This is a genomic window from Streptomyces sp. NPDC012637 (assembly GCF_042954805.1).
Lineage (GTDB): Bacteria > Actinomycetota > Actinomycetes > Streptomycetales > Streptomycetaceae > Streptomyces.
On record NZ_JBIBDS010000002.1, the window covers coordinates 502,070 to 558,041 of the forward strand.

The window sequence follows — 55,972 nt, forward strand, 5'->3', positions numbered from 1 at the left end:
CTCGGCCAGGTCGGACTCGAGCTTCTTGGCGCGGGCCTCCAGGTCGGAGTCGCGGCGGTTCTCGATCTGCTGGCGCTCGACGGAGACGTGCGCCTCCAGCGAGGGCAGGTCGCGCGTACGGCGCTCGTCGTCGACGTACGTGATCATGTACGCCGCGAAGTAGATGACCTTCTCCAGGTCCTTCGGGGCGAGGTCGAGCAGGTAGCCCAGACGCGACGGAACGCCCTTGAAGTACCAGATGTGCGTGACGGGGGCGGCCAGCTCGATGTGGCCCATCCGCTCACGGCGCACCTTGGCGCGGGTGACCTCGACGCCACACCGCTCACAGATGATGCCCTTGAAGCGGACGCGCTTGTACTTGCCGCAGTAGCACTCCCAGTCCCGGGTCGGACCGAAGATCTTCTCGCAGAAGAGTCCGTCCTTCTCGGGCTTCAGGGTGCGGTAGTTGATGGTCTCCGGCTTCTTGACCTCGCCGTGGCTCCACTGACGGATGTCGTCAGCGGTGGCCAGACCGATCCGGAGCTCGTCGAAGAAGTTGACGTCGAGCACTATGCGTCAATCCCTCTCAGGGTTGTAAGGCTGTGGGTCTGATACGGGGGTCCTGGGGCCGGGGGGGGGCTCATGCTGAGCCCCCCGCCGGACTCCCGTCAGACCTCTTCGACGCTGCTCGGCTCGCGCCGGGACAGGTCGATGCCGAGCTCCTCCGCAGCGCGGAAGACGTCCTCGTCGGTGTCGCGCATCTCGATGGACATGCCGTCCGAGGACAGCACCTCCACGTTGAGGCACAGGGACTGCATCTCCTTGATGAGCACCTTGAAGGACTCGGGGATGCCGGGCTCAGGGATGTTCTCGCCCTTGACGATGGCCTCGTAGACCTTCACGCGGCCGGTGACGTCGTCGGACTTGATCGTCAGCAGCTCCTGGAGGGCGTAGGCGGCGCCGTAAGCCTCGAGCGCCCACACCTCCATCTCACCGAAGCGCTGACCACCGAACTGGGCCTTACCACCCAGCGGCTGCTGGGTGATCATCGAGTACGGGCCGGTCGAGCGGGCGTGCAGCTTGTCGTCGACCAGGTGGTGGAGCTTGAGGATGTACATGTACCCGACCGAGATCGGGTCCGGGAACGGCTCGCCGGAGCGGCCGTCGAACAGGCGCGCCTTGCCGGACGGGAGCACCATGCGCTCGCCGTCGCGGTTCGGGATGGTGTGCTGGAGCAGACCCGCGAGCTCGTCCTCACGCGCACCGTCGAAGACCGGGGTGGCGACGTTGGTGCCGGGGGCGACCTGGTCGGCGCCGATGGCCTGGAGGCGCTGCGCCCACTCGTCGGCGAGGCCGGAGACGTCCCAGCCGCGGCTGGCGAGCCAGCCGAGGTGGATCTCCAGGACCTGTCCCGGGTTCATTCGGGACGGGACACCGAGCGGGTTGAGGATGATGTCGACCGGAGTTCCGTCCTCGAGGAACGGCATGTCCTCGATGGGCAGGATCTTGGAGATGACACCCTTGTTGCCGTGACGGCCGGCGAGCTTGTCACCGTCGGTGATCTTGCGCTTCTGGGCGACGTAGACGCGGACCAGCTGGTTCACGCCGGGGGGAAGCTCGTCGCCCTCCTCGCGGTCGAAGACGCGGACGCCGATGACCTTGCCGGTCTCGCCGTGCGGGACCTTCAGCGAGGTGTCACGGACCTCACGGGCCTTCTCACCGAAGATCGCGCGGAGCAGGCGCTCCTCCGGGGTCAGCTCGGTCTCACCCTTCGGGGTGACCTTGCCGACCAGGATGTCGCCGGCGACGACCTCGGCACCGATGCGGATGATGCCGCGCTCGTCGAGGTCGGCGAGGACCTCCTCGGAGACGTTCGGGATGTCCCGGGTGATCTCCTCGGGGCCGAGCTTGGTGTCACGGGCGTCGACCTCGTGCTCCTCGATGTGGATCGAGGAGAGGACGTCGTCCTGCACGAGGCGCTGCGACAGGATGATCGCGTCCTCGTAGTTGTGACCCTCCCACGGCATGAACGCGACGAGCAGGTTCTTGCCGAGGGCCATCTCGCCCTCTTCGGTGGCGGGACCGTCGGCCAGGACCTGGCCCTCGATCACGCGGTCGCCCTCGGAGACGACGACCTTCTGGTTGACCGAGGTGCCCTGGTTCGAGCGGGAGAACTTGGCCAGGCGGTACGTGATGTAGGTGCCGTCGTCGTTGGCCACGGTGATGTAGTCCGCGGACAGCTCCTGGATGACACCGTCCTTCTCGGCCTTGAGCACGTCGCCGGCGTCGGTGGCGCAGCGGTACTCCATGCCGGTGCCGACGAGCGGGGCCTCCGCCTTGATGAGCGGAACGGCCTGGCGCATCATGTTCGCGCCCATGAGGGCACGGTTGGCGTCGTCGTGCTCGAGGAAGGGGATCATGGCGGTCGCGACCGACACCATCTGGCGCGGCGAGACGTCCATGTAGTCGACCTCGGACGGCTCGACGTAGTCGACCTCGCCGCCACGCTTGCGGACCAGGACGCGGTTCTCCGTGAAGCGGAGGTTCTCGTCGAGGGTCGCGTTCGCCTGGGCGATGACGAAGCGGTCCTCCTCGTCGGCGGTGACGTAGTCGACCTCGTCGGTGACCTGGCCGTCGACGACCTTGCGGTACGGCGTCTCGATGAAGCCGAAGGGGTTGATCCGGCCGTACGAGGCGAGCGAACCGATCAGACCGATGTTCGGGCCTTCGGGGGTCTCGATCGGGCACATGCGTCCGTAGTGGGACGGGTGCACGTCTCGGACCTCGAAGCCGGCCCGCTCACGGGACAGACCGCCGGGACCCAGCGCCGAGAGACGACGCTTGTGCGTCAGACCCGACAGCGGGTTGTTCTGGTCCATGAACTGCGACAGCTGGCTGGTGCCGAAGAACTCCTTGATGGAGGCGACGACCGGCCGGATGTTGATCAGGGTCTGCGGCGTGATCGCCTCGACGTCCTGGGTGGTCATGCGCTCGCGCACGACGCGCTCCATACGGGCGAGACCCGTACGGACCTGGTTCTGGATGAGCTCGCCGACGTTGCGCAGACGACGGTTGCCGAAGTGGTCGATGTCGTCGGCCTCGATGACGACCTCGGTGCCGCTGGCGCCGACCGTCTCGGTCTCGCCGGCGTGCAGCTTCACCAGGTACTTGATCGTGGCGATGATGTCGTCGGTGGTGAGGACACCCGCGTCCAGCGGCTCGTCGGCCCCGAGCTTCTTGTTGACCTTGTAGCGGCCGACCTTCGCGAGGTCGTAGCGCTTCGGGTTGAAGTACAGGTTCTCGAGCAGCGTCTGGGCGGCCTCGCGCGTCGGCGGCTCGCCCGGACGGAGCTTGCGGTAGATGTCGAGCAGCGCGTCGTCCTGGCCCTGGGTGTGGTCCTTCTCCAGGGTGGCGCGCATGGACTCGTACTCGCCGAACTCCTGCAGGATCTGCTCGGTGGTCCAGCCGAGCGCCTTGAGGAGGACGGTCACGGACTGCTTGCGCTTGCGGTCGATGCGCACACCGACGAGGTCGCGCTTGTCGATCTCCATCTCCAGCCAGGCACCCCGGGACGGGATGATCTTGGCGGAGAAGATGTCCTTGTCGGACGTCTTGTCGATCGAGGAGTCGAAGTAGACACCGGGCGAACGGACGAGCTGCGACACGACGACACGCTCGGTGCCGTTGATGACGAAGGTGCCCTTGTTCGTCATGAGCGGGAAGTCGCCCATGAAGACCGTCTGGGACTTGATCTCGCCGGTCTCGTTGTTCGTGAACTCGGCGGTGACGAAGAGCGGGGCACCGTAGGTGAAGTCACGGTCCTTGCACTCGTCGATCGAGTTCTTCGGCGGCTCGAAGCGGTGGTCGCGGAAGGTCAGCGACATCGACCCGGAGAAGTCCTCGATCGGGGAGATCTCCTCGAAGATCTCCTCCAGACCGGACTTCGTGGGGACGTCCTGTCCCGACTCAAGGGCGGCCTCGACGCGAGCCTTCCACGCGGCGTTGCCGAGCAGCCAGTCGAAGCTCTCGGTCTGGAGCGCGAGGAGGTTCGGAACCTCGAGGGGCTCCTTGATCTTTGCAAAGGAGATGCGCAGCGGGGCGGTGCTGGCGCCGTTGTTCGTATTGGTCGAGGCGTTGCGCGAGGCGGCCAAGAGGGGGTCCTTCCGAGGGCTCGGACTCACTGCGCGCGTACCGGTCCCTTGCGGAGCCCCGTGGAAGACGATTCCCGATATGGCCGAAAGGCCAGGTCAGAGCGGGTCGACCAGCGAAGCGGATGCGAGGGTATGCCCCTAGTGACGGGCAGGGGACAGCTAACAGGCAGCGCAAAGGGTCAGTGTAGCCACTTGGCCCACTGATGTCCAGGGCGTGTTCTTCGCGACCCTCGTTGTTCTCAACTCCGCGGTACCTCGCGCCGTGCGGCGCACCTCGATACTGCCCGTTCGGTCGTCGATCCATGCCTCGGAATCGGATCGTTGTGACGACGCGTCCTGAGAATTGCGCGCTGCGTGCGGTTCGTCAAGGCCCCCGCCCCTGCGCGGCGCACGGCGAAGATCACCTTACTCCGCTTCCGGAGCCCCGTACGACGGCCGCCACGCCGTCTCCGGGAACGCCGAAAGGCGACCACCCAGATGGATGATCGCCTTTCACGCTGCGAGCGTTACACGCTCAACAGGAGAGTCGCTGACGCGACGAGGTGTTACTTGACCTCGACGGCGGCACCGGCGCCCTCGAGCGCCTCCTTGGCCTTGTCAGCGGCCTCCTTGTTGACCTTCTCGAGGACCGGCTTCGGGGTGCCGTCGACGAGGTCCTTGGCCTCCTTCAGACCCAGGGAGGTCAGCTCGCGCACGACCTTGATGACCTGGATCTTCTTGTCGCCGGCGCCGGTGAGGATGACGTCGAACTCGTCCTTCTCCTCGACGGCCTCGGCGCCACCACCGGCGACACCGCCGGCAACGACGACCGGCGCGGCAGCGGCGGCGGTGACGTCGAACTTGTCCTCGAAGGCCTTCACGAACTCGGAGAGCTCGATGAGGGTCATCTCCTCGAACTGGGCAAGCAGCTCGTCCTGGGTGAGCTTCGCCATGATGGGCGATCCTTCCACTTATTCGGCAGGTGCCGGATGTACTGGGTGAGGCGGGCGTACGTCGGCCCGCTGCGACCCGCGCCTAGTGGTGCGGGTCAGAAAGCGAGCCGAATTACTCGGCACCGCCCTGCTCGGCCTGCTTGGCGCGCAGCGCGTCCACGGTGCGGACGAGCTTCGACGGCAGCGCCTGGAAGAGCGAGGCAGCCTGGGACTGCTTGCCCTTGAAGGCACCGGCCAGCTTGCTGAGCAGAACCTCGCGGGACTCGAGGTCCGCAAGCTTCTTGATGTCGTCGGCGGAGAGAGCCTTACCGTCAAGGACACCGGCCTTGATGATGAGGTTCGGGTTCTCCTTGGCGAAGTCACGCAGAGCCTTCGCCGACTCCACCGGGTCACCGGTGATGAAGGCGGCACCCGTCGGACCAGCGAACTGGTCGTCGAGCGAGGTGATCCCAGCCTGGTTGGCCGCAATCTTGGTCAGCGTGTTCTTCACCACGGCGTACTGGGCGTTCTCACCGAGAGAACGGCGCAGCGTCTTGAGCTGCGCCACGGTGAGACCCCGGTACTCGGTCAGCACGACGGCGTTGGAGCTCTGGAACGCGTCCTTGAGCTCGGCCACCGATGCAGCCTTGTTGGGCGTCGGCATAGTGCGTCAGCCTCCTTCCGGGTGATGAGGACCGCTCAGAAGGGGCTGTACAAACGAAAACGCCCCGGGCGCAGGCGCACGGGGCTCTGTTCGACCGAACCAGACGAATCCGATCCGGGAACTCTCCAGTGTCACCTGCGCGGGTCGCTCGCATCTCTCAGCGAATCCTTCGGCCACCACGCCCATCAGGGCGCAGCGACGACCAGCGGTCTTTGGCTTCCTCGGAAGAGTACGTGACGGGGACGGCCGGGGGCAAATCAGCCCTGGGCGGCCCTGTCCGCGTCCTGGAGCATCTTGAACAGGTCGACGGTGTCCTCGGCCGGCGGCGCCTGGACGGTGGCCCTGGCCCCGTAGTCGGTGTAGTCCGCCCGCATGTGCACCGTGCCCTGGTCCATGGTCATGCCGACGTCCATACGGGCCGGGTAACCGTCCTCGGTGACCCAGACCTCGGTGTCGTACCCCTTGAGACCGGCCTTCTTCACGTTGGCCACGAGCTCGTCGTACTGCTCCTTGGAGAGGAGCTTCGAGGACTTGTTGGCCTTGAGCATCTGCTCGAAGGTGAGCGTGCCCTTGTAGTGCTCGGTCTCCATGCCGTTGACCTTCTCGGCACCGACGTGCTTCAGGTTCGGGGAGTCCAGGAGCAGCGCGAGCTGCTGGGCCGGGTCCTGGTTCATGTTCTCCAGGCCGCCGGTCATCTGCTTGCGCAGGCTCTTGTCGCCGGTGGCCTCCGCGGCGGCCTTCATGTCGATCTTCATCCAGCGCTTGCCGTCCATCTTGGCGGCGGCCTCGGCGCCCATGTCCATGTACATGACGTTGTCACGCATGACCATGCGGACCTGCTCGGGGGCCTCGGGGTTGCCCGCGCCCAGCATGGAGCCCTTCATGGTGATGTCCAGTGCCGCGGGGTCCCAGCCCTGGACGCCGGTCATCGTGACGGTGCCGGCCCCCGGGCCGGCGCCCTCCACGCTCATCGTCATGCTGACCTTGGCCGACTTGGCGGCCGACGTCTTCTCGAACGCGGCCGTGAGGGCCTTCGTCACGTCCTCCAGGCCCTGCGCGGCCGCCTTGGCGGGCGCCTCCGCCGCGCTCTTGGCGTCGCCGTCCTGACAGCCGGCCACACCCGTGACGACGGCCGTGGCCGTCAGTGCGACGCCTGCGCGCTTCCATGCGGACATGCTCATGAGTCCCCACCCCTCGTGGTCTTCGGTCGTTCTCGTCCCCGTTGCACCGTAACGCAGGGCGCCGACAGCCCCGTAACGAGAAATCGCCCCCCGGGCCTCCGTAGAGGCCCGGGGGGCGATTTCAGGACGCTGGAGCCCCGTCACAGGGCTCCTGAGCCGGTCAGGCTCAGACCGCGGCCGGGTCCTCCTCGACGAGGAGGTTGCGGGTGCGGTTCGGGTCGACCGGGATGCCGGGGCCCATCGTGGTGGTGATGGCGGCCTTCTTGATGTAGCGGCCCTTGGCGGCGGACGGCTTCAGACGGAGGATCTCCTCCAGGGCCGCGCCGTAGTTCTCCACCAGCTTGGCGTCGTCGAAGGACACCTTGCCGATGATGAAGTGCAGGTTCGAGTGCTTGTCGACGCGGAACTCGATCTTGCCGCCCTTGATGTCGTTGACAGCCTTGGCGACATCGGGGGTGACGGTGCCGGTCTTCGGGTTCGGCATGAGACCACGCGGGCCGAGGACGCGGCCGAGGCGGCCGACCTTGCCCATGAGGTCCGGGGTGGCGACGACGGCGTCGAACTCGTTCAGGCGGTTGCCCTTGGAGATCTCGTCGATGAGCTCGTCGGAACCGACGATGTCGGCGCCCGCGGCGATCGCGGCCTCGGCACGGTCACCGGTCGCGAAGACCAGGACCCGGGCGGTCTTACCGGTGCCGTGCGGAAGGTTCACGGTGCCACGGACCATCTGGTCGGCCTTGCGCGGGTCGACGCCCAGACGGAAGGCCACCTCGACGGTGCCGTCGAACTTGGTGGTGGAGGTCTCCTTGGCGAGACGGACGGCCTCGAGCGGGGCGTAGAGCTTCTCCCGGTCGATCTTGGCGTCCGCAGCGCGGAGGGACTTGCTGCGCTTCACTGCTGCTCCTGTTGGTTCAGGTATGGAGTCGTGGTGCGGGCCGGCGCTGGCCCTGCCACTGAAGGACTACGGGGCTGATCAGCCCTCGACCGTGATGCCCATGGAACGGGCGGTGCCGGCGATGATCTTCGCGGCGGCGTCCAGGTCGTTGGCGTTGAGGTCGGGCATCTTGGTGGTGGCGATCTCGCGGACCTGCGCCTCGGTGATCTTGGCGACCTTGGTCTTGTGCGGCTCGCCGGAGCCCTTCTCCACGCCCGCGGCCTTGAGGATCATCTTGGCGGCCGGCGGGGTCTTGGTGATGAAGGTGAAGGAACGGTCCTCGTAGACCGTGATCTCCACCGGGATCACCCAGCCACGCTGCGACTCGGTCGCGGCGTTGTAGGCCTTGCAGAACTCCATGATGTTGACGCCGTGCTGACCCAGCGCGGGGCCGACCGGCGGGGCCGGGTTGGCCGCACCGGCGTTGATCTGGAGCTTGATAAGCCCCGTGACCTTCTTCTTCTTGGGAGGCATAGCTCTCTCCGGGTCCTAGTGAGAGTTTTCAGCCGATCCATCCGGTCATCCGGATGGAGGCATACCGCACAACGATAACGGGTATAGCTGCGCGTCCAAAAACCGAGCAGGTCAGAGGGGCTGTAGCAGCCCCTCTGACCTGTCCGGAAACTTCGTGCGTCAGTTCTTCTGGATCTGGTCGAAGCTGAGCTCGACCGGGGTCTCGCGACCGAAGATCTCGACGAGGCCCTTGACCTTCTTCGAGTCGGCGTTGATCTCGTTGATCGTCGCCTGGAGGGTCGCGAAGGGGCCGTCGGTGACGGTGACCGAGTCGCCCACCTCGAAGTCCAGGACCTCGACGGTGACCTTGCGGGCCGGAGCCGGCTTGCCCTCGGCCTCGGCGGCCTCGCGGGCGGCCTTCTCCTCGGCCTCCGGGGCGAGCATCTTGACGATCTCGTCCAGGGTCAGCGGGTACGGGTCGTAGGCGTTGCCCACGAAGCCGGTGACGCCGGGCGTGTTGCGGACGACGCCCCAGGACTCGTTCGTCAGGTCCATGCGGACGAGCACGTAACCGGGCAGCTTGTTCTGCCGGACGTTCTTGCGCTCGCCGTTCTTGATCTGGACGATCTCTTCCTCGGGAACCTCGGCCTGGTAGATGAACTCCTCGACGTTCAGCGAGACGGCGCGCTGCTCGAGGTTGGCCTTCACGCGCTTCTCGTAGCCCGCGTAGGTGTGGATCACGTACCACTCGCCGGGGAGCGTGCGCAGCTCCTCGCGGAGCGCGGCGATGGGGTCGACCGGAGCGGCGGGCTCGGCCTCCTCGGCCTCTTCCTCGTCCGCGAGCCCGGCCTCGGCCGCCTCGTCGGACTCCTCCGACTCCTCGGCCTCCTCCTCGGCGGCCTCGACGTCGGCGACCTCGGTGCCGTCGTCCTCGGCGTCGGTCTCCTCGACCTCGCCGAATTCGGCGTCAGCAGCTTCGGCCTGCTCCTCGTCGGCCGCCTCGACGATGTCCAGCTCGTCCTCGACGGACTCGGACTCGAAGGCGTCGTTCAGGTTCGCGTCAGACACGGTGGCTGCTTCTTCCTGCGCTACAGATGGGGTGGAACAAAAAGTCAGCCGAAGACGTACTTGACTGCTTCCTGGAAGCCATAGTCAATCACGGTCACGAGACCGATCATGATGACAACGAAGACAATCACCACAGTGGTGTACGTCGTCAGCTGGCTGCGAGTCGGCCAGACGACCTTGCGGAGTTCCGCGATGACCTGGCGGTAGAAGAGCGCGAGGCGGCCCAGAGGGCCCTTCTTACCGCGCTTGCCGCCCTTCCGGGCCTTCTTCTTCGACTCGGGAGCTGCGTCCTCGGCGTCAGGCATGTCGATGGAGCCTACGGCATCCGTCACGATGTCTCACCTGATTCCGGGTCGTGGCCGTGCCGCGCCCGGAATGGAGCCGCACGGCGGTGCAAGGAGTACGTACATGCGCACACAACCTGGTGGTGTGTGTAGCAGGGCCGGAGGGACTTGAACCCCCAACCGCCGGTTTTGGAGACCGGTGCTCTACCAATTGAGCTACGACCCTTTGTGGCTTCCCCAACCTACCGCATCGTGAGATGTGGTCGGTGCGGGGCCAACGAGCAGTGAGTGTACGTGGTCTTGGGCCCCTACGTCGAACAGAAACGGCTCCGACCTGCCACAGGGGCCTCGGAAAGGGCCTCCGCGGGCCGTCCGCACCGGGTGTACGACCGGGAATGACCGGTCCTGTCCGCTCCGTGAAACCTGTGTGCCGGGCCCGGACGGGGTCTGGGACGATGGCCGCATGAGCGCTGCTACCCCTCCCACCGAGCGTCGGGTCTCCGCCCGGATCGGTGCGATCTCCGAGTCCGCCACCCTCGCCGTCGACGCCAAGGCCAAGGCCCTCAAGGCCGCCGGGCGACCGGTCATCGGTTTCGGCGCGGGTGAGCCCGACTTCCCGACGCCGGACTACATCGTCGAGGCGGCCGTCGAGGCCTGCAAGAACCCGAAGTACCACCGCTACACGCCGGCCGGCGGTCTGCCCGAGCTCAAGGCCGCGATCGCCGCGAAGACGCTGCGCGACTCCGGCTACGAGGTCGACGCCTCCCAGGTCCTGGTGACCAACGGCGGCAAGCAGGCCATCTACGAGGCGTTCGCCGCGATCCTCGACCCGGGCGACGAGGTCATCGTCCCGGCCCCGTACTGGACGACCTACCCCGAGTCGATCCGCCTCGCCGGCGGTGTCCCGGTGGAGGTCGTGGCCGACGAGACCACCGGCTACCGGGTGTCGGTGGAGCAGCTGGAGGCCGCGCGCACGGAGAGGACCAAGGTCGTCCTCTTCGTCTCGCCGTCGAACCCGACCGGCGCCGTCTACAGCGAGGCCGAGACCGAGGCGATCGGCCGCTGGGCCGTCGAGCACGGTCTGTGGGTCCTCACCGACGAGATCTACGAGCACCTGGTGTACGGCGGCGCCACCGCCGCCTCGCTGCCGGCGGTCCTGCCGGAGCTGCGCGACAAGTGCATCGTCGTGAACGGCGTCGCGAAGACGTACGCGATGACGGGCTGGCGCGTGGGCTGGATCATCGGCCCGAAGGACGTCGTGAAGGCCGCGACCAACCTGCAGTCGCACGCCACCTCCAACGTCTCCAACGTGGCGCAGGTCGCGGCGCTCGCCGCCGTCTCGGGCGACCTGGACGCGGTCGCGGAGATGGGCAGGGCCTTCGACCGCCGCCGCCAGACGATCGTGCGGATGCTCAACGAGATCGAGGGCGTGCTCTGCCCGACGCCGGAGGGCGCGTTCTACGTGTACCCGTCGGTGAAGGCGCTGCTGGGCAAGGAGATCCGCGGCAAGCGCCCGCAGAGCTCCGTCGAGCTGGCCGCGCTGATCCTGGACGAGGCCGAGGTCGCGGTCGTCCCGGGCGAGGCCTTCGGCACGCCGGGCTACCTGCGGCTGTCGTACGCGCTGGGCGACGAGGACCTGGTGGAGGGCGTGTCCCGGATCCAGAAGCTGCTCGCCGAGGCGCGCGACTGACGGGATCGACCGACCGCCTGGCAACCTTGCTCGGTGGGTGCGGGCCCCTGGTTCTCCGGAACCGGGGGCCCGTTCTCACGTTCTAGCAAGGTCCCGATCGGGGAAACGGACTGTATTCGTCCATTCGGGTAAGGCAGGATCGGCCAATGGAGCACCTTCTTCACCGCGACCTCAGTCTGCTGCCCAAGGCCCACCTGCACCTGCACTTCACGGGCTCGATGCGGCCCACGACCCTCCTCGAACTGGCCGACAAGTACGGGGTGCACCTCCCCGAGGCGCTGAGCAGCGGCACTCCGCCGAGGCTGCGGGCCACGGACGAGCGGGGCTGGTTCCGCTTCCAGCGGCTCTACGACATCGCCCGCTCCTGCCTGCGCGAGCCCGAGGACATCCGCCGCCTGGTGCGCGAGGCGGCCCAGGAGGACGTGGCGGACGGCTCCGGCTGGCTGGAGATCCAGGTCGACCCGACCTCGTACGCGCCGCTGCTCGGCGGGCTGATCCCGGCCATGGAGATCATCCTGGACGCGGTCGACACGGCCTCGCGCGAGACCGGGCTCGGGATGCGGGTGCTGGTCGCGGCGAACCGCATGAAGCACCCCCTGGAGGCGCGCACGCTCGCCCGCCTCGCGGTGCGGTACGCGGACCGGGGCGTGGTCGGCTTCGGCCTCTCCAACGACGAGCGGCGCGGCATGGCCCGCGACTTCGACCGGGCCTTCGCCATCGCCCGCGAGGGCGGCCTGCTCGCGGCGCCGCACGGCGGCGAGCTGACCGGCCCCTCGTCCGTGCGGGACTGCCTGGACGACCTGCGGGCGGCACGGGTCGGGCACGGCGTACGGGCGGCCGAGGACCCGCGGCTGCTGCGCAAGCTCGCGGAGCGCCAGGTCACCTGCGAGGTGTGCCCGTCGTCCAACGTGGCGCTCGGCGTGTACGAGAAGCCGGAGGACGTGCCGCTGCGCACCCTCTTCGACGCGGGCGTGCCGATGGCCCTGGGGGCGGACGACCCGCTGCTCTTCGGCTCGCGGCTGGCCGCCCAGTACGAGATCGCCCGCCGGCACCACGGCTTCACGGACGAGGAGCTGGCGGAGCTGGCCCGGCAGTCGGTGCGCGGCTCGGCGGCGCCGGAGGACATCAGGGAGAAGCTGCTGTCGGGGATCGACGACTGGCTGGCGGCGCCGGTCGGCTGACGCGCCGCCCGGGCCGCGCCGCCCGGGCCGCGTCGGCCGGGCCCGGCGTCAGCCGAGCCCGCGCACCAGGGTGCGGGCGATCGGGCGGGCGGAGGTGTCGAGGTCCTGCGGCGGCCGGGCGTCCGAGGTCATGTCGTACGCGAAGGCGCGCTGCGCGCAGGCCCCGAGGAGGAGCGCGGCCGCGGCCCGCGGGTCACGGCGCCGTCGTCGGCGGCGTCGATCCCGCCGCGCCGCTGTTCGGCGCGGAGGTGGTCGGCGAGGCCCTCGACGGGCTTGTGGGGGCCGGTGCCGGGGCGCGGGCCTCAGATCTCGACGCCGACGGTCACCGGCTCGTTGACGAGCGTGACCCCGAAGGCGTCCCGGACGCCCGCGACGACCTCGCGGGCGAGCGCGAGCAGGTCCTCGGTGGTGGCCTCGCCACGGTTGGTGAGGGCGAGGGTGTGCTTGGTGGAGATGCGGGCCGGCCCGGAGCCGTAGCCCTTGGTGAAGCCGGCCTTGTCGATCAGCCAGGCCGCGGAGGTCTTGGTCAGGCCCTCCCCCGCCGGGTAGGCGGGCGGCACGGCGTCGGCGCCGAGGCGCTCGGCCACGCGCGCGAGGAAGGCCTCGTGCTGCTCGGCGGTGAGGATCGGGTTGGTGAAGAAGGAGCCGGCCGACCACGTGTCGTGGTCCTCCGGGTCCAGGACCATGCCCTTGCCGGCGCGCAGCTTCAGGACCGTCTCCCGCGCCCGGTCCAGGGGCACCCGGTCGCCAGCCTCGACACCGAGGGCCCGGGCGGTCTCCGCGTACGCGATCGGCGCGGACAGGCCCTCGGCGTCCTCGAGCCCGAAGCGGACCCGGAGCACGACGTAGCGGTCGGGCTGGTCCTTGAAGACGCTGTGCCGGTACGAGAAGGCGCACTCGGCGTTCGTGAGCGTGACCGTCTCCTCGGCCCTGCGGTCGTACGCGACGACCTCCGTGACGGTGGCGGAGACGTCCTGCCCGTAGGCGCCCACGTTCTGGATCGGCGTGGCGCCCGCCGATCCGGGGATCCCGGCCAGGCACTCGATCCCGGCGAGCCCGGCCTCGACGGTCCGCGCGACGGCGTCGGTCCACACCTCGCCCGCGGCGAGCTCCAGGCGGGTCCCGTCGAGCGAGAAGCCGCGGGTGGCGATGTGCAGGGCGGTGCCGTCGAAGCCCTTGTCGCCGATGACCAGGTTGGAACCGCCGCCGATGACGAGCAGCGGAGTCCCGGAGGCGTCGGCCTCGCGGACCGCGGCGATCACCTCGTCGTCCGTGGTGGCCGTGACGAGCCGCGTGGCGGGCCCGCCGAGCCGGAAGGTGGTCAGGGGCGCGAGGGGGGCGTCGTGGAGAAGCTGCACGGGCACAAGGGTACGGGCCCCTCCCGTACGGAAGGGGCCCGCGTCGTTCGTGGGCTCAGGCGAGCTTGACCACAGCCCGGCTCATGCCGAGCACCTTCTGCCCGGCGCTGGTGGCCGTGAGGTCGACGCGCACCCGGCCGTCGTCCAGCTTCGCGGCGACCTTCGCCGAGACCTCGACCAGGGCGCCCTCGTCGTCGTTCGGCACGACGACCGGCTTGGTGAAGCGGACGCCGTACTCGACGACGGCGGCCGGGTCGCCGGCCCAGTCGGTGACGACGCGGACCGCCTCGGCCATGGTGAACATGCCGTGGGCGATGACGTCGGGCAGGCCGACCTCCCGGGCGAACTTCTCGTTCCAGTGGATCGGGTTGAAGTCACCCGAGGCACCGGCGTACCTCACGAGCGTGGCGCGGGTCACGGGGAAGGTCTGCGCGGGCAGTTCGGTGCCGACCTCGACCTCGTCGTAGGCGATCTTCGCGGTCACGGTCAGGCCTCCTCGGGGGCGCGGGCGACGAGCTTGGTCCAGGCGGTGACGACGTGCTCGCCGGTCTCGTCGTGGACCTCGCCGCGGATGTCCAGGATGTCGTTGCCCGCGAGGGACTTGATCGCCTCGATGGTGCTGGTCACCGAGAGCCGGTCACCGGCGCGCACCGGCCGGGTGTAGGCGAACTTCTGGTCGCCGTGCACGACGCGGCTGTAGTCGAGGCCCAGCTGCGGGTCCTCGATCACCTGGCCGGCGGCCTTGAAGGTGATCGCGAAGACGAAGGTCGGCGGGGCGACGACGTCGGGGTGACCGAGGGCCTTGGCGGCCTCCTGGTCGGTGTACGCGGGATTCGCGTCCCCGATCGCCTCGGCGAACTCGCGGATCTTCTCGCGGCCGACCTCGTACGGCGCGGTGGGCGGATAGGTCCGGCCCACGAAGGACTGGTCGAGCGCCATGGCCTCGATACCTCCTGCTGGTCCTGCTTGCTGGTCCTGCTGAGAATGGTGCGGGTAAACGACACGAGGCCGTCCCCGGCTGGGGACGGCCTCGTGTACGAGCCTGTTTAGCGCGTCTCGCGGTGCGCCGTGTGCGAGTTGCAGCGAGGGCAGTGCTTCTTCATCTCAAGACGGTCCGGGTTGTTACGCCGGTTCTTCTTGGTGATGTAGTTCCGCTCCTTGCACTCCACGCAGGCCAGCGTGATCTTCGGGCGGACGTCGGTGGCAGCCACGTGAGTGCTCCTTGACGGACGGATGGACGGATGAACGCATGAAAGAGTAGCCGATCGTAGGACCGACCCCACAATCGGCTACTGTGTGTAGCGGTGACCGGACTTGAACCGGTGACACAGCGATTATGAGCCGCTTGCTCTACCGACTGAGCTACACCGCTTTGATGATCCGGATCCCGCCCGAAGGCGGGTCCTTCTCACCAGAGCCCCAATACGGAATCGAACCGTAGACCTTCTCCTTACCATGGAGACGCTCTGCCGACTGAGCTATTGGGGCGAGCGAGGAAGACATTACACGGTCTCCGGCCCATCACCCAAATCCGTTTCCCGGGCCTCTTGCGCGGCAGCTTCCCGGCCGCCTCCTACGCCACTCGTGCAGTCATCAGTACGACTATTGCGCTCCTCCTCGAAGGCGGCCGGGGCCGCCCCTAGGCTCGGGCCCACGCTGCGTGATCTTGATCTTGGCGAGCCGCGACCGCGCGCCGTGAGCCGTGAGCCTGGAGCCCTGAGGAGCCCGATTGTCCGCCGACAGCAAGCAGCCCCAGCCGCCGCCCGACGACCGGGCCGCGGCCACCGCAGACGCCATGTCGCTGCTGCTCGCGAACGCGCGGCTCACCGACGGCCGCACCGTCGACGTGCGGCTCGGCGGCGGCCGGATCGAGGCCGTCGGCACGGCAGGCAGCCTCACCGCCGTCGGGGCCCGCGTCGACCTGGCCGGCTACCTGCTGCTGCCCGCGCCCGCCGAGCCCCACGCGCACATCGACACCGCGCTCACCGCCGACTCCCCCGGCCCCGTCTCGTACGCCCCCGAGGAGGTCCAGCGCCGGGCGACCGAGGCCGCCCTGCTCCAGCTCGGGCACGGCGCGACCGCGCTGCGCGCCCACGTCCGGATCGGGGACGTGCACGGCCTCGGCCCGCTCGAGGCCACGCTGCAGGCCCGGCGTTCGCTCCGCGGCCTGGCCGAGCTGACGACCGTGGCGACGCCCCGGCTGCTGACCGGGGCGGCGGGCGCCGACGGGCTCGCGATGCTGCGGGACGCGGTGAAGATGGGCGCCGGCGTGGTCGGCGGCTGCCCCGACCTCGACCCGGACCCCACCGGCTACGTGGAGGCGCTCCTCGAGGTCGCGGCCGAGCACGGCTGCCCGGTCGACCTGCACACCGACGGTGACGACCCGGCGCGCCTCGCCCGGCTCGCGGCGATGGCCGGCGGACTGCGGCCGGGGGTGACGATCGGCCCCTGCGCGGGGCTCGCACGCCTGCCCTCCGACCAGGCGCGCCGGGCGGCGGACCAGCTGGCGGCGGCCGGGGTGACCGTGGTCTGCCTGCCGCAGGGCGGCTGCGGCGCCACCGAGCTGCGCGGCGCGGCCCCGGTACGGCTGCTGCGCGCCGCCGGGGTGCGGGTCGCGGCGGGCGGCGGGGCGCTGCGCGACGTGTCCAACCCGGTGGGCCGCGGCGACCCGCTGGAAGCCGCCTACCTGACGGCCTCGCTTGGCGGGCTCCCCGCCCCGGAGGCGTACGGGGCGGTGAGCACGGACGCGCGGGCCGCCATGGGCCTTCCGGAGGTCCGGGTGGAGGCCGGCTTCCCGGCGGAGCTGCTCGCGGTGCGCGGCGAACGGCTCGCGGGCGTGCTGTCCCTCGCGTACAGCCGGATCGTGGTGCACCGGGGCCGGGTGGTGGCCCGGACGAGCGCGGTGCGGGAGTACTGCGACTCGGCCGCCGCCCTCGACCTGCCCCGGCAGGCGCGGCCCGAGCGGCCGGACCCGGGAGGCCCGGCGGGGCCGGGAGCCGTACGGTCGTGAGTATGCGCGTAGTCATCGCTGGTGGACACGGACAGATCGCCCTGCGACTCGAGCGGCTGCTGGCCGCGGGCGGACACGAACCGGTGGGCATCATCCGCCGCCCCGAACAGGAGGCGGACCTGCGGGCGGCCGGCGCGGAGGCGGTCGTCCTGGACCTGGAGTCGGCTTCGGTCGGCGAGGTCGCCGCGGTCCTGGAAGGCGCCGACGCGGCCGTCTTCGCGGCGGGCGCCGGCCCGGGCAGCGGCGCGGAACGCAAGGAGTCCGTGGACCGCGGCGCGGCCGTCCTGTTGGCCGACGCGGCGGAGCAGGCGGGCGTACGGCGCTTCCTGGTCGTCTCGTCCATGGGCGCGCAGTCGGGCCACGAGGGCGACGCCGTCTTCGACGCCTACCTGCGCGCCAAGGGCGCGGCGGACGACGACGTCCGCGCCCGCGAGGGCCTCGACTGGACGATCCTGCGCCCCGGCATGCTCACCGACGACGCCGGCACGGGACTGGTCCGCCTGGAGGCGTCCACGGGCCGCGGCCCGATCCCCCGCGACGACGTGGCGGCGGTCCTCGCCGAACTCCTCGACACGCCGGCCACGGCCGGCCTGACCCTGGAACTGATCATGGGCTCGACCCCGGTGGCGGTCGCGGTCCGCGACATCGCGGGCAACTGACCCGCCTCCTCCCCGTCCACACCCCGTCCACGGAAATGCAGAAGGTCCCCGGTGCGAACACCGGGGACCTTCTGCATCGCGTGGCGGCGCCAGGATTCGAACCTGGGTAGGCTAAGCCGACGGATTTACAGTCCGCTCCCATTGGCCACTCGGGCACACCGCCATGGGATCGCTGCCTCGGAGCCGCTTTTCGGCGGTGCTCCCTGGCAACGACGTAAACAATACCTGATCCCCAGGGGTGCTTCGCCACCGGATTGATCTCGGCTTCGCGGCCGTCCCGGTGGCTACGCTTTGTGCCGTACCCAACGCATCCGAGCAAGGAGCCTCACCTCATGGCCGACTCCAGTTTCGACATCGTCTCCAAGGTCGAGCGGCAGGAGGTCGACAACGCCCTCAACCAGGCCGCGAAGGAGATCACGCAGCGCTACGACTTCAAGGGCACCAACGCCTCGATCTCCTGGTCGGGCGAGAAGATCCTGATGCAGGCCAACGGCGAGGAGCGGGTCAAGGCGATCCTCGACATCTTCCAGTCCAAGCTGATCAAGCGGGGCATCTCGCTGAAGTCGCTGGACGTGGAGGGCGAGCCGCAGCTGTCCGGCAAGGAGTACAAGCTCTTCGCCTCCATCCAGGAGGGCATCTCCCAGGAGAACGCGAAGAAGGTCGCCAAGGTCATCCGCGACGAGGGCCCCAAGGGCGTCAAGGCGCAGGTGCAGGGCGACGAGCTGCGGGTCAGCTCGAAGAGCCGGGACGACCTGCAGGCCATCATCGCGCTGCTCAAGGGCAAGGACTTCGACTTCGCCCTGCAGTTCGTGAACTACCGGTAGGACTGCCGGCAGGGCCTCCGCAGGACCTCTGAAGGTCGTGTCCGAAAACCGCCAGCCCCGTTGCGGGCGGGGCTCGCACACTGGACGCATGACGACGAACAGCACTCTCTACGCCCACGTCGACGGCCCCCTCGGCACGATGCTCCTGGTGGGGCGGGTCGCCGACGGGGGTTCCCTCGTGCTGCGGTCGCTGTCGCTGGAGGGCCAGAAGGGCGGCGTCTGCGTCGAGGACAGCTGGACGTGTGCCCCGGCGGTGTTCGAGGAGGTCGCGGGGCAGCTCGACGCGTACTTCGCCGGGCGGCGCGAGGGCTTCGACATCCCGTACGAGGAGTCCGGGACCGACTTCCAGCGCGCCGTCTGGAAGGCCCTGGAGGAGATCCCGTACGGGACGACCGTCTCGTACGGGGACATCGCCCGCCGGGTCGGCTCGTCCGGTGCCGGGGTGCGGGCCGTGGGCACCGCGATCGGGCGGAATCCGCTGCTCGTGGTGCGGCCCTGCCACCGGGTGATCGGGGCCGACGGCAGCCTGCGCGGCTACGCGGCCGGGCTGGAGCGCAAGGAACGGCTGCTGCACCTGGAGAGCGGTGCCTGACGGGCTGTTCCCGCGCGAGCGGAGCGAACCGGCGCCGGGCGCGGTGCACGTGCCCGGCTGGCTGCCGTTCGCCCGGCAGCGGGAACTCGTCGCGGCCTGCCGGGAGTTCGGGCGGGGGCCGGTCTCGTACGAGCACACGGTCCTGCCCGGCGGCGGGGTGATGTCGGTGCGCTCGCTGTGCCTCGGACGGCGCTGGGTTCCGTACCGGTACCTCGGCCCCGAGGAGAACCTCCTCGAACTCCCGGACTGGCTCGTCGAGCTCGGGCGCGAGGCACTGGCGGACGCGTACGGCGCGCACGGTCCGTACGGCGGTTTCGCGCCGGACACCGCGCTCGTGAACTTCTACGCGGACGGCGCGAGGATGGGCATGCACCAGGACAGGGAGGAGCGGTCGCCCGCCCCTGTCGTGTCGTTGAGCCTGGGCGACACCTGCGTGTTCCGGCTCGGGAACACCGATGACCGCGGACGGCCCTGGACCGACGTCGAGTTGGCCTCCGGCGACCTGCTCGTCTTCGGCGGACCGTCCCGCCTCGCGTACCACGGCGTGCCCAAGGTGTACGCGGGCAGCGCCGAGCCGGCCCTGGGGCTCGCCGGACGGCTCAACATCACCCTGAGGGAGACCGGCCTGTAGGACGGGGCCGCGGCCTGTCCGGCCCTGATCCGGAAGAGAGGGCCTAGCGCTCGCGCGAGTGGCCGAAAAGGATCCGGTACCCGATCAGCAGGACCAGTGAGCCGCCGATCGCCGACAGCCAGGTCGCCCCGTCGTAGAAGTCCTGGGCGACGGGCCGGTCCAGGAAGCGGGCCGACAGCCAGCCGCCGAGGAACGCGCCGACGACGCCGATGACCGTCGTGCCGATCAGGCCGCCCGGGTCGCGGCCCGGCAGCAGGACCTTGGCGATGACTCCCGCGATCAGTCCGAGGACTATCCAGCTGATGATGCTCATGCCCAGGAGGACGCCCGGCGGTCCCGAGCGGTTGCCGGACCCCCTAGTGTGCGGAGCATGACACAGGAACTGCGCCGCACTCTCGGAGTGTTCGACGCCGTCGTGATCGGGCTCGGCTCGATGGTCGGCGCCGGGATCTTCGCGGCGCTCGGGCCCGCGGCACGCGCGGCCGGCCCCGGGCTGCTCCCGGCACTCGGCGTCGCCGCCGTCGTCGCCTACTGCAACGCGATGGCCTCGGCCCGGCTCGCCGCCCGCTACCCGGCCTCCGGCGGCACCTACGTGTACGGCCGCGAACGGCTCGGCGCGTTCTGGGGCTATCTCGCGGGCTGGGCCTTCATCGTCGGCAAGACCGCCTCGTGCGCGGCGATGGCGCTCACCGTCGGCGCGTACGTGTGGCCCGCGTATTCCCACGCGGTGGCCGTCGCCGCCGTCGTCGCCCTGACCGCCGTCAACTACAAGGGCGTGCAGAAGTCCGCGCTGCTCACCCGGGTGATCGTCGCGGTCGTGCTCGCCGTGCTCGCGGCGGTCGTCGTGGCCGCAGCCGGGGCCGGGGAGGCCGGGCGGCTCGCGCTCGACGGGGACGTCCCGGCGGGCGGCGTGCTCCAGGCCGCCGGGCTGCTGTTCTTCGCCTTCGCCGGGTACGCGCGGATCACGACGCTCGGCGAGGAGGTCCGCGACCCGGAGCGGACCATCCCGCGGGCCGTGCCGCTCGCCCTGGGCATCGCGCTCGCCGTCTACGCGGCCGTCGCCGTCACCGTGCTCGCCGTCCTCGGCCCGGAGGGCCTGGCCGCCTCGCCCGCCCCGCTCGCGGACGCGGCGCGGGCCGCCGGGGCGGACTGGCTGGTTCCGGTGGTCACCGTGGGCGCGGCGGTCGCCGCGCTGGGCTCGCTGCTCTCGCTGATCCTCGGCGTGTCACGGACGACCCTCGCCATGGCCAGGGACGGCCATCTGCCGGCCACCCTCGCCGCCGTCCACCCGCGCTTCCGGGTTCCGCACCACGCGGAGCTCGCGGTGGGCGCGGTGGTCGCCGTCGTGGCGGCCACGGCGGACCTGCGCGGCGCGATCGGCTTCTCGTCGTTCGCGGTGCTGGTCTACTACGGGATCGCCAACGCCTCCGCGTGGACCCTGGGGCGCCGGGAGCGGCCGCTGGCCGTGCTCGGCCTGGCCGGCTGCGCGGCGCTCGCGTTCTCGCTCCCGCCGGCCGCCGTCCTGGCGGGTCTCGGCGTGCTCGCGGTCGGGGTGGTGGCCCACGCGGTCAGCCGAGGACGCCCCGAGCCCCCTCGCTCCTGAGACCGTCCAGGGCGGATGCCGGGGGGCCGTGGCGAGGTTTCCGCACGGGCTCCGGCCCTCGCGCCGGCCTCCAACGGACCTGACGGCGCCCAGCCGCCCCCGGCCAGCCTCCTTGCGGCCCCTTGGGCGCCCCCTGGCGGCCCTGTCGGCTCCTAGCGGCCCTGGTAGCCGTACGCGCCGTACGCCTGATCGGTGGGGACGATCTCCTTGCCCAGCGGCAGCAGCGAGACCGGGATCAGCTTGAAGTTGGCGATGCCCAGCGGGATGCCGATGATCGTGATGCAGAGGGCGATGCCGGTGGTGATGTGGCCGAGCGCCAGCCACCAGCCGGCCAGGACCAGCCACAGCACGTTGCCGACGCAGGACGGGGCGCCGGCGTCCGGCCGGTCGACGACCGTGTGCCCGAAGGGCCACAGGGCGTAGACGCCGATGCGGAACGCGGCGAGTCCGAAGGGGATGCCGATGATCGTGATGCAGAGCAGGACGCCGGCCAGCAGGTAGCCGAGGAACATCCAGAATCCGCACAGGATCAGCCATATGACGTTCAGGATCGTCTTCACGGGCGGTGACCTGCCATCTGTTCGAGCCGGGCGATGCGCTCCGCCATCGGCGGGTGGGTGGAGAACATCTTGGACAGCCCCTGTCCCGGACGGAAGGGGTTCGCGATCATCATGTGGCTTGCGGTCTCGATCCTGGGCTCGGGCGGCAGCGGAAGCTGCTTGGTGCCCGCCTCCAGCTTGCGCAGGGCGCCGGCCAGGGCGAGCGGATCGCCGGTGAGCTGGGCGCCGGAGGCGTCCGCCTCGTACTCGCGGGAACGGGAGATGGCCAGCTGGATGACGGAGGCGGCGATCGGGCCCAGGATCATGATCAGCAGCATCCCGAGCAGTCCGGGCCCCTCGTCGTCGTCCGAGCGGCCGATCGGGATCAGCCAGGCGAAGTTCACCAGGAAAAGGATCACGGAGGCGAGGGCTCCGGCGACCGACGAGATCAGGATGTCGCGGTTGTAGACGTGGCTCAGCTCGTGGCCGATGACCCCGCGCAGCTCGCGCTCGTCGAGGATCGCGAGGATGCCCTCGGTGCAGCACACGGCCGCGTTGCGCGGGTTGCGGCCGGTCGCGAAGGCGTTGGGCGCCTGGGTGGGCGAGATGTAGAGCCTCGGCATGGGCTGGCGGGCCTGTGTGGAGAGCTCACGGACCATCCGGTAGAGCGCCGGGGCCTCGAACTCGCTCACCGGGCGGGCGCGCATGGCGCGCAGCGCGAGCTTGTCGCTGTTCCAGTACGCGTACGCGTTGGTGCCGAGCGCCACGACGAGCGCGACGATCAGGCCCGTACGCCCGAAGAAGCTGCCGATGACGATGATGAGGGCGGAGAGCCCTCCGAGGAGTACGGCGGTCCTCAGCCCGTTGTGCCGGCGGTGCACGGTACGCCCTCCAAGTGGTGCGGCAGGGGAACCCTTCTGTCCAGTGGACCCTCCCTTCCTGGTCAACGCCACGCGGGAGGTACGGGTTCCCCGGCCGCGCCGGGCCGCCCCGTACGCCGTACGGGTGAAGGAGCGGCCGGAGCCGGTGTGCCGGGGGCTCGGTGCGCCGGGACGGGCCTAACGGGGTGCCGGGACGGCGATCTTGTCCAGGCCGGCCTTCACGAGCGCGTCGGCGACCGGCTCGACCTCGCTGGTGCAGTGGGCGCAGCGGGAGGCGATGGCCGGGATCTCGGCGAAGCAGCGGGGGCAGTCGCGCTTCTCCGACTTCGGGTCCATCGCCTCCTCCTTGGCGAACCGCTCCTGGATCTTCGTCATGGGGACGACGATCATGAAGTAGAGGACGGCGGCGGTGATGACGAAGGCTATGGCGGCGGCGATCGCCAGGCCGTAGGGGAAGTCGGTCTTGCCGATGGTGAACTTCGCCTCGCTGAAGTCGCCGACCGAGCCGGTGGCCAGACCGATGAGCGGGGTGATGAACGCCTTGCTGAAGCCGGTCACGACGGCCGTGAACGCCGAGCCGACGGCCAGACCGATGGCCATCGAGACGACGTTGCCGCGAAGTATGAAGTCCTTGAAACCGTTCAGCACGGGGTCCTGCTCCTTGGAGGGTTCTGCTTGTGGGGGATCTTCTGGTGGGGTCAGAAGAGGCTGTTCGCCGCGAAGCGGAGGACGAACTGCGGGTAGCCCGACAGCACGACGCCCGCGACGGCGGTCAGCGCGACGGCCAGGGTGACCGGGGCGGGGGCCCGGTGCCGTACGGTCTCGCCTTCCGGCCCGCGGAACAGCAGCGCCGTCCACCGCAGGTAGTAGTAGAGGCCGATCACGACGTTGACGCCCATGATCACGGCGAGCCAGCCGAGGCCCGCGTCGACGGCCGCCGAGAAGACGGTCACCTTGGCGAAGAGGCCGATGATACCCGGGGGCAGTCCGGCCAGGTTCAGGAGGAAGAAGCCGAGCGTGAGGGCGGCGGCGGGGCTCGCCGCGTACAGGCCCCGGTAGTCCGCGATCCGGTTCTCCGGGTGCGTACGGGCGACGACGGCGACGACGGCGAAGGCGCCGAGGTTCACGACGGCGTACATGAGTGCGTACGCGACGGTCGCGCCGATCTGGTCGTCGCTGGAGTACGCGGCGGCGGCGATCGGCACCAGGAGGTAGCCGGCCTGGGCGACGGACGACCAGGCGAGCAGCCGTACCGCGCTCCACGCGCGCGTGGAGACCTGGCGCAGCGCGCCGACGTTGCCGACGGTCATGGTGAGCGCGGCGAGCACGGCGAGCGCCGGGCCCCACACGTCCGCGTACGACGGGAAGGCGACGACGGTCACCAGGATGAGGCCGGTGAAGCCGACGGCCTTGCCGACCACGGAGAGGTAGGCGGCGACGGGCAGCGGGGCGCCCACGTAGGTGTCGGGCACCCAGAAGTGGAAGGGCACCGCGGCCGTCTTGAAGGCGAAGCCGACCAGGGTGAGGACGACACCGGTCTGGGCGAGCGTCTGCAGCTGTCCGGGCACGTCGCCGAGGCGCTGGGCGACCTCGGTGAGGTGGAGGGTGCCGGTCGCCGCGTAGACGAAGCTGACGCCGAGCAGGGTCACGGCGGTGGCGGTGACGGAGGACAGGAAGAACTTGAGCGCGGACTCGCTGGACACCCGGTCGCCGCGGCGCAGGCCGACGAGCGCGAACGCGGGCAGCGAGGCCACTTCGAGGGCGACGACGAGGGTCGCCAGGTCGCGGGAGGCGGGCAGCAGCGCGGCGCCGGCCGCGGAGGACAGCAGCAGGAACCAGTACTCGCCGGCCGGGAGCCTGTCGCGGGTGTCGGCGATCGACAGCAGCGCGGTGACGAGCGCGCCGCCGAGCACCAGGAACTGGATGACCAGGGTGAAGTGGTCGGCGGTGTAGCTGCACGCCCGGAGCTGGGTGTCGGCGGTCAGGCAGAAGGTCGAGCGGTCGCCCGCGCGCAGCGGCGCGAGCAGGGCGAGCGCGGCGACGAGCCCGGCGACGGAGATCCAGCCGAGGAGCTGCTTGCGGGCCTCCGGGACGAACAGGTCGGCGACGAGGACGACGAGCGCGACCAGGGCCGTGAGGGTGGGCGGCGCGATCGCCAGCCAGTCGACGGACTGGACGAGGCTGGGCGCCGCGGCCGTGGCGGTCACTGGGCTCACTTGGTGCCTCCCGCGAGGAGCTGCTGGACGGCCGGGTCGGTGAGGCCGAGGAGGACCGCGGGCCACAGTCCGGCGAGGACGGTGAGGGCGACGAGCGGGGTCCAGGCGGCGAGCTCGTAGCCCTGGACGTCGGCGAGGACGGTCTCGCCGGCCGGGCGGGGGCCGCCCATGCAGACGCGCCGGACGACGACGAGGAGGTAGGCGGCGGTGAGGAGGGTGCCGAAGGCGCCGATCGCCATGAAGGTGAGGAAGGCGGGCCGGCTGAGGCCGTCGGCCGGGTCGAAGGCCCCGAACAGGGCGAGCATCTCGCCCCAGAACCCGGCGAGGCCGGGCAGGCCGAGCGAGGCGACGGCGGCGAAGGCGAGCAGGGCGCCGAGGCGCGGGGCGCGGCCGTAGAGGGCGGCGCCGGTGGCTCCGGCGAGGGTGTCGAGGTCGGCGGTGCCGTAGCGGTCCTTGAGGGCGCCGACCAGGAAGAAGAGGAGGCCGGTGATGAGGCCGTGGGCGATGTTGGCGAACAGGGCGCCGTTGACCCCGGTGGGCGTCATGGTGGCGATGCCGAGCAGCACGAAGCCCATGTGGCCGACGGAGGAGTAGGCGATCAGCCGCTTGAGGTCGCCCTTGTTGCCGGGCTTCGCGAGGGCGAGGCAGGCGAGGGAACCGTAGACGATGCCGGCGACGGCGAAGGCCGCGAGGTACGGGGCGAAGGTCCGCATGCCGTCGGGGGCGATCGGCAGCACGATGCGGACGAAGCCGTACGTGCCCATCTTCAGGAGCACGCCGGCGAGGAGCACGGAGCCGACGGTCGGGGCGGCGGTGTGGGCGTCCGGCAGCCAGCTGTGCAGCGGCCACATCGGGGTCTTCACGGCGAGCCCGAGCCCGATCGCCAGAACGGCGATGACCTGCACGGACATGGTCAGCCCGCGGCCGTTGTCAGCGGCGAGTGCCACCATGTCGAACGTGCCCGCCTTCACGCCGACGAGGAGCAGGCCGAGCAGCATGACGACGGAGCCGAGCAGCGTGTAGAGGATGAACTTCCAGGCGGCGGCCTGCCTGCCCTCGCCGCCCCAGCGGGCGATGAGGAAGTACATCGGGATGAGGACCATCTCGAAGGCCAGGAAGAAGAGGACGAGGTCGAGGACGGCGAAGGTCGCGAGGGTGCCGGACTCGAGGACGAGGAGCAGGGCGACGAACGCCTTGGGTGACGGGCCCGAAGGCATCTTGAAGTAGCTGTACAGCGCGCTGAGGAAGGTCAGCAGCGCGGTCAGGAGCAGGAGGGGGAGCGAGATGCCGTCGACACCGAGGTGGATCCGCACGTCCAGGGCGTGGATCCAGCTGATGTCCGTGGTCGCCTGCATCTTCGACGGCTGGTCGTGGTCGAAGCCGAGCGTGAGGACGATCGCGGCGAGCAGGATCACGCCGGTGACGGTCACGCCGTGGCGGAGCACGGCCTGGTCGGGCGACTTCCCCTTCAGCCCGGGCGGGGCCGGCAGGAGGGCGGCGGCGGCGCCGAGGAGCGGGCCGGCGACGATCGACGCGAGAAGGAACTGCATCACGGATTCGCTGATATCGATCACGGCTCACGCTCCGGCGGCGACGTTGGCGAGGACGACGGCGACGATCGCCAGGACGACGGAGCCGGCGAGCAGCGCGCTGAGGTAGGTCTGCACGTTGCCGGTCTGGGCGCGGCGGACGAGCCGGCCGAGGCCCTTGGCGCCCTCGCCCGCGCCGCGTACGTAGGTGTCGACGACCTCGCGGTCGAGGAAGCGGACCAGGGAGGCGGCGGCGAGCACGGGGCGGACGAAGGCGGCGTGGTAGACGGCGTCGAGGTGGAAGCCGTCGGCGGCGGGCCGGTGCAGCGGGCCGAGCAGGGCGCGGCCGGGGTCGGCCGGGTCGGTCGCCGGGTGCGGCAGGTCCAGGGCCTCGGCCTCGACCTGGCCGGCCTCGGCGTCGGGGTGGGCCACGGTGGGCGCCGCGACGGGCCCGGCGGCGGGGACGGGCGCGGCGCCGACGGGGGCGGCCGGGGGCGGTGCGGTGCGCGCGACGAGCGTGCGGCGCACGGCGTAGGTCACGGCGGCGCCCACGGCGGCGAGGCCGGTGCCGAAGACGGCGGTGGTGAGGGTCGGCGTCAGTGCGTTCCCGTCGAACCAGTCGTCGAGGTAGGCGGCCGTGAGGCCGAAACCGAGGGAGGGGATCGCGAGCACCCACAGGACGGTGGTCATGGCGATCGGCTGGCGGCCGTGGTCCGGGGCTTCGGCGCCGCGGCCGCGGAAGGCGAGCAGCCACAGCCGCATCGCGTACGCGGCGGTGAGCAGCGCGGTCAGGAGTCCGGCGACGAGGACGATCCAGCCGGCGCCGGCCGGGGCGACCGTGTGGTCGCCGGTGGCGGTGTGCTCGGCGGCGACGAGGACGGCCTCCTTGGAGAAGAAGCCGGCGAAGGGCGGGATCGCTGCCAGGGCGAGCAGGCCGACGGTCATCGTCCAGTAGGCGTCCGGGATGCGCTTGGTGAGTCCGCTCATGCGGGACATCGCCGTGAGCGAGTTGGTGCCGGCGGCGTGGATGACCGCGCCGGCGGCGAGGAAGAGCAGCGCCTTGAAGGCGCCGTGCGACAGGAGGTGGAAGACGGCGGCCCCGCGGTCGCCGACGGCGAGGGCGCCCGACATGTAGCCGAGCTGGCCGATCGTCGAGTAGGCGAGGACCCGCTTGATGTCGTCCTGCGCGAGCGCGGCGAGCGCCGAGCCGACCATGGTGACGGCGGCCATGACGGCGAGCACGGTCAGCGCGGCGGCGGAGGCGGCGAAGACGGGGAGGAGCCGGGCCACGAAGTAGATGCCGGCGGCGACCATGGTGGCCGCGTGGATCAGCGCGGAGACCGGGGTCGGGCCGGCCATGGCGTCGGGAAGCCAGGTGTGCAGCGGGAACTGCGCGGACTTGCCGGCCACGCCCGCGAGGAGCAGCAGCGCCACGAGGGTGGGGTGGTCGAGGCCGCCGGCGGCGACGGCGCCGAGCACGCCGGTGATCCGGAAGGTGCCCGCGTCGGCGGCCAGCGCGAAGAGGCCGATCAGGAAGGGCACGTCACCGAGCTTGGTGACGAGGAAGGCCTTGAGGGAGGCCGAGCGGGCCTCGGGCGTCTCCCAGTAGTGCCCGACGAGGAAGTACGAGCAGATGCCCATGATCTCCCAGCCGACCAGGAGGACCATCAGGTCGCCGGAGTAGACGACCAGCAGCATCGCGGCGGTGAAGAGGGAGACGAGCGCCGCGTACGAGGGGTAGCGCGGGTCGTGGCGCAGGTAGCCGGTCGAGTAGATCTGCACGCAGGTGGCGACGACGCCGACGAGGACGGCGACGACGGCGGCGAAGCCGTCGATGTGCAGGGCGAGGTCGATCGGGACCGAGCCGGTGGGGGTGAGCTGGGTGGCCGCGTCGATGGCCCTGTCCCCGCCCTGGCGGGCGGCGACGAGCACGGCGAGCACGGCCGCGGCGAGCGTCGGCAGCACGGCCAGCGGGCGGACGAAGCCGGGCGCGGTCCGGCCTAGGAGCAGACCGGCGGCGGAGCCGAGGAAGGGAAGGAGGGGGACGAGGACGGCGAGGGTCGTGGTGGTCACGCGGTGGCCTCGGCCTTCTCGTCGGCGGACGTCGTCTCGTCGGCGGAGGTCGCTTCCCTGGTGTCGCGGAGGCGGTCGACGTCCGAGGTGCCGCGGTTGCGGTAGACCATCAGGACGATCGCGAGACCGATGCCGATCTCCGCGGCGGCGATGGCGATGGTGAAGAGGGTCAGGGCCTCGCCCGCGTGCAGGGTGTCGCGGAGCCAGACGTCGAAGGCGACCAGGTTGAGGTTGACGGCGTTGAGCATGAGCTCGACGGACATCAGGACCAGGATCGCGTTGCGGCGGGCGAGGACTCCGTACAGGCCGACGGAGAAGAGCAGCGCGGCGAGGACGGCCGGGTAGGCGAGGTGCATCAGCCTTCCTCTCCGTTCTTCTTCCGGGACAGGACGATGGCGCCGACGAGGGCGGCGAGCAGCAGCACCGACAGCGCCTCGAAGGGCAGCACCCAGTGCCGGAAGAGGATCTCGCCGGACACCCGGGTGGAGCCCTGCGCGGGCCCGTCGAGGTCGATCCACGTCGTGCGGAACGCGTCCAGGACCACCCACACGAGGGCAGCGGCGGCGGCGAGCGCCACGGCGACGGCGACGGGCCGGTTGCCGGAGTCGGCGTCCGGGGAGCGGCCGATGGGGGCCTTGGTGAGCATGAGTCCGAACAGGAGGAGGACGACGACGGAGCCGACGTAGATCAGCACCTGCACCCAGGCGATGAACTCGGCGGTGAGGAGCAGGTACTCGACGGCGAGGCCGCCGAGCGCCACGACCAGCCACAGGGCGGCGTGGACGAGCTGCCGGGTGGTGACGGTGACGAGGGCCGCGCCGAGGGTGACGAGGCCGACGAGGAGGAAGGCGATCTCGACGCCGGTGGGCGAGAGGAAGCCGTGGCCGGTCTGCGCTGCCAGGATCACTGCGGGCCCTCCTGCTGGTCGGCCTGCTGCTGGGCCTGGGCTTCGGCGCCGGCCTCGGCCCGCTGCTGGGCCTGGGCCAGTGCTTCGGCCTCGGCGGCGGCCTGGGCCTTCTCCGCGGCCTTGCGCGCGGCGGCGATCTCCTTGGGCTCCTCCGCGCGCGGGTCGAGCGCGGGCGGCTCCGGCACCGTCCACATCCACTCGCGGAGCTTGTCGCGCTCGTGCGTCAGCTCGTGGATGTCGGTCTCCGCGTACTCGAACTCGGGCGACCAGAACAGCGCGTCGAACGGGCACACCTCGATGCAGATCCCGCAGTACATGCAGAGCGAGAAGTCGATGGCGAAGCGGTCGAGCACGTTGCGGCTGCGCTCGCGCCCGCCGGGCACGGCGGCCGGGACCGTCTCCTTGTGGGAGTCGATGTAGATGCACCAGTCGGGGCACTCACGGGCGCACAGCATGCACACCGTGCAGTTCTCCTCGAACAGCCCGATGACGCCTCGGGTGCGGGGCGGCAGCTCGGGCTGCGCGTCCGGGTACTGCGCGGTGACGGACTTGCGCGTCATCGTGCGCAGGGTGACGGCGAGCCCCTTGGCGAGGCCGGAGCCGGGGATGGGCATTACTGGATCGCCACCTTCACGATGCCGGTGAGCGCGATCTGCGCGAGGGCGAGCGGGACGAGCGCCGTCCAGGCCAGCTTCTGCAGCTGGTCCTCGCGCAGGCGGGGGTAGGACACCCGCAGCCAGATCACGACGAAGGCCAGGACGGCGGTCTTCAGCAGGGTCCAGACCCAGCCGAGGCCGTCGGCGCCGCCGGGGCCGTGCCAGCCGCCGAGGAAGAGGACGGTGGTGAGACCGCAGAGGACGACGATGCCGGCGTACTCGGCCAGCAGGAACAGCGCGAAGCGGAGGCCGGTGTACTCGGTGTACGCGCCGAAGATGATCTCCGAGTCGGCGACGGGCATGTCGAACGGCGGCCGCTGGAGCTCGGCGAGACCGGCCGTGAAGAAGACCAGCGCGCCGACGATCTGCCAGGGCACCCACCACCACTCGAAGGCGTTCAGGATGCCGGGGAGCGAGACGGTGCCGGCCGCCATCGCGACGGACGCGGCGGTGAGCAGCATCGGCAGCTCGTACGCGAGGAGCTGGGCGGCGGTGCGGAGCGCGCCGAGGAGGCTGAACTTGTTGGCGGACGCCCAGCCGGCCATCAGGCTGCCGAGCACGCCGACGCCCATCACCGCGAGCACGAAGAAGATGCCCGCGTCGACGACCCGCCCGACCGCTCCCTCGCTGGGTCCGATGGGGATGGCGACCAGGACGAGGAGGTACGGGAGGAGGGCGACGGCCGGCGCGAGCTGGAACACCCGCCGGTCGGCGTCCTTCGGGACGACGTCCTCCTTCTGCGCGAACTTCACCCCGTCCGCGACGAGCTGCGCCCACCCGTGGAAGCCACCGGCGTACATGGGGCCGAGCCGGCCCTGCATGTGGGCCATGACCTTGTGTTCGGTCTGCCCGACGACGAGCGGGAGCACGAGGAACACACCGAAGACGACGAGCAGCCGGAGGGCGACGTCGAGTACGTCGTTCACGCGGAATCGCCTCCGTCGGGGTCGGTGGTGGGTTCGGCTTGGGCGGGTGGCCGGGTGGGGGAGCCGGCTTCGCCCTCGGCGGGCGGAGCGTCGGGGGCTTCGGAAGCCGGGGCTTCGGCCGGGGCCGGGGGCTGGGGCTCGCCTTCGCCCCCGGCGGCCGGGGCCTTCGCCGGCGCCTGGGGCGCGGCTTCGCCTTCGGCGGGCGCGGCCGGGACGGCCGGGGCCCCAGAGGCGGTGCCCCCGGCCTCGGGCGCCGACGCCTGTGGCGCGGCTTCAGGCTCGGCGGCCGGCGCCTTCGCCGGGGCTTCGGGCTGGGCCGGGGCTTCGGGCTCGGCCGCGGCTTCAGGCTCGGCCGCGGCTTCAGGCTCGGCTGCGGCTTCAGGCTCGGCCGCGGCTTCAGGCTCGGCCGCGGCTTCAGGCTCGGCCGCGGCCTCGCCCCCGGCGGGTCGTTCCTCGTCGAAGGCCGGTCGGGCGTGGTGCCACGGGGCGTCCGAGCTGCGCGTGCGGGGCGGCGCGGGCCGCTCGGCCGGCGCTTCGGCGCCCGTCGCGCGCTGACTGGCGGAGCCGCCGCTCGCGGTCCGGCTGCGGCGCGGACCTGCCGGAGCGGACGCCTCCGGGGCCGGCGCGGCGCCGCCCTCGGCTGCGGCCTCGGCACGCTGGCTCGCCGAACCCGCGCTCGCCGTCCGGCTGCGGCGCGGCCCGGTCGGGGCAGAGGCTGCCGGGCCCGGCTGGGCGCCGCCGTCGGCGGGGGCCGCCGGGGGCTGCGCGGGCGCCGTGGCAGCGTCCGAAGACGTGGAAGGAACGGCGGGGGCCGCCGGGGGCTCGGTCGTGGCGGGTGCGGTGGTGTCCTGGGCCGCCTCCGTGCGCTGGCTCGCCGAGCCCGCGCTCGCGGTGCGGTGACGGCGGGGGCCGGCCGGGGCGGACGTCTCCGGGCTCGGCCCGGCGCCGCCCTCGACGGGCGCGGCGGCGGCCGGGGCCTCCGTAGGCCGGCCGGCCGGGCCGGCGCCTGCCGTGCGGGCGGGGCGGGCTGCGGCGGCGGGCCGGGTCGCCGAGCCTTCGGCCGCCGTGCGGGTGCGGCGCACCGGGCGGTCGCCGGCCGCGGCCGCGCCGCGGGCCGGGCGGGCCGGGGCGGGCGGGAGCTGGCCCTTGAGGGGGCCCCAGTCGTTGGGGTCCGGGACGCCCGGGGGAAGCATCTGGCGGCGCTTCGGGGCGTTGGGGTCGTGCGACTCGCCCGGCTCCTTGGCGCCGGGCCAGGCCTTGGCGACGCGTGCGGCGAGGACGAAGTCCTTGCGCAGCGGGTGGCCCTCGAAGTTCTCCGGGAGGAGGAGGTGGACCAGATGCGGGTGGTCCGTGAAGGTCACGCCGAACATCTCGTACGTCTCGCGCTCGTGCCATGCCGCTCCCGCGTACACCTCCACCGCGGAGGGGAGCGAGGGGGCGGAGCGGGGGACGGTCGTGCGGACGAGGAGGCGGCGGACGTTGCCCCGGTCCACCGACGCGACGTGCGCGGACACGCGGAAGCCGGTGCCCGGCTCGTCGACCGCGCTCAGCCAGTCGAAGTACGTCAGACCCAGCTTGTCCCGCGCGATCTCCAGGGCGGCGATCCACGACGCCGTCGGGACGTCGACCGTCAGCAGGTCGTACGCCCGCTCCGCGGTCGCCTCCTCGCCGAAGACCTCGGTCACGGAGTCGGGCAGGGCGTCGTACGCGTTCGTGTCGTACTCGTTCACCGGTCGTCGCCTCCCGCCGGCTTCGGGGGCCGCACCAGGCCGCTGGTGAGCTGGGCGACCGAGGGCGCGCCCGCGCCGTACCGCTCGCCCAGGCTCTCCTTCGCGATCTTCTCCTGGAGCTTGAGGATGCCCTGGAGCAGGGCTTCCGGGCGCGGCGGGCAGCCCGGCACGTAGACGTCGACCGGGATGATCTGGTCCACGCCCTTCGTCACCGAGTACGAGTCCCAGTAGGGACCGCCGCAGTTCGAGCAGGCGCCGAAGGAGATGACGTACTTCGGCTCGGGCATCTGCTCGTAGAGCCGCTTCACCGCCGGGGCCATCTTGTCCGTCACCGTGCCGGAGACGATCATGAGGTCGGCCTGGCGCGGGCCGGGCGCGAAGGGGATCACGCCGAGCCGGATGAAGTCGTGCCGGGCCATCGACGCGGCGATGAACTCGATCGCGCAGCAGGCGAGGCCGAAGTTGAAGACCCACAGGCTGTAGCGGCGGCCCCAGTTCAGGACCACCTTCATGGGCTCGGGTGCCAGCCGGGCCAGCGGGCCGAGCGTGGGGGCGGGCAGGGGTGTCACATCCATGCCAGGACGCCCTTCTTGTACGCGTAGAGCAGTCCCACGGCCAGGAAGCCGAGGAAGACGAACATCTCGACCAGCGTCGTCGCCCCGTATCCGGGCGCGGCGAAGACCGTCGCCCAGGGGAAGAGGAAGATCGAGTCGACGGCGAAGATCACGTAGAGGAAGGCGTACACGTAGTAGCGGACCTGCGTGTGCGCCCAGCCCTCTCCGACCGGGTCGACACCGCACTCGTACGTGAGGAGCTTCTCGGGCGTCGGGACCACGGGCCGCAGCAGCCGGCCGGCGCCGAAGGCGACGGCGACGAAGAGCACGCCGAGGACGGCGAGCAGTCCGACGACGGAATACGTCTCGAAGTAGTCCGCCGCGTACGTCTCGATGCGGCTCGCGTGATCAGCCACGTGATCAGTCACGTGACCGGCCGCGTGACCCGCCGCGACAACGGTCGGTTCGCGCACGTCCGCCCCTCGGTCTCGGTGTCTCATTCCTGTGTACGGACGCGAGTCTAGGCCCTGCTAAAGGCGGCGTAAGCAGTCGCGGGTGGGGTTATCCCCCCTCTGCTGCGGCCACCTCCCCCATGGCGTGTCGGGGCCCGCGACCGGCAGCCTTGATCCCATGAGCAGCCACACCGACACCCCGCCGCCGCCCGCACGCCTCGCCTACGGCCGGCACACCTGGAAGGAGGTCGCGCACCTCCTCGCCGATCTGCCGTGCGCGCTCGCCGGTTTCCTGTACGCGGTGGTGACGGTCGCCCTCGGGGTGGGCCTGGCGGTGACCGTCGTCGGTCTGCCGCTGCTCGCGCTCGGGCTGGCCGGGGCGCGCGGGATGGGCCGCTCGGAGCGGGCCAGGGCGCGCGCCCTGCTCGGGGTGCACGTGGACGCCCCGAGCCGGCTGCCGCACCAGGAGGGTTTCCTGCCCTGGCTGTGGGCGCAGCTGAAGGACCCGGTGGCGTGGCGCAGCCAGCTGTACGGGTTCGTCCGGCTGCCGTGGGGCGTGCTCACCTTCGCCGTCACGCTGGTGTCGCTGATCGTGCTGTGGCCGGTGCTGCCGTTCGTGGCGCGCGGTCTCGCCAACGTCGACCGGGCCATGGTGCGCGGGCTGCTCTCGCCCTCGGACGAGCTGGAGCGGCGGATCGCCGAGCTGGAGTCGGACCGCGGCGTCGTCGTGGACACCGCCGCCGCCGACCTGCGCCGCATCGAGCGCGACCTGCACGACGGTGCCCAGGCACGGCTCGTGGCCCTCGCCATGGGGCTCGGGCTCGCCAAGGAGAAGCTGCTCGACGACCCGGAGGCCGCGGCGGCGATGGTCGACGAGGCGCACGGCGAGGTGAAGCTGGCCCTCCAGGAGCTGCGCGACCTGGCACGCGGCATCCACCCTGCGGTCCTCACCGACCGTGGCCTCGACGCCGCCCTCTCGGCGGTCGCCGCGCGCTGCACGGTGCCGGTGAAGGTCTCCGTCGACCTGGCGGAGCGGCCTGCGGAGGCGATCGAGGGCATCGCCTACTTCACGGTCTCCGAGCTGCTGCAGAACGTCTCCAAGCACTCCGGAGGGCGGTCGGCCTCGGTGGAGGTGTGGCGGACGAAGGAGCGGCTGATGCTGCAGGTACGCGACGACGGGGTGGGCGGCGCCGACCCGGCCACCGGCAGCGGCCTCGCGGGCCTGGCGGAACGGCTCGGCGCCGTCGACGGCGTCCTCGCGGTCGACTCCCCCGCGGGCGGCCCGACGACCGTCACGGCCGAGCTGCCCTGGCGGGACCGCGACGGCGTCCGCGGCGGCGGACGGTAGGGAAAACCCCCGGCCGCAGACGCCGACCCGCCTCATGGTGCCGGGCCCTTCACTCCCGGGAGGGTGGGAAGCGGCTAACCGAACGACCACCCCGCGTGAGAAACGGATCTCCGATGGACTCCCACCGTCTGCCCGCCGGCCTCCGCGCGCCCTTCGAGGGACGCACCTGGCGCGAGCTGGGCTACGTCCTGACCGGCTTCCCGCTGAGCGTCGTCGCCTTCTGCCTCGCCGTCACCCTGGTCTCGGCCGGTGCCGGGCTGCTCGTGACGTTCCTCGGGATCCCGGTGCTCGCCGGGGCGCTCGCCGTGTGCCGTGGCTTCGGCGCGGTGGAGCGGGCTCGGGCGCGCGGGATGCTGGACCTGGACGTGCGGGCGCCGGAGCCGGCCCGGGGCCGTACGGGCGGGGCGCTGTCGTGGATGGGCGCGACGCTGAAGAGCGGGGTGTCCTGGCGGCACCTGCTGTACGCGCTGCTGCACTTCCCGTGGGCGGTGTTCTCCTTCTCCGTGGCGGTGGCGCTGTGGGCGTGGGGCTGGAGCCTGTTCACGTATCCGCTGTGGCAGTGGGTGTTCCCGATGTACGCGGGCCAGGACGGCCTCCAGGTGTACGGGGACGGGACGCACGGCATCTATCTGGACTCGCCCTTCGAGATCGCCGTGACCTGCGGCGTGGGTCTGCTCTTCGTGTTCGTGGGGCCGTGGGTGCTGCGCGGTCTGGTGGCGGTCGACCTGCTGATGGTGTCGGGGCTGCTCGGCCCGTCCCGGCTGGCGAGCCGGGTGACGGAGCTGGAGTCGGACCGGGGCGTGGTCGTGGACACGGCCGCCGCCGACCTGCGGCGCATCGAGCGCGACCTGCACGACGGTGCCCAGGCACGGCTCGTGGCCCTGGCGATGGACCTGGGCCTGGCGAAGGAGAAGCTGGCGCGGGATCCGCTGGCCGCGGCGGTGATGGTCGACGAGGCGCACGGCGAGGTGAAGCTGGCCCTCCAGGAGCTGCGCGACCTGGCGCGCGGCATCCACCCTGCGGTCCTCACCGACCGTGGCCTGGACGCCGCCCTGTCGGCGCTCGCCGCCCGCTGCACGGTGCCGGTGTCGGTGGACGTGGACCTGGCGGGCCGGCCGGCCGCGGCGATCGAGGGCATCGCCTACTTCACGGTCTCGGAACTGCTGCAGAACGTCTCGAAGCACTCCCGGGCCCGCCGGGCCTGGGTGGACGTGTGGCGGACGGACGGCCGGCTGATGCTGCAGGTACGCGACGACGGGGTGGGCGGCGCCGACCCGGCCGGCGGCAGCGGCCTCGCGGGCCTGGCGGAGCGGCTCGGCGCCGTCGACGGCGTCCTCGCGGTCGACTCCCCCGCGGGCGGCCCGACGACCGTCACCGCCGAGCTGCCCTGGCGGGCCTAGGAGACGCAGGGCCCGGTCCGGCGGGCCGGGGCCGGGCAAGGTCCCAAGCCCGGCCGCCCGTGGCCCGGTTGAACCTCCACTGCGCCCGCCGCGTCCCTTCTGCTGCGATGCTGGGGCACCCAGCCAGGTGGCAGAAAGGCAGAAGACGTGACGGACAGCGTACGCGTGGTCATCGCCGAGGATTCGGTGCTGCTGCGCGAGGGCCTGACCCGGCTCCTCACCGATCTGGGCCACGAGGTGGTCGCCAAGGTGGGTGACGGTGAGGCGCTGGTGAAGACGGTGGCCGATCTCGCGGGCGGGGGCGCCCTGCCGGACGTGGTCGTGGCCGACGTACGGATGCCCCCGACGCACACGGACGAAGGCGTGCGGGCGGCGGTGCGGCTGCGGAAGGAGCACCCGGGGATCGGGGTGCTCGTCCTGTCGCAGTACGTGGAGGAGCAGTACGCGACGGAGCTGCTCGCCGGGTCCAGCACGGGCGTCGGCTATCTCCTGAAGGACCGGGTGGCCGAGGTCCGCGAGTTCGTGGACGCGGTGGTGCGGGTGGCCAGGGGCGGTACGGCGCTCGACCCGGAGGTGGTGGCGCAGCTGCTCGGCCGGAGCCGGAAGCAGGACGTGCTTGCGGCGCTGACGCCGCGCGAGCGGGAGGTGCTGGGCCTGATGGCGGAAGGGCGTACGAATTCGGCCATCGCGAAGCAGCTGGTGGTGAGCGACGGCGCGGTGGAGAAGCACATCAGCAACATCTTCCTGAAGCTGGGGCTCTCGCCGAGTGACGGGGATCACCGTCGGGTACTCGCCGTACTGACCTATCTGAATTCGTAGTCGGCTGACACCCTGTCAGGTGGCGCGGAAGGTGCCGCCCGGACCTCCCGCCACCAGGAAAGATCAGCACGGCTTTAGCGCGGCACAGGAGCGACTCAATGCGACGAGTCGTTACTGAGGATGAGCACAACGTGACCTCCGGGTGGACCCGACAGTTCACGGAGCGCGACAATTGACCATATAAGGGCGCCAGTGGGCGTCTCGAAACGAGGTCCACGATGCGAGAAGTCCCGGGAAGGCCCACCCCTCGGACGTAGGGTGGGCCACGGGACGGCCGGGGTGCCGGCCGTCTCCCGAGCCTTCTCCGCGGGGACAGCCTCGACGGAGAGACCCTGCCGCGAGGGAGGTCCAGTTCAGTGACCAGCCAGGTCAGTAGCGAGGCCGGTGAGGCCCTGGTCGGGGAGCAGCGCAGCGCCCCGGCGACGGGCGACCACGGCTCAGCGAAGGAAGTCCGCCGGCTCGACCGGGTGATCATCCGCTTCGCGGGCGACTCCGGCGACGGCATGCAGCTCACCGGTGACCGGTTCACCTCGGAGACGGCGTCCTTCGGGAACGACCTCTCCACGCTGCCGAACTTCCCCGCCGAGATCCGGGCCCCCGCCGGCACGCTGCCGGGTGTGTCCTCGTTCCAGCTGCACTTCGCCGACCACGACATCCTGACCCCGGGCGACGCCCCGAACGTCCTGGTCGCGATGAACCCGGCCGCGCTCAAGGCCAACATCGGGGACGTGCCGCGCGGCGGCGAGATCATCGTCAACACCGACGAGTTCGCCAAGCGCGCCATGGCCAAGGTGGGCTACGAGACCTCCCCCCTGGAGGACGGCTCGCTGGCCGGCTACCGGGTCCACCCGGTGCCGCTGACCACGCTCACGGTCGAGGCCCTGAAGGACTTCGGCCTGTCCAGGAAGGAGGCCGAGCGGAGCAAGAACATGTTCGCGCTCGGACTGCTCTCCTGGATGTACCACCGGCCCACCGCGGGCACCGAGACCTTCCTGCGCCAGAAGTTCGCGAAGAAGCCCGAGATCGCCGAGGCGAACATCGTCGCCTTCCGGGCCGGCTGGAACTTCGGCGAGACCACCGAGGACTTCGCCGTCTCCTACGAGGTCGCCCCCGCGACCAAGGCCTTCCCCACCGGCACCTACCGCAACATCTCCGGGAACCTGGCCCTCTCGTACGGGCTGGTCGCCGCCTCCCGCCAGGCGGACCTGCCGCTCTACCTCGGCTCGTACCCGATCACGCCGGCCTCGGACATCCTGCACGAGCTGAGCAAGCACAAGAACTTCGGCGTGCGCACCTTCCAGGCCGAGGACGAGATCGCCGGCATCGGCGCCGCGCTCGGCGCGGCCTTCGGCGGCTCGCTCGCCGTGACCACGACCTCCGGCCCCGGCGTGGCGCTGAAGTCCGAGACGATCGGCCTGGCCGTCTCCCTGGAGCTGCCGCTGCTCATCGTCGACATCCAGCGCGGCGGCCCGTCCACCGGCCTGCCGACCAAGACGGAGCAGGCCGACCTGCTCCAGGCCATGTACGGGCGCAACGGCGAGGCCCCGGTGCCGGTCGTGGCCCCGAAGACGCCCGCCGACTGCTTCGACGCGGCGCTCGACGCGGCCCGGATCGCGCTCACCTACCGCACCCCGGTGCTGCTGCTGTCCGACGGCTACCTCGCCAACGGCTCCGAGCCCTGGCGCATCCCGGACGTCGACGAACTGCCCGACCTGACCACGACGTTCGCCACCGGCCCGAACCACACCCTGGCCGACGGCACCGAGGTCTTCTGGCCGTACAAGCGCGACCCGGAGACCCTGGCCCGCCCGTGGGCACTGCCCGGCACGCCCGGCCTCGAGCACCGCATCGGCGGCATCGAGAAGCAGGACGGCACCGGCAACATCTCGTACGACCCGGCCAACCACGACTTCATGGTCCGCACCCGGCAGGCCAAGATCGACGGCATCGAGGTGCCCGACATCGAGGTCGACGACCCGGACGGCGCGAAGACCCTTGTCCTCGGCTGGGGCTCCACCTACGGGCCGATCACCGCCGCCGTACGCCGGCTGCGGGTCGCCGGCCGCCCCGTCGCCCAGGCCCACCTGCGGCACCTCAACCCCTTCCCGAAGAACCTCGGCGAGGTCCTGAAGCGCTACGAGAAGGTGGTGGTACCCGAGATGAACCTGGGCCAGCTCGCCACCCTCGTCCGGGCGAAGTACCTGGTCGACGCCCGCAGCCACAACCAGGTCAACGGCATGCCGTTCAAGGCCGAGCAGCTCGCCGCGGCCCTCAAGGAGGTCATCGATGAGTGAGTCGCTGCTGCACCTGGTGCCCAAGGCCGAGGCCGCCCAGTCCATGAAGGACTTCAAGTCGGACCAGGAGGTCCGCTGGTGCCCCGGTTGCGGCGACTACGCCGTGCTCGCCGCCGTGCAGGGGTTCATGCCCGAACTCGGCCTGGCGAAGGAGAACATCGTCTTCGTCTCCGGCATCGGCTGCTCCTCCCGCTTCCCGTACTACATGAACACCTACGGGATGCACTCCATCCACGGCCGCGCCCCGGCCATCGCCACCGGCCTGGCGACCTCGCGCCGCGACCTGTCGGTGTGGGTGGTCACCGGTGACGGCGACGCGCTGTCCATCGGCGGCAACCACCTCATCCACGCGCTGCGCCGCAACGTCAACCTGAAGATCCTGCTCTTCAACAACCGGATCTACGGCCTGACCAAGGGCCAGTACAGCCCCACCTCGGAGCTCGGCAAGATCACCAAGTCGACCCCGATGGGCTCCCTCGACGCGCCCTTCAACCCGGTGTCCCTGGCACTGGGCGCCGAGGCGAGCTTCGTGGCCCGCACCGTGGACTCCGACCGCAAGCACCTCACCGAGGTGCTGCGCCAGGCCGCCGACCACAACGGCACCGCCCTGGTGGAGATCTACCAGAACTGCAACATCTTCAACGACGGCGCCTTCGAGGTCCTCAAGGACAAGGACCAGGCCAAGGAGGCGGTCATCCGCCTGGAGCACGGACAGCCGATCCGCTTCGGCGCCGAGCTCGACAAGGGCGTCGTCCGCGACCCGGCCACCGGCGACCTCCAGGTCGTCACGGTGACGCCGGAGAACGAGTCGCGCGTCCTCGTCCACGACGCCCACGCGTCCTCGCCGACGACCGCCTTCGCCCTCTCCCGCCTCGCCGACCCGGACACGCTGCACCAGACGCCCATCGGCGTCTTCCGGTCGGTGGAGCGCCCGGTGTACGACACGCTGATGGCGGACCAGCTGGAGCAGGCGGTGGAGCAGCAGGGCAAGGGCGACCTGTCGCAGCTGCTCACGGGCAGGGACACCTGGACGGTGGTGGGCTGACCGGCGGCCCGCACGGTCAGTCGCGCTTCGCTGCCTCGGCGAACGGGCCGAGGCAGCGCGGCGCGCCGGACCTGATCTGCCAGAGGGTCAGGCCTTCCAGCCGGGCGGCCGCGCTGTCGTTGGCCCTGGCGTTGTAGGACCTGGCCACGCCGCGGTACGTCGCGTCGTCCTTCATGAACGCGACCGACATCGCCGCGCTGGGGCGCTCCGTGTTCCTCTCGGCGGCGCTGCGCAGCGCCTGACCGATCCAGTTGAGGGCGTCGTACGCCTCCACCGCGAACCGGTCGATCGGGTCCGCGGCCGCGAGCCGCCAGCGCTTGCGGTACGCGGCCGCGAACTGCTTCGCGGACGGGACCGTGTCGGGATCGGTGAAGCCCGTCCCGAAGTACCAGCCCTCGGCGGCCGGACCCGCCACGGTGAGGAACTCCGGCCGGAGGGCGGCCTCGACGCTTCCGCGCGGGCCCCGGTATCCCTGCTGCCGGAGGGCCTTGGCGCACAGGGCGGCCCGGCGCGGCGACTTCCCCACGTACATGACGCCCGTCGGGGAGGTGGCGAGCGCGGCCCGGACCGCCGGGCCGAAGTCCTCGCTGTCCGCGGCGACCTGGTGCACGGTGACCGTGCCGTCGGCGGGCGGTGAGTTCTTCACGCTCCGGGCGGCGAGCCAGCTGTAGGTGCCGGCCGCCCGGTCCTCGATGACGGCGGTGCGGCCCAGTCCGTGCTCGGAGAGGTAGCGGCCGAACGGCACGATCATCACGTCGGGGACGGGCCGCAGTTCGAAGTACGTGCGCATCTCCGGCATCTGGCCCCGGATCACCCCGTCCGGCACCGCCGGTACCACGCTCAGCATCGGCACCTTCGGGTCGACGAGGACGTTCGCCGCGGCGACGGCCGTCTCCGTGGTCGCCGGCCCGAGGACGGCGACCAGCGACGGATCCTTGAGGAGGGCGCGGGCCCCGGCGGCCGCCCGCTCGGGCTTCCCTCCGTCGTCCGTCACCTTGAGGACCAGGTCGAAGGGCCGGTCGGCGCGGGCGTTGAAGGTCTCCGCGGCGAGACGCAGCCCGCGTTCCTGGGCGCGCCCGTCCGCCTTGCCGGGGCCACTGAGGTCGGTGAGCACACCGAGCGTGTACGCCGTCCTCGGCGCCCCCGTGGCGCCGCCGGTGCCGCCGCCCGTCCCGGTGGCCGGGTCGCGGCCGAGCAGCCAGGCGGTGACGCCGCCGGTGCCCGCGACGGCCCCGGCCGCGCCGAGGAGCAGGAAGCGGCGCCGCGAAGTCCCCTGCGGCTCCGGGGGGTTGAGTACGGTCGGATCGGCGACCGGCAGGTCCAGGACCCGCGACGAGCGCTGGGCGATCAGGGCGGGCAGGCCGGGCGGCAGCCAGTCGCCCGCCGGCGGGCGCTCGTACGGGCCGAGGGCGTCCCGCACCTCGGCGGCGCCGGGCCGGTCGGCGGCGTCCTTGGCGAGGCAGGCCTCGACCAGCGGCAGCAGTGGCTCGGGCAGGCCGTCGAGGTCGGGCTCCTCGTGAACCGTGCGGTAGACGACCGCGGCCACCCCACCCGTACCGAACGGCCGGCGGCCGGTCAGGGCGTACGCGAGGACGCAGCCGAGCGAGAAGACGTCGGCGGCCGGGCCGACCTCGGCGGCGCTGGCGACCCCGGCCTGTTCGGGGGCGAGGAAGCCGGGCGTGCCGATCATCGCGTCGGTGGCGGTGAGCGCGGTGGCGCCGCTGACCCGGGCGATGCCGAAGTCGATGAGCCGTGGCCCGTCGAGGGCGAGGAGGACGTTGCCGGGCTTGACGTCGCGGTGGACGAGCCCGGCCGCGTGCATGCCGTCGAGGGCGTCGGCGAGCCGGGCGCCCAGGGCGCGCACGGTGGACGCGGGCAGCGCGCCGTGCAGGGCGACGGCTTCGGCGAGCGAGGGCCCGGGCACGAACTCGGTGGCCAGCCACGGCTCTCGGGCCTCCGGGTCGGCACCCAGGACCCGGACCACCCAGCGGCCGGTGATGGTCCCGGCGGTGACCGCCTCACGGCGGAAGCGGGCCCGGAAGCCGGGGTCGGCGGCGTGCTCGGCGCGGATCAGCTTGAGCGCGGCGAGCGCGCCGCCGGCGGACCGGGCCAGGTAGACCACGCCCATGCCGCCGGCGCCGAGCCGCCCCAGCAGCCGGTAGCCGGCGATGGCGGAGGGGTCCGACTTCTTGAGGGGCTGCACCGTCAGCTCTTCTTGGGCTTGGTGCCGGCGGGCTCGGCGGGCGCCGCGCCGATGAACTTGTAGGCCCCCTGCTGCACGCCGTAGACGAAGGTGCCGACACCGGTGAGCTCGCCGTTGTCGCGGAACGCGTAACCGCCCATGGCCCCGGTGTACTTCTGTCGGCGCAGGGCGTCCCACAGTCCCTTGCGGGTGGGCGCGCCCTTCGCGGCGCTCGAGCCGAGCCAGGTCGTGACCAGGTTGACCACGTCGAAGGCCTCACCGGTGTAGAAGGCCGGGGTGGTGCGGTAGCGCTTGTGGTAGGCGTCGAGGAAGTCCTGGGTGGCCTTGCGGTCGGCCGTCTTCTGCTTGGTGTCGGCGGCCCGCTGGACGGGGTCGACGACGGGCGCGCAGACGAACCAGCCCTCGGCGGCGCTCCCGGCCTCCTTCAGGAACGCCGACCCCAGGACGTGCTGACCGGTGAACCGGGGCCCGGAGAAGCCGAGTTGGTTCAGGGCGCGGGCGGCGAGCACGGCCGTGGAGCGGACGCCGCAGTGGACGTACGCGTCGATGCCGGCGTCGATCATCTCGCCGATGACCCGGCGGTAGTCGGTCGCCCGGGCCCGGGCCGGGACCACCCGGAAGTGCGGCTCGATACCGGCGTGCCTGAAGCCGAAGCGGACGCCGGCGGTGTACTGCCAGCTGTACTGGTCGTCGGTGCGTTCCTCGAGGACTCCGGGGCGCCGGATCTGCGGCAGCAGCGTGGCGGACCAGGCGAGGTAGGTGCCCGCCATGAGGTGGTTCGGGATGGCGCGCAGCACGGTCGTGTTCGGCGGTCCGCCGTCGCCGCGCAGGGTGAAGAGGTTGTAGCCCGCCGAGACGGTGAGGAGCGGGACGCCGGCCTCCTCGAAGGCGGGGAGCGCGGCGATGCCCGTGTCGTCCGAGGTGGGGCCGAGGACGGCGACCACGGAGGGGTCGGAGGTGAGTCGGCGGGCAGCGGCGAGGGCACCGGCGCGGTCGCCGCGGTCGTCGGAGACCTTGAGTTCGAGGGTGAAGGGCTTGCCCTTGTGCGCGGCGTTGAACCGCTCGACGGCGAGCCGGGCTCCGCGTTCCTGGGCCCGGCCGATCTCCTGGGCGGGGCCGGACAGGTCGGCGAGGACGCCGATGGCCCAGGTGTCCCGGGGTTTCGGCGCGGGGTGCTTCCCGTCTCCGTCGCTGTCGTCGCGCCGGGAGTTCCACAGGGCGAACGCGCCGCCGCCGGCCGCGAGCACCGCGGCACCGGCGCCGAGCAGCAGGAAGCCCCGTCTGCTGGACGTGGCCGGGGCGGCGGGGTCCGTACCGGGTGCGGTCGGGTCGATGTCAGGCAACGCCAGCATGGCCGCCGAGCGGGCGGCGATGGTGGTGACGACCGGGGCGGGCAGCCAGTCGGCGGGGGCGCCCGGGGTGTCCTCGGTGAGCCGGTCGGCGATCTCCTCGGCGGTGGGGCGCTCGGCCGGCTCCTTGGCGAGGCACTGCCGTACGAGGTCGAGCAGCCGCTCGGGTACGCCGGCGAGGTCGGGCTCGTCGTGCACGGTCCGGTACAACAGCGCGTCCAGGGCGCCGGTGCCGAACGGCGGGCGGCCGGTGGCCGCGAAGGCGAGCAGACAGCCGAGGGCGAACACGTCGGCGGCAGGACCGATCTCGGCGGCCCGGGCCTCGGCCTGCTCGGGGGCGAGGAAGCCGGGCGTGCCGACGACCATGTCGGCCGAGGTCAGCCCGGTCTCGCCGGTGTCCCTGGCGATGCCGAAGTCGATGAGGCGCGGACCGTCGACGGCCAGCAGGATGTTGCCCGGCTTGACGTCGCGGTGCACGATCCCGGCCGCGTGGACGGCGGCCAGCGCGCGGGCGACGGCGCCGCCGAGGATCCGTACGCTGCGCTCGGGCAGCGGCCCGTGCGCACGGACGGCCTCGCCGAGGGACGGTCCGGGAACGAAGGCGGTGGCCATCCACGGCTCGGGCGCGTCGGGATCGGCGCCGGTCACGGGGACGGCCCAGGGGCTGGCGACCCTGCGCGCGGCCTCGACCTCGCGGCGGAAGCGGGCCCGGAAGTCTGCCTGGTCGGCATGGTCGGCGAGAGTGACCTTGACGGCGGCGAGCTCGCCGCCGTCGGTGCGGCCGAGGTAGACCACGCCCATGCCGCCGGCGCCGAGCCGGCCGAGGAGGCGGTATCCGGCGATCGAGGAGGGGTCGGCGGGGAGGAGCGGCTGGAGCGCGCCGGGCTGCGGGACGGGCTCGGGGACGGGCTGGGGGCCGGGCTGGGGGCCGGGCTGGGCCGTCGGGCTCATGACTGGGCTCCCAACTGCTTCTTGACGCGGTCCTGCATGATGACGTTGGCCCGGACCTGGGCGTCGTTGGCCCCGGCCTCCTCGGTGTAGCCGGGGGCTCCCTTGACGACGGTGGCGACGGTGACCTGCCCGACGCGGCTCTGGAGCCAGGTGTAGTAGTGCCGCCCCTTGAAGGCCACGTTGAGGTAGTCGCCCCGCTCCAGGACGGTGTCGATCGTGCTGGTGTTGCCGCCGGTGCCGTAGGGAGTTCCCAGCGAGGTGAGGCCGATGATGCGTTCGCCGTCGCGCAGCCGCTGGTCGGGGCAGCGGAGCGCCTCCTCCAGCGTCTCCGCCATCTCCCAGTCGGCGTCGGACTCGGTGCGGTGCACGGTGACGGTCGCGGCGACCCTCAGCGGTCCCTTGCCGCCGGCGGCCGGGATCTCGCTGTAGGCGGTGACGCTGGACAGGACGGAGCGGGGGCGTTCGCCGCCCTCCCAGGTGCACTTCGCGTCGAGCACCGGCCAGGAGCCGGGGGCGCTGAGGTACGGGGTGCGCTTGACGTAGTCCGGGCCCCAGGCGTCGGGGCCCGCGACGATCTCGCGGGCCAGCCGGTCGGCGTCGGCCGTGGTCTTCGGCACGCGCGACGGGTCCGGCGTGAAGTCGATGCCGGCGGGGCTCGGTGTCGGGCTCGCCGTCGGCGGTGCCGACGCGCTCTGGCTCGTACCGCCCTTGCCGCCCCCCTTGGCCCCGCCGTTCCCGCCGGCCCCTCCGTCCTCCGCGGAGCATCCGGCCAGGAGCAGTGCCGCGCCCGCCGTCACCGCCCCGCAAGCGCGCAGCAGTCTTCGCCTCACGTGCGCCACGATTCCCCCCACAAACGGTCACGGAATCCCCCGTAGGTGAGCGATCGTACGCCGGGCGGCCCCAACGGGCCCCGGTTACAACATCATTGGGACGCTTCACGCACCGTGTCGTAACGCACACGCGCCTCCTCGACCGCCCCGAGCCGCTGCTCCGTCCAGCGACCGAGCTCCGCGACGAGCGCGGCGGCCTCGCGGCCGAGGGGGGTGAGGCTGTAGTCGACGCGGGGCGGGATGACGGGCTTGGCGTCGCGGTGGACGAAGCCGTCCCGCTCCAGCGTCTGGAGGGTCTGGGTGAGCATCTTCTCGCTGACCCCGCCGATCTTCCGGCGCAGCTCGCCGAAGCGGTACGAGCGGTCGAGCAGGGCGATGAGGATGAGGACGCCCCAGCGGCTGGTGACGTGCTCCAGGACGAGGCGCGAGGGGCACATCGCGTCGTTGACGTCGGGCTTCCTGGCACCTTGGGTACTTACCGGCATACCAGTACCTTACTTCAAAGTGGGTACTTTCGAATGGTTAGCGCCAGCCGTACGGTGAGTGCGTTGCCCTTTCACCGCACCCCGGGAGAACCCCCATGAGCATCGTCGTCACCGGAGCCACCGGACAGCTCGGCCGTCTCGTCGTCGACGCCCTCCTCGCCTCCGAGCCCGCCGAGTCCCTCGTCGCCGTCGTCCGCGACAAGGCGAAGGCCGCCGACCTGGCCGAGCGCGGCGTCGAGCTGCGGGTCGCCGACTACTCCGAGCCCGAGACGCTGGCCGGCGCCTTCCAGGCCGGCGACCGGGTGCTGCTGATCTCCGGCAGCGAGGTCGGGCAGCGCTTGGCGCAGCACACCGCCGTGATCACCGCCGCCAAGGCCGCGGGCGTCGCCCAGCTCGCGTACACCGGCGTCCTCGGCGGCCCCGAGGCCGACTTCGCCCTGGCCGACGAGCACAAGGCGACCGAGCAGGCGATCCTCGACTCCGGGCTGCCGTACACCTTCCTCCGCAACGGCTGGTACACCGAGAACTACACCGCCAACCTCGCCCCCGTCCTCGCCCACGGCGCCGTCGTCGCCAACGCGGGCGAGGGCCGCATCGCCTCCGCCGCCCGCGCCGACTACGCCGCCGCGGCCGCCGCCGTGCTGACCGGCCCGCTCGACGAGCACCTGGGCCGGGCGTACGAGCTGAGCGGCGACGTGTCGTGGTCCCTCGCCGAGTACGCGGCCGAGGTGGCCCGCCAGTCCGGCCGGGAGATCGGCTACACGAACGTGCCCGCCGCCACGCACCTGGAGATCCTCGTCGGCGCCGGCGTGCCGCAGCCCTTCGCCGAGATCCTGGTCGACGTCGACGAGGCCGTCGCCCGCGGCGCGCTGGCCGCCCGCGGCGACGACCTGTCCCGCCTCATCGGCCGCCCCACCACCCCGATCTCCGAGACGATCCGCGAGGCGCTCGCCGCTTCTTGATCCGTCAGGACCGTATGGCGATACGGGCATGACAGCCGGCCCTTCGCGGCGCTACCTTCGAGGGACGCGCGGCGCAGGGCCGGCAGGGGCAGGAGGTCCGGTGGAGACGGAGCACGATCAGCGGGCGGAAAGAGCAGGACTGCTCTACGGCATAGCCGCCTACGGCATCTGGGGCCTGTTCCCCCTCTACTGGCCGCTCCTCGAACCCGCCGGAGCGGCCGAGATCCTCGCCCACCGCATGGTCTGGTCGTTCGCCGTCGTCGGCCTCGCCCTGCTCGCACTGCGCCGCTGGAGCTGGGTCCGCGACCTGGTGCGCACCCCGCGCCGGCTCGGCCTGGTCGCCCTCGCCGCGGGCCTCATCACCGTCAACTGGGGCGTCTACATCTGGGCCGTGAACGCCGGCCACGTGGTCGAGTCCTCGCTCGGCTACTTCATCAACCCGCTGGTCAGCATCGCCCTCGGCGTGCTCGTGCTCAAGGAGCGGCTCCGGCCCGCGCAGTGGACGGCCGTCGGCATCGCAGTCCTCGCGGTCGTCGTCCTCGCCGTCGGCTACGGGCGGCTGCCGTGGATCTCGCTGGTCCTCGCCTGCACCTTCGGCACGTACGGCCTGGTGAAGAAGAAGGTCAACATCGGCGGCCTGGAGTCACTGGCCGCCGAGACCGCCGTCCAGTTCCTGCCCGCGCTCGGCTACCTGCTGTGGCTGGGCACGCAGGGCCGGTCGACCTTCACCTCCGACGGCGCCGGCCACGCCGCGCTGCTCGCGGCGACCGGTGTGATCACCGCGGTCCCGCTCGTCTGCTTCGGGGCGGCGGCGATCCGCGTCCCGCTCTCCACCCTCGGCCTGCTCCAGTACCTGGCGCCGGTCTTCCAGTTCCTGCTCGGCGTCCTCTACTTCCACGAGGCGATGCCGCCGGAGCGCTGGGTGGGCTTCTCGTTGGTGTGGCTGGCCCTGACGATCCTCAGCTGGGACGGCCTGCGCACGGCACGGCGCAGCCGCGAGGCCCTGGCCGCGGCGGCGGCAGCAGCGGCTGCCGCTCCGGCCGAGCCCGCCTCTGCCTCCGCCTCCGTATCCGCGTCCGTCGCCGTCGCGGAGCCGGTCCCTTCGGCCACAGTCGCCGTCGCGGAGCCGGCCCCGTCAGCCACCGCCTCCGTCGTGGAGCCGGTCCCTCCGGCGCAGCCCGGCCGCTGAGGCCGGGCGGGCGGGGCCGAGGGGTCGCGGGGCGGGCCGAGCCGGGGGCCGACGCAGGTCACGCCGCCAGCAGGTCGTGCTCGCCGACGCAGGTCAGGCCGCCAGCAGGTCGTGCTCGCCCACGCAGGTCAGGCCGCCAGCAGGTCGTGCTCGCGGATGAGCCAGCAGACGGCAGTCAGGCGCAGGGTGGCGAAGTCGTGGCCGGCGGGTTCCGTCCACTCGGCCTCGGTGAGCCAGTCGGTGAAGCCGAGCACGTAGTCGGCGAGTTCCTCGCGGCGGACGGTCCTGGCCCGCGGGCCCCGCTGCGCGGGAACGAGCGCGTCGCACACGGCCGCCGCGTGCTGGTCGACGGCGGCCACGAGACCCGGCTCGAAGGAGATCTCCGAGAGCCGGGGCATGTACGTGGCGGCGACACCGGCCAGAGGGCAGTCGGGCGAATCGTTCATCCCTCCACGTTAGGCGCGGAAAGGCCCTGCGAGACCGTGACTTCGGTCGCAGATCACGACCGGGGCGCCTCGGGCGCGGCCTCGCGGCCGATGTCAGAGGCGGCCCCTATAAAAGGTCGCATGACCGCAATCCACTGGAAGCTCGTCATCGACTCGGCGGATCCGCACTCCCAGGCCGGGTTCTGGGCCGCCGCCCTCCACTACCGCGAGGAGGACCACAGCCCCCTCGTCTCCCGGCTGCTCGCCGCCGGTGTGGTCGAGCCCGACGTGACCGTCACCGTCCACGACCGGCCGGCCTGGCGCGACCTCGCCGCCGTCCGCCACCCTGACGACCCCTTCGACCCGGACACCGACGCCGGGCTCGGGCACCGCATCCTCTTCCAGCGGGTGCCCGAGCCGAAGGCCGGCAAGAACCGTCTGCACATGGACCTCCACCCCGGGCCGGACACCCGCGAGGCCGAGGTGGCCCGCCTGGAGGGGCTTGGCGCGAAGGTCCTGCGCCAGGTCGCGGAACAGGGCGGCTCGTGGACGGTCATGGCGGACCCGGAGGGCAACGAGTTCTGCGTCCACTGACGTTCCGGGGTCGTGGCGATCCGGGTCCGGGTCCGGGTGGGGGTTGCGGGGCGCGTGACGCTCCGGCTCCCGGGACGGCCGCGGCGGCGGTTCAGGCCGTCGCCCCGGCCGGGACGCGGGTCCCGGCCTGCTGCTGCCGTACGACACGGCGGCGCCGGGTCGGCACGCCCAAGGTCGGGTTGGCGACGCCCCAGGCCGCGCTCTTGCAGATCAGCTCCTTGTAGACGGCTGCCACGCGGCCCGTCAGCGCCCTGTCGACCGCCCGGTCGTCGGCGGTGACGAACTGGATCAGGGCCTCCTTGCGGCCGAGCGAGACGCACTGCTGGAAGTAGCGGATCGAGACGCCCGGGACCTTGGTGCCGGCGAGACGGGCGGCGATGGCGTCGGCGGCCTGCCAGGCCATGGGCACGCCGGAGGCACAGGACATGCGGAGCGGCTTGTCGCCGGGCCCCGTCGCCAGGGCCGCGTCGCCCACGGCGTACACGTCCGGGTGGGAGACCGAGCGCATCGTGCCGTCGACCACGATCCGGCCGCCCTCGGCCAGCTCCAGGGTGGTGGCCTCGGCGATCGGGTGGACGGCGAAGCCTGTGGTCCAGACGGTGACGTCGGCCGGGACGGTCGTGCCGTCGGCGGTCCGTACGGCGTCCGCCGCCACGGCGGCGACCGCGGCGTGCTCGTGGACGGTGATGCCGAGCCCGTCCGTCACCTTCCGCAGGTGGGTGCGGGCCTTCTCCGAGAGCCAGTCGCCGAGCTCGCCGCGTACGGCGAGGGCCACGTCGAGGTCCGGCCGGGCCTCGGCGATCTCGGTAGCGGCCTCCAGTCCGGTCAGGCCGCCGCCGACCACGACCACCGGCCGGCCGGCGTCAAGGGCGGCGAGGCGCTCGCGGAGGCGGAGGGCGCCGGAGCGGCTGGAGAGCTCGTGGGCGTGGGCGGCGGCGCCGGGGACGTCGCCGTGGTTCCAGCCGCTGCCGAGGGCGTAGACCAGGGTGTCGTACGCCAGCTCCTCCTGCCCGGAGACGGTCGGAGAGCCGGTCGCGGAACCGGTCGCGGCGGTGACCGTCACGGTCTTGCGGTCCACGTCCACGGCGGTGACCCGGGCGAGCTTCAGCTCCACGCCCGTGCCCGCGAACATCTCGTCGAACGGGCGGGGCTCCAGGTCCTGGCCGACGGCGAGCTGGTGCAGCCGGACGCGCTCGACGAAGTCGGACTCGGGGTTCACGAGGGTGATGGTGACGTCCTCGCGGCGCAGCCGCTTGGCGAGGCGGCCGGCGGTGACGGCTCCGGTGTAGCCGGCTCCGAGGACGACGATGCGGTGCTGCATGGCCCTGCTCCTGTCTGTGCGGGTCGGATCCGCCCTGGTCTTGCGCGGTGTCGACCCTTGAACCGGGCAGCCCGGCGTTTCCTGACAGGATCGAGATGTGACCTGCATCACATCCCGATCGGGCCCCGGAAGACCGAGGTCAGAGGACGTACAGGGGCTCCCCGTGGTCCTCGGCGGCCCACTGCTCGGTGGCCCGGACGAGCTTGTCGGGGTTGACCTGGCTGCGGACGGCGACGATGCCGTCGGCGGTGACCTCCAGGCAGGTGATCGCGACGACCCGGCCGTCCACGACCGCCACGACGGCGGGCCCGCCGTTGGCGGTCGTGGCGTAGATGTCGGGCGCGCCGCCGACGAGGGCCCGCTTGGCGTCGCCGGGCTTGAACAGGCCCCGCAGGAAGGTGGCGACCGCGATCGCGCCCTCGAACGCCTTCGCACGGGCCGGGACCTTGCCGCCGCCGTCGCCGACCGAGACGGCGTCCTGGGTGAGCAGGCGCACGAGGGGCTCGGTGCGGCCGCTGGTCGCCGCGGCCAGGAACTCCTCGACGATCCGCCGGGCGGCGGCCTCGTCGATCTCGGTGCGCGCCTTGCCGTCGGCGACGTGCTTCTTGGCCCGGTGCAGGATCTGCTGGCTGGCGGCCTCGGTGATGTCCAGGATCTCGGCGATCTCCCGGTGCGGGTAGTCGAAGGCCTCGCGCAGCACGTACACCGCGCGCTCGTTGGGCGCCAGGCGTTCGAGCAGGACGAGGACGGCGTACGAGACGGACTCGCGCTGCTCGGCGGTGTCGGCGGGGCCGAGCATCGGGTCACCGGCGAGCAGCGGCTCCGGCAGCCACCTGCCCACGTACGTCTCGCGCCGCACGCGGGCCGAAGTGAGCTGGTTGAGGCAGTAGTTGGTGAGGACCTTGGTCAGCCAGGCCTCCGGCACCTCGATCCGCCCGACGTCGGCCGCCTGCCAGCGCAGGAACGTCTCCTGCACGGCGTCCTCCGCCTCGCTCGACGAGCCGAGGAGCCGGTAGGCGATGGCTTCCAGCCGCGGCCGCGCGGCCTCGAACCGGTCGACGTCACTCGTGATCAGGGCCATGCCCGCGATCCTAGGCGCTGCCCCACGGCCCGTCGCCCCCTGCCTCTCGGCTCCTAGCGGTAGTAGCCGACCAGGTCGGCGATCAGGTGCACGTCGCCGTTGTGGTTGTAGAAGGTGACCGATCCGTTGACGACCGGGACCACCACGAGGTTGGGCACGGTCTGGCCGGCGACGAAGTTGAGGTTCGAGGCCGCGGTCCGGGTCGTCCCGTACGGGTAGACCGAGACGAAGCTCGGCGCCGTCGGGGCCGTCGCGGTCACGTTGAGCACGACCGCCCTGACACCACTGGCCGGAACCTGATGGGCGCCCAGGAATCCCAGGGACTTGGTCGACGCGGGGCTCATGCCCGAGTAGCCGGTGCCCAGCGGGAGGTCGACGCGGGTGTCCATGACCCGGACCGGACCCACGGCGGTGAAGCGGGAGCCGTCGGCCGCCGGGTCCTCGGTGTAGTAGCCGGCGACGTCGGCGAGCAGGTCCACCGAGCCGTTGTGGTTGTACAGGTTCACCTTGCCGTCGACGAGCGGCACGGTCACCAGGTTCGGCACGGTGCGGCCGGCCGTGACGTTCAGGCTGGACGCGCTGGTGCGCTGGGTGCCCGACGGGTACACGGACACGAAGCTCGTGGCGGTCGGGTTGGTCGCGGTCACGTTCAGGACGACCGCGGTCGCGCCGCTCTGCGGCACTCCGGCCCGGCCGGCCACCTGCACGGTCACCGTACGGCCGGCGCCCACCTTCGCCTTCGGGGCGCCGAGGCCCGAGCGGGTGTCCAGGATCCGGTCCGGCGTCACGGGCCGGTACGTGGAGCCGGAGTCGCCCTCGGTGAAGTAGCCGGAGACGTCGGCGAGCAGGTCCACCGAACCGGCCCGGTTGTAGAAGGTCACCTTGCCGTCGAGCACGGGGACGACCACGGCGTTCGCGACCGTCTGCCCGGCGACGAAGTTGAGGTTGGACGCGGAGGTCCGCTCGGCGCCGGACGGGTACGCGGACACGAAGCCGGCGGCGGTCGGACCGGTCGCGGTCACGTTGAGAACCACGGCGGTGACCCCGCTCGCCGGTACCCCGCCGACGCCCGCGACCTTCAGCGAGACGGTCTGGCCGGGCCCGACCTTGGCCTTGGGCGCGCCGAGGCCGGCGCGGGTGTCGAGCAGCCGGGTCGGCGTGAGCGGCTCGTACGTGCCCGCCGGGGTCGTCACCGCGCTGCCCTCGATGCGCACCACGCCCGACTGCTGCAGGGGGGCGCCGACGCCGTCCGCGGGGGACGCGGTCATCGTCCACGTGTAGTCGCCGCTCTCGACGCCGAGACCGCGCTCGTCCCGCGCGTCCCAGTCGACCGCCACGGCACCGCCCGTCGGTCCGTCGCCGCTGCCCTGCAAGGTACGCACGAGGACACCGGTGCGCTTGTTGCGCAGAGCGACCTGCCAGGTGCCCGCGGGGCGGGAGGGCAGCCAGCGGGGCCGCCAGTGCTGCCACGCGGTGACGGTCTGCTGCGCGGCCACCGAGGACTGCACGAGGGTGAACGGCTCCGCGGCGACGCCGCTCGGCACGATGTGGATGCGCCGGTCGGCATCCACGTAGGCGAGGGGCCCGCCGAACCTGTCGACGGTCCACTCCACGCCGCGCCGGAAGTCGGCGGACGCGGGGACACTGCCGACGGTCCGGGTGACGGCGGCGCCGTCACGGAACGCGGTGAGTGCCAGCTGCCCGGCGGTCCTGTCGTGGCGCACGAGGTAGCCGTCGCCGAGGAGGGCGTCTCCGGCAGGGACCGTGACGTTCTTCCTCGCCGTGCGGTCGTACACGCCGGCCGGGCCCGTGGGCCCGCAGGACCAGTAGAGCCAGCGGCCGACGGCCTGGAGGTCCTTGGGGACGCAGGGCGCGCCCGTGTCCAGCGTGGTCTTGGCGCCGGTCTTCAGGTCGTCCGCGGACAGGACGCCCGGCGTGCCGGTCGGGGTCCAGTACGTGGTGCCCCAGACGGAAGCGGCGGTGACCGCACGGCTGCGGATCGGGTCGTGGCTGCTCGCGTCGTCGGAGAGGTCACCGACGTACTGCCGGTCGGGGTTGAGGCCGTTGACGACGGCGTAGCGTCCGGTGACGGCGACCACCTGGCCGGTCGCGGACGGCGCGCGGAAGTAGGTGACGTCCTCGCGGTCGACCGTCTCGACGAAGACCTGCCCGGACTGGCTGTCCACCCTGAGGGACCGGCCGTCGCCGGTGCTCCACGGGCCCGAACCCATGGCCCAGTCCCGGCGGACGGGCTCACCCGCACGGTATCCGTCCGGCGTGGCCGTGACCGTACGGGTGTAGACACCGGCGTTCGGGTCGCTGTCGGACTCCAGCGTCGCCAGCACGCCGTTGGCGAGCGACAGCCGGCCGACGGCGGCGGCCACGGGCGGGGCGGCGGCGAGGTCGGTCGTCCGCAGCCCGTCGGTGGACGTCTTCCGCAGGGCCCAGTGGGCGGAGTCGGCTCCGGAGGCGACGACGACGTCACCGTCGGCGCTGTTGACCATGGCCGGTCCGGCGTGCCGCGCGAGGGTGGTGGCGCGACTGCCGTCATGGGCGATGCGCTGCAGGGGGAAACCGGCGGGGTCGTCCGACAGCTGGGCGTTCGAGGCGGTCCAGGTGAGCAGGAGGTCCTGGCCGGCGGCCGCGATGACGGGCCGCGCGGAGCCGGGCGGGGTCAGCGGAACGTCCGTCGGGGTGGCGGACGGGTCGTCCCGGGGCACGGAGCTGAGGGTCTTGCCGTCCCACGTGACCCAGGCGAGGCGGTCCTGGGTGAGGACGACCTGGGTGTGCGGGGCTGTGTCCACGCGCGGCCCGCGCGTGAAGGCTCCCGTCCGCAGGTCGAACAGGCCGAGGTCGACCGTGTAGTCGCTGTCACCGGGGTAGCGCACGACCAGGGTCCGCTCGTCCGCGGCCACCTGCTCGTACAGCCGGGAAGGGACCGGTCCGGACACGTCGGCCACCGGTGTGGCGGTACCGTCGGCGGCGACCTTGAGCAGGTGGTACGCGAGGCTCCCGGCGCTGCCCGTGGTGGTCACGACCATGTCGCCGACGCGGGCCTGGACGATGTGCCCCTCGGGCAACGTGAACGTGGTCCGCTCGTCCGTGGCGAGGTCGATCCGCCGGTGCGCGCCGCCCTCCGCGTAGAGCAGTACGTCGGTACCGGCCGGCAGCCAGGTCCGGCGCGTGTCGCTGTACTCGTCGCCCTCCACCCCCGCCCCGTTGAGGTCGACCGTCCGCGTCCGGCCGTCCCACCCGGTCCACAGCAGGCCGTCGGTGCCCTCCTGGCGGTAGAGCACGCCGGACGCCCCCGCTCCCAGCGGGGCGACGGTGCGCGGCACGAACCGGTCCGCCTGGAACACCGTCTCCGCCGGCGCGGCCACCTCGGCCTGCGCTGCGCCGACCGGTCCCGCCACCAGCCCCATCAGCAGGGCCGTGCACAACCCGGCCCTCTTCCACACGTGACGACGCACCCCAAGCCCCTCCTCGAACACCTGTCTCCGCTGCCCCCCGGCACACGAGTCGGCAGACCCTAGCAACGGGACGTCGGCCCTGATGAGGCGGGGTACGAGCCGACGGGAGGCCACGGAGGGGCAGGGGCAGGCACGTACGAGCCGAGGGAGCCGGCCGGCGGCCGGGAAACGGCCTAGCCGCCGACGCGCACGACGTCGAGTTCCACTCCCGCGATGCGGCCGAGGCCGTCGAAGGAGACGACGGCCGTGCTGCCGCCCGGGAGTTCGGCGGTGATCCGGTCCGGCTCCGCGCGGTACGGGACGCCGTGGTGGTCGAAGTGGCCCTCGACGACGTGCCGGGGCGAGCGGCCGATCAGGCCGGCGCCGGTGAGCAGGACGCGGGGCAGGGTCACCGGGTCCGGGCCGGGGCGCGGGACCTGCGGGTCGTCGGGCAGGAAGTAGACCTGGGTGCCCGGGCCGGCGGGCACGCCGATGTAGCCCGCGGCCTCCGCGACGCCCATCCCGGTGAAGGCCAGCATCTCGGCCGCGCGCCGCGGGTCGGGGAAGCCGGACAGGTCCAGGACCTCCGCG

52 protein-coding genes and 4 tRNA genes (2 of these 56 cut by a window edge) are annotated in these 55,972 nt (G+C 72.0%); 16 read left to right on the forward strand and 40 right to left on the reverse strand.

What is annotated here, in order from left to right:
• From ACFY8W_RS10430 to ACFY8W_RS10475, 10 genes are all read right to left on the reverse strand, one after another.
• Positions 1-549, reverse strand: the beginning of a protein-coding gene (locus ACFY8W_RS10430; protein WP_391102750.1) for a DNA-directed RNA polymerase subunit beta'. Its footprint begins 3,351 nt before the window's first position; only the first 549 of its 3,900 coding nucleotides appear in the window; the start codon lies at positions 547-549; the stop codon falls past the left edge of the window.
• Between the two features lie 98 nt (positions 550-647).
• Positions 648-4,130, reverse strand: coding sequence for a DNA-directed RNA polymerase subunit beta (rpoB, locus tag ACFY8W_RS10435; protein WP_391102752.1), 3,483 nt, complete (start codon positions 4,128-4,130; stop codon positions 648-650).
• Positions 4,131-4,675: 545 nt separating this feature from the next.
• Positions 4,676-5,062 carry a 50S ribosomal protein L7/L12 gene (gene rplL, locus ACFY8W_RS10440; protein ID WP_391102754.1) on the reverse strand — a complete coding sequence of 129 codons (387 nt, stop codon included), beginning with the start codon at positions 5,060-5,062 and terminating at the stop codon, positions 4,676-4,678.
• Positions 5,063-5,174: 112 nt separating this feature from the next.
• Positions 5,175-5,705 carry a 50S ribosomal protein L10 gene (gene rplJ, locus ACFY8W_RS10445; protein WP_389204828.1) on the reverse strand — a complete coding sequence of 177 codons (531 nt, stop codon included), beginning with the start codon at positions 5,703-5,705 and terminating at the stop codon, positions 5,175-5,177.
• Positions 5,706-5,962: 257 nt separating this feature from the next.
• The gene (locus tag ACFY8W_RS10450; protein WP_391102757.1) at positions 5,963-6,886 is read right to left on the reverse strand and encodes a hypothetical protein; all 924 of its coding nucleotides are present in this window, start codon (positions 6,884-6,886) and stop codon (positions 5,963-5,965) included.
• Positions 6,887-7,052: 166 nt separating this feature from the next.
• Positions 7,053-7,781, reverse strand: a complete 729-nt coding sequence (rplA, locus tag ACFY8W_RS10455; RefSeq protein WP_391102759.1) for a 50S ribosomal protein L1 — start codon at positions 7,779-7,781, stop codon at positions 7,053-7,055.
• A 78-nt stretch (positions 7,782-7,859) separates the two neighbouring features.
• Positions 7,860-8,294 (reverse strand): 50S ribosomal protein L11, encoded by a 435-nt coding sequence (rplK, locus tag ACFY8W_RS10460; protein ID WP_128980827.1) that lies wholly within the window; start codon positions 8,292-8,294, stop codon positions 7,860-7,862.
• Positions 8,295-8,453: 159 nt separating this feature from the next.
• On the reverse strand, positions 8,454-9,341 hold the full coding sequence (gene nusG / locus ACFY8W_RS10465; RefSeq protein WP_391102761.1) for a transcription termination/antitermination protein NusG: 888 nt from the start codon (positions 9,339-9,341) through the stop codon (positions 8,454-8,456).
• 44 nt (positions 9,342-9,385) lie between these two features.
• Positions 9,386-9,673, reverse strand: coding sequence for a preprotein translocase subunit SecE (gene secE / locus ACFY8W_RS10470; RefSeq protein WP_382532579.1), 288 nt, complete (start codon positions 9,671-9,673; stop codon positions 9,386-9,388).
• Between the two features lie 105 nt (positions 9,674-9,778).
• Positions 9,779-9,851 (reverse strand) — tRNA-Trp (locus ACFY8W_RS10475).
• 237 nt (positions 9,852-10,088) lie between these two features.
• Between ACFY8W_RS10475 and ACFY8W_RS10480 the strand changes: the two genes are divergently transcribed.
• Both ACFY8W_RS10480 and ACFY8W_RS10485 read left to right on the forward strand, forming a co-directional pair.
• Entirely contained in the window at positions 10,089-11,315 is a 1,227-nt protein-coding gene (locus tag ACFY8W_RS10480; protein ID WP_391102764.1) for an aminotransferase class I/II-fold pyridoxal phosphate-dependent enzyme, read from the forward strand.
• A gap of 146 nt (positions 11,316-11,461) precedes the next feature.
• Positions 11,462-12,496: an adenosine deaminase gene (locus ACFY8W_RS10485; protein ID WP_391102767.1), complete on the forward strand. Its 1,035-nt coding sequence runs from the start codon at positions 11,462-11,464 to the stop codon at positions 12,494-12,496.
• Between the two features lie 302 nt (positions 12,497-12,798).
• On the opposite strand, the gene ACFY8W_RS10490 is transcribed toward ACFY8W_RS10485, so the two are convergent.
• From ACFY8W_RS10490 to ACFY8W_RS10515, 6 genes are all read right to left on the reverse strand, one after another.
• The gene (locus ACFY8W_RS10490) at positions 12,799-13,929 is read right to left on the reverse strand and encodes a UDP-N-acetylmuramate dehydrogenase (protein WP_391103861.1); all 1,131 of its coding nucleotides are present in this window, start codon (positions 13,927-13,929) and stop codon (positions 12,799-12,801) included.
• Entirely contained in the window at positions 13,910-14,338 is a 429-nt protein-coding gene (locus tag ACFY8W_RS10495) for a MaoC/PaaZ C-terminal domain-containing protein (RefSeq protein ID WP_391102769.1), read from the reverse strand. Before ACFY8W_RS10495 ends, ACFY8W_RS10490 begins: the two co-directional genes overlap by 20 nt.
• A gap of 2 nt (positions 14,339-14,340) precedes the next feature.
• Entirely contained in the window at positions 14,341-14,793 is a 453-nt protein-coding gene (locus ACFY8W_RS10500) for a MaoC family dehydratase N-terminal domain-containing protein (protein WP_391102772.1), read from the reverse strand.
• A gap of 107 nt (positions 14,794-14,900) precedes the next feature.
• Positions 14,901-15,065, reverse strand: a complete 165-nt coding sequence (gene rpmG, locus ACFY8W_RS10505; protein ID WP_003956487.1) for a 50S ribosomal protein L33 — start codon at positions 15,063-15,065, stop codon at positions 14,901-14,903.
• Between the two features lie 88 nt (positions 15,066-15,153).
• A tRNA-Met gene (locus ACFY8W_RS10510) sits at positions 15,154-15,226 on the reverse strand.
• Positions 15,227-15,269: 43 nt separating this feature from the next.
• Positions 15,270-15,342 (reverse strand) — tRNA-Thr (locus ACFY8W_RS10515).
• 241 nt (positions 15,343-15,583) lie between these two features.
• Here ACFY8W_RS10515 and ACFY8W_RS10520 point away from each other — a divergent pair.
• Together ACFY8W_RS10520 and ACFY8W_RS10525 are read left to right on the forward strand one after the other, a co-directional pair.
• The gene (locus ACFY8W_RS10520) at positions 15,584-16,864 is read left to right on the forward strand and encodes an amidohydrolase family protein (RefSeq protein WP_391102774.1); all 1,281 of its coding nucleotides are present in this window, start codon (positions 15,584-15,586) and stop codon (positions 16,862-16,864) included.
• 2 nt (positions 16,865-16,866) lie between these two features.
• Complete coding sequence (locus tag ACFY8W_RS10525) at positions 16,867-17,523, forward strand: NAD(P)H-binding protein (RefSeq protein ID WP_391102776.1); 657 nt, start codon at positions 16,867-16,869, stop codon at positions 17,521-17,523.
• Between the two features lie 81 nt (positions 17,524-17,604).
• Here ACFY8W_RS10525 and ACFY8W_RS10530 read toward each other — a convergent pair.
• Positions 17,605-17,686: transfer RNA gene (locus tag ACFY8W_RS10530), tRNA-Tyr, on the reverse strand.
• A 169-nt stretch (positions 17,687-17,855) separates the two neighbouring features.
• On the opposite strand from ACFY8W_RS10530, the gene ACFY8W_RS10535 reads away from it, so the two are divergent.
• From ACFY8W_RS10535 to ACFY8W_RS10545, 3 genes are all read left to right on the forward strand, one after another.
• Entirely contained in the window at positions 17,856-18,347 is a 492-nt protein-coding gene (locus ACFY8W_RS10535) for a YajQ family cyclic di-GMP-binding protein (RefSeq protein WP_128980846.1), read from the forward strand.
• An 88-nt stretch (positions 18,348-18,435) separates the two neighbouring features.
• Positions 18,436-18,939 (forward strand): methylated-DNA--[protein]-cysteine S-methyltransferase, encoded by a 504-nt coding sequence (locus tag ACFY8W_RS10540; protein ID WP_391102778.1) that lies wholly within the window; start codon positions 18,436-18,438, stop codon positions 18,937-18,939.
• A complete protein-coding gene (locus tag ACFY8W_RS10545; protein WP_391102781.1) occupies positions 18,932-19,570 on the forward strand; it encodes an alpha-ketoglutarate-dependent dioxygenase AlkB in 639 nt (212 codons plus the stop codon). The genes ACFY8W_RS10540 and ACFY8W_RS10545 overlap by 8 nt, the downstream gene beginning before the upstream one ends.
• A 43-nt stretch (positions 19,571-19,613) precedes the next feature.
• On the opposite strand, the gene ACFY8W_RS10550 is transcribed toward ACFY8W_RS10545, so the two are convergent.
• On the reverse strand, positions 19,614-19,883 hold the full coding sequence (locus ACFY8W_RS10550) for a GlsB/YeaQ/YmgE family stress response membrane protein (RefSeq protein ID WP_391102783.1): 270 nt from the start codon (positions 19,881-19,883) through the stop codon (positions 19,614-19,616).
• 57 nt (positions 19,884-19,940) lie between these two features.
• On the opposite strand from ACFY8W_RS10550, the gene ACFY8W_RS10555 reads away from it, so the two are divergent.
• Entirely contained in the window at positions 19,941-21,173 is a 1,233-nt protein-coding gene (locus ACFY8W_RS10555) for an amino acid permease (protein WP_391102785.1), read from the forward strand.
• A gap of 152 nt (positions 21,174-21,325) precedes the next feature.
• Here the strand turns inward: ACFY8W_RS10555 and ACFY8W_RS10560 are convergent, their stop codons facing one another.
• The 13 genes from ACFY8W_RS10560 to ACFY8W_RS10620 all read right to left on the reverse strand — a co-directional run bounded on the left by ACFY8W_RS10560 (position 21,326) and on the right by ACFY8W_RS10620 (position 33,684).
• Positions 21,326-21,733 (reverse strand): YccF domain-containing protein, encoded by a 408-nt coding sequence (locus tag ACFY8W_RS10560; RefSeq protein WP_391102788.1) that lies wholly within the window; start codon positions 21,731-21,733, stop codon positions 21,326-21,328.
• Positions 21,730-22,593 (reverse strand): zinc metalloprotease HtpX, encoded by an 864-nt coding sequence (gene htpX / locus ACFY8W_RS10565; RefSeq protein WP_386864020.1) that lies wholly within the window; start codon positions 22,591-22,593, stop codon positions 21,730-21,732. The genes ACFY8W_RS10560 and htpX overlap by 4 nt, the downstream gene beginning before the upstream one ends.
• A gap of 177 nt (positions 22,594-22,770) precedes the next feature.
• A complete protein-coding gene (mscL, locus tag ACFY8W_RS10570; protein ID WP_391102790.1) occupies positions 22,771-23,241 on the reverse strand; it encodes a large conductance mechanosensitive channel protein MscL in 471 nt (156 codons plus the stop codon).
• Positions 23,242-23,291: 50 nt separating this feature from the next.
• Positions 23,292-24,809 (reverse strand): proton-conducting transporter membrane subunit, encoded by a 1,518-nt coding sequence (locus tag ACFY8W_RS10575; protein ID WP_391102793.1) that lies wholly within the window; start codon positions 24,807-24,809, stop codon positions 23,292-23,294.
• Complete coding sequence (locus ACFY8W_RS10580; protein ID WP_391103864.1) at positions 24,806-26,359, reverse strand: NADH-quinone oxidoreductase subunit M; 1,554 nt, start codon at positions 26,357-26,359, stop codon at positions 24,806-24,808. The genes ACFY8W_RS10575 and ACFY8W_RS10580 overlap by 4 nt, the downstream gene beginning before the upstream one ends.
• A 27-nt stretch (positions 26,360-26,386) precedes the next feature.
• On the reverse strand, positions 26,387-28,411 hold the full coding sequence (locus ACFY8W_RS10585) for an NADH-quinone oxidoreductase subunit L (RefSeq protein WP_391102795.1): 2,025 nt from the start codon (positions 28,409-28,411) through the stop codon (positions 26,387-26,389).
• Positions 28,408-28,767 carry an NADH-quinone oxidoreductase subunit NuoK gene (gene nuoK, locus ACFY8W_RS10590; RefSeq protein ID WP_391102798.1) on the reverse strand — a complete coding sequence of 120 codons (360 nt, stop codon included), beginning with the start codon at positions 28,765-28,767 and terminating at the stop codon, positions 28,408-28,410. Before nuoK ends, ACFY8W_RS10585 begins: the two co-directional genes overlap by 4 nt.
• A complete protein-coding gene (locus ACFY8W_RS10595) occupies positions 28,767-29,318 on the reverse strand; it encodes an NADH-quinone oxidoreductase subunit J (protein ID WP_391102800.1) in 552 nt (183 codons plus the stop codon). Before ACFY8W_RS10595 ends, nuoK begins: the two co-directional genes overlap by 1 nt.
• Positions 29,315-29,932: a 4Fe-4S binding protein gene (locus ACFY8W_RS10600; RefSeq protein WP_391102803.1), complete on the reverse strand. Its 618-nt coding sequence runs from the start codon at positions 29,930-29,932 to the stop codon at positions 29,315-29,317. Before ACFY8W_RS10600 ends, ACFY8W_RS10595 begins: the two co-directional genes overlap by 4 nt.
• Complete coding sequence (locus tag ACFY8W_RS10605) at positions 29,932-30,900, reverse strand: NADH-quinone oxidoreductase subunit H (protein ID WP_391102805.1); 969 nt, start codon at positions 30,898-30,900, stop codon at positions 29,932-29,934. Before ACFY8W_RS10605 ends, ACFY8W_RS10600 begins: the two co-directional genes overlap by 1 nt.
• Entirely contained in the window at positions 30,897-32,630 is a 1,734-nt protein-coding gene (locus ACFY8W_RS10610) for an NADH-quinone oxidoreductase subunit C (RefSeq protein WP_391102808.1), read from the reverse strand. The genes ACFY8W_RS10605 and ACFY8W_RS10610 overlap by 4 nt, the downstream gene beginning before the upstream one ends.
• The gene (locus ACFY8W_RS10615; RefSeq protein WP_391102810.1) at positions 32,627-33,205 is read right to left on the reverse strand and encodes an NADH-quinone oxidoreductase subunit NuoB; all 579 of its coding nucleotides are present in this window, start codon (positions 33,203-33,205) and stop codon (positions 32,627-32,629) included. Before ACFY8W_RS10615 ends, ACFY8W_RS10610 begins: the two co-directional genes overlap by 4 nt.
• Positions 33,196-33,684, reverse strand: a complete 489-nt coding sequence (locus ACFY8W_RS10620) for an NADH-quinone oxidoreductase subunit A (protein WP_391102813.1) — start codon at positions 33,682-33,684, stop codon at positions 33,196-33,198. The genes ACFY8W_RS10615 and ACFY8W_RS10620 overlap by 10 nt, the downstream gene beginning before the upstream one ends.
• Positions 33,685-33,814: 130 nt before the next feature.
• Here ACFY8W_RS10620 and ACFY8W_RS10625 point away from each other — a divergent pair, with 130 nt between their 5' ends.
• The 5 genes from ACFY8W_RS10625 to ACFY8W_RS10645 all read left to right on the forward strand — a co-directional run bounded on the left by ACFY8W_RS10625 (position 33,815) and on the right by ACFY8W_RS10645 (position 40,542).
• Positions 33,815-34,984, forward strand: a complete 1,170-nt coding sequence (locus ACFY8W_RS10625) for a sensor domain-containing protein (protein WP_391102816.1) — start codon at positions 33,815-33,817, stop codon at positions 34,982-34,984.
• Between the two features lie 113 nt (positions 34,985-35,097).
• A complete protein-coding gene (locus ACFY8W_RS10630) occupies positions 35,098-36,384 on the forward strand; it encodes a sensor domain-containing protein (RefSeq protein ID WP_391102819.1) in 1,287 nt (428 codons plus the stop codon).
• A 147-nt stretch (positions 36,385-36,531) separates the two neighbouring features.
• The gene (locus ACFY8W_RS10635) at positions 36,532-37,203 is read left to right on the forward strand and encodes a LuxR C-terminal-related transcriptional regulator (protein WP_391102821.1); all 672 of its coding nucleotides are present in this window, start codon (positions 36,532-36,534) and stop codon (positions 37,201-37,203) included.
• Positions 37,204-37,559: 356 nt separating this feature from the next.
• Entirely contained in the window at positions 37,560-39,497 is a 1,938-nt protein-coding gene (locus tag ACFY8W_RS10640; protein WP_391102824.1) for a 2-oxoacid:acceptor oxidoreductase subunit alpha, read from the forward strand.
• Positions 39,490-40,542, forward strand: a complete 1,053-nt coding sequence (locus tag ACFY8W_RS10645) for a thiamine pyrophosphate-dependent enzyme (protein WP_391102827.1) — start codon at positions 39,490-39,492, stop codon at positions 40,540-40,542. The genes ACFY8W_RS10640 and ACFY8W_RS10645 overlap by 8 nt, the downstream gene beginning before the upstream one ends.
• 16 nt (positions 40,543-40,558) lie before the next feature.
• On the opposite strand, the gene ACFY8W_RS10650 is transcribed toward ACFY8W_RS10645, so the two are convergent.
• The 4 genes from ACFY8W_RS10650 to ACFY8W_RS10665 form a co-directional block, all read right to left on the reverse strand.
• The gene (locus ACFY8W_RS10650; protein WP_391102829.1) at positions 40,559-42,745 is read right to left on the reverse strand and encodes an ABC transporter substrate-binding protein; all 2,187 of its coding nucleotides are present in this window, start codon (positions 42,743-42,745) and stop codon (positions 40,559-40,561) included.
• A gap of 2 nt (positions 42,746-42,747) precedes the next feature.
• Positions 42,748-45,045, reverse strand: a complete 2,298-nt coding sequence (locus ACFY8W_RS10655) for an ABC transporter substrate-binding protein (RefSeq protein ID WP_391102831.1) — start codon at positions 45,043-45,045, stop codon at positions 42,748-42,750.
• The gene (locus ACFY8W_RS10660) at positions 45,042-45,875 is read right to left on the reverse strand and encodes a hypothetical protein (protein ID WP_391102833.1); all 834 of its coding nucleotides are present in this window, start codon (positions 45,873-45,875) and stop codon (positions 45,042-45,044) included. Before ACFY8W_RS10660 ends, ACFY8W_RS10655 begins: the two co-directional genes overlap by 4 nt.
• 92 nt (positions 45,876-45,967) lie before the next feature.
• Positions 45,968-46,360 (reverse strand): winged helix-turn-helix transcriptional regulator, encoded by a 393-nt coding sequence (locus ACFY8W_RS10665; RefSeq protein WP_391102835.1) that lies wholly within the window; start codon positions 46,358-46,360, stop codon positions 45,968-45,970.
• 95 nt (positions 46,361-46,455) lie between these two features.
• Between ACFY8W_RS10665 and ACFY8W_RS10670 the strand changes: the two genes are divergently transcribed.
• Entirely contained in the window at positions 46,456-47,322 is an 867-nt protein-coding gene (locus ACFY8W_RS10670; RefSeq protein WP_391102837.1) for an NAD(P)H-binding protein, read from the forward strand.
• A gap of 28 nt (positions 47,323-47,350) precedes the next feature.
• Positions 47,351-48,511, forward strand: coding sequence for an EamA family transporter RarD (rarD, locus tag ACFY8W_RS10675; protein WP_391102839.1), 1,161 nt, complete (start codon positions 47,351-47,353; stop codon positions 48,509-48,511).
• Positions 48,512-48,639: 128 nt separating this feature from the next.
• Here the strand turns inward: rarD and ACFY8W_RS10680 are convergent, their stop codons facing one another.
• A complete protein-coding gene (locus ACFY8W_RS10680; protein ID WP_391102842.1) occupies positions 48,640-48,957 on the reverse strand; it encodes a DUF6401 family natural product biosynthesis protein in 318 nt (105 codons plus the stop codon).
• Between the two features lie 120 nt (positions 48,958-49,077).
• On the opposite strand from ACFY8W_RS10680, the gene ACFY8W_RS10685 reads away from it, so the two are divergent.
• On the forward strand, positions 49,078-49,530 hold the full coding sequence (locus ACFY8W_RS10685) for a VOC family protein (protein ID WP_391102844.1): 453 nt from the start codon (positions 49,078-49,080) through the stop codon (positions 49,528-49,530).
• 91 nt (positions 49,531-49,621) lie between these two features.
• Here the strand turns inward: ACFY8W_RS10685 and ACFY8W_RS10690 are convergent, their stop codons facing one another.
• From ACFY8W_RS10690 to ACFY8W_RS10705, 4 genes are all read right to left on the reverse strand, one after another.
• Positions 49,622-50,851, reverse strand: coding sequence for an FAD-dependent oxidoreductase (locus tag ACFY8W_RS10690; protein ID WP_391102846.1), 1,230 nt, complete (start codon positions 50,849-50,851; stop codon positions 49,622-49,624).
• Between the two features lie 139 nt (positions 50,852-50,990).
• Entirely contained in the window at positions 50,991-51,932 is a 942-nt protein-coding gene (gene sigJ, locus ACFY8W_RS10695; protein WP_391102848.1) for an RNA polymerase sigma factor SigJ, read from the reverse strand.
• 53 nt (positions 51,933-51,985) lie between these two features.
• Complete coding sequence (locus ACFY8W_RS10700) at positions 51,986-55,402, reverse strand: hypothetical protein (protein ID WP_391102850.1); 3,417 nt, start codon at positions 55,400-55,402, stop codon at positions 51,986-51,988.
• Positions 55,403-55,575: 173 nt separating this feature from the next.
• Positions 55,576-55,972 carry the 3' portion of a DUF6882 domain-containing protein gene (locus tag ACFY8W_RS10705; RefSeq protein ID WP_391102852.1) on the reverse strand. It continues 305 nt past the right edge of the window, so only the last 397 of its 702 coding nucleotides appear in the window; its start codon lies off the right edge, out of view — the gene reads right to left on this strand; its stop codon occupies positions 55,576-55,578.

Excerpts from the sequence above, each read along its gene's own strand:
- rplL (WP_391102754.1), bottom strand. The coding sequence starts at position 5,062 with ATGGCGAAGCTCACCCAGGACGAGCTGCTTGCCCAGTTCGAGGAGATG.
- rplJ (WP_389204828.1), bottom strand. The coding sequence starts at position 5,705 with ATGCCGACGCCCAACAAGGCTGCATCGGTGGCCGAGCTCAAGGACGCG.
- ACFY8W_RS10450 (WP_391102757.1), bottom strand. The coding sequence starts at position 6,886 with ATGAGCATGTCCGCATGGAAGCGCGCAGGCGTCGCACTGACGGCCACG.
- rplK (WP_128980827.1), bottom strand. The coding sequence starts at position 8,294 with ATGCCTCCCAAGAAGAAGAAGGTCACGGGGCTTATCAAGCTCCAGATC.
- ACFY8W_RS10480 (WP_391102764.1), top strand. The coding sequence starts at position 10,089 with ATGAGCGCTGCTACCCCTCCCACCGAGCGTCGGGTCTCCGCCCGGATC.
- ACFY8W_RS10485 (WP_391102767.1), top strand. The coding sequence starts at position 11,462 with ATGGAGCACCTTCTTCACCGCGACCTCAGTCTGCTGCCCAAGGCCCAC.
- ACFY8W_RS10500 (WP_391102772.1), bottom strand. The coding sequence starts at position 14,793 with ATGGCGCTCGACCAGTCCTTCGTGGGCCGGACCTATCCGCCCACCGCG.
- ACFY8W_RS10525 (WP_391102776.1), top strand. The coding sequence starts at position 16,867 with ATGCGCGTAGTCATCGCTGGTGGACACGGACAGATCGCCCTGCGACTC.
- ACFY8W_RS10535 (WP_128980846.1), top strand. The coding sequence starts at position 17,856 with ATGGCCGACTCCAGTTTCGACATCGTCTCCAAGGTCGAGCGGCAGGAG.
- ACFY8W_RS10540 (WP_391102778.1), top strand. The coding sequence starts at position 18,436 with ATGACGACGAACAGCACTCTCTACGCCCACGTCGACGGCCCCCTCGGC.
- ACFY8W_RS10550 (WP_391102783.1), bottom strand. The coding sequence starts at position 19,883 with ATGAGCATCATCAGCTGGATAGTCCTCGGACTGATCGCGGGAGTCATC.
- ACFY8W_RS10555 (WP_391102785.1), top strand. The coding sequence starts at position 19,941 with ATGACACAGGAACTGCGCCGCACTCTCGGAGTGTTCGACGCCGTCGTG.
- ACFY8W_RS10580 (WP_391103864.1), bottom strand. The coding sequence starts at position 26,359 with ATGCAGTTCCTTCTCGCGTCGATCGTCGCCGGCCCGCTCCTCGGCGCC.
- nuoK (WP_391102798.1), bottom strand. The coding sequence starts at position 28,767 with ATGCACCTCGCCTACCCGGCCGTCCTCGCCGCGCTGCTCTTCTCCGTC.
- ACFY8W_RS10600 (WP_391102803.1), bottom strand. The coding sequence starts at position 29,932 with ATGCCCATCCCCGGCTCCGGCCTCGCCAAGGGGCTCGCCGTCACCCTG.
- ACFY8W_RS10615 (WP_391102810.1), bottom strand. The coding sequence starts at position 33,205 with ATGGATGTGACACCCCTGCCCGCCCCCACGCTCGGCCCGCTGGCCCGG.
- ACFY8W_RS10620 (WP_391102813.1), bottom strand. The coding sequence starts at position 33,684 with ATGAGACACCGAGACCGAGGGGCGGACGTGCGCGAACCGACCGTTGTC.
- ACFY8W_RS10625 (WP_391102816.1), top strand. The coding sequence starts at position 33,815 with ATGAGCAGCCACACCGACACCCCGCCGCCGCCCGCACGCCTCGCCTAC.
- ACFY8W_RS10630 (WP_391102819.1), top strand. The coding sequence starts at position 35,098 with ATGGACTCCCACCGTCTGCCCGCCGGCCTCCGCGCGCCCTTCGAGGGA.
- ACFY8W_RS10645 (WP_391102827.1), top strand. The coding sequence starts at position 39,490 with ATGAGTGAGTCGCTGCTGCACCTGGTGCCCAAGGCCGAGGCCGCCCAG.
- ACFY8W_RS10655 (WP_391102831.1), bottom strand. The coding sequence starts at position 45,045 with ATGAGCCCGACGGCCCAGCCCGGCCCCCAGCCCGGCCCCCAGCCCGTC.
- ACFY8W_RS10665 (WP_391102835.1), bottom strand. The coding sequence starts at position 46,360 with ATGCCGGTAAGTACCCAAGGTGCCAGGAAGCCCGACGTCAACGACGCG.
- ACFY8W_RS10670 (WP_391102837.1), top strand. The coding sequence starts at position 46,456 with ATGAGCATCGTCGTCACCGGAGCCACCGGACAGCTCGGCCGTCTCGTC.
- rarD (WP_391102839.1), top strand. The coding sequence starts at position 47,351 with ATGACAGCCGGCCCTTCGCGGCGCTACCTTCGAGGGACGCGCGGCGCA.
- ACFY8W_RS10680 (WP_391102842.1), bottom strand. The coding sequence starts at position 48,957 with ATGAACGATTCGCCCGACTGCCCTCTGGCCGGTGTCGCCGCCACGTAC.
- ACFY8W_RS10685 (WP_391102844.1), top strand. The coding sequence starts at position 49,078 with ATGACCGCAATCCACTGGAAGCTCGTCATCGACTCGGCGGATCCGCAC.
- ACFY8W_RS10690 (WP_391102846.1), bottom strand. The coding sequence starts at position 50,851 with ATGCAGCACCGCATCGTCGTCCTCGGAGCCGGCTACACCGGAGCCGTC.
- sigJ (WP_391102848.1), bottom strand. The coding sequence starts at position 51,932 with ATGGCCCTGATCACGAGTGACGTCGACCGGTTCGAGGCCGCGCGGCCG.